Source organism: Pyxidicoccus caerfyrddinensis (genome assembly GCF_010894405.1).
GTDB lineage: Bacteria > Myxococcota > Myxococcia > Myxococcales > Myxococcaceae > Myxococcus > Myxococcus caerfyrddinensis.
This window is the reverse complement of sequence record NZ_JAAIYA010000033.1, coordinates 1-57,671: the sequence shown is the minus strand read 5'-3', so window position 1 is coordinate 57,671 and position 57,671 is coordinate 1. Positions and strand designations below refer to the sequence as shown.

Genomic DNA, 57,671 nt, shown 5'->3' with positions numbered 1-57,671 from the left:
GCCCGCCAGCACGCTCGCCACCGTGGAGAAGCCGTCATAGGCGAGGAGGTCCACCTTGCCGTCATTGTCCAGGTCCCCCGGCAGCACGTACGCGGGGCTGCGCTGCGTCACGTAGTCACGCCGGCCGCCGAAGGCCCCGTCTCCCGTGCCCGTCAGCACGCTCACCGAGCTGGCCGCGCTGTTGGCCGAGACGAGGTCCGGCACGCCGTCCCCGTTGAAGTCCGCTGATGCCACGGAGAGCGGCTCCGCGCCGGTGGCGTAGTTCTTCCAGACGGAGAAGGTCCCACCCCCGTTGCCCAGCAGCAGCCCGATGCCCTTCGCGTACTGGTAGGCCACGGCGACATCCAGCCGGCCGTCGGAATTGAAGTCCGCCAGCGCCAGGTCCACCGCGCTCAGGCCGTGCTTGAAGTCCCGCCTGGCCGCGAAGGTGCCATCCCCCTTTCCGGGCAGCACGCTGATGCCGGCGTAGACCGTCACCACCAGGTCCTGGTGGCCATCACCGTCCAGGTCCCGGGCCGTCACGGCCCTGGGCCAGATGAGCGTCCCCAGACTGCTCGCGGCTCCGAACGTGCCGTCCCCGTTGCCGAGCAGCACGCTCACGGTGTCGTTGCCGAAGTTGCTCGTGGCGAAGTCCTGCCGGCCGTCCTCGTTGAAGTCACCGGCCGTCAGCGCCCACGCGGAGGCTCCGGTGGCGAAGTCCTTCCGCGCGGCGAAGGTGCCGTCCCCGTTGCCCAGGTGCACGCTCACGGTCTGGTCGGTGGCGTTGGCCGTGGCGAAGTCCTGCCGGCCGTCCCGGTTGAAGTCACCGGTGAGGACTGCCCGTGCGCCCACCCCCGTGGGGATGGTGAGGAGCCTGGCCGTCAGCAGGTCTCCCGCTTTCAGCAGCAGGGAGGAGGTGTTGCTCCCCTGGTTGGCGGTCATGACATCCAGCCAGCCATCCGCGTCGAAGTCCGCCACGGCGACGCCGAGCGGCTGGTCGCCGATGTGCACGCCCACCGACACGGGGAACGTGCCATCCCCCTCGCCGCTCAGCAGGCGCAGCTCGTCGTTGAAGTCGTCCACGGTGACGAGGTCCTGATGGCCGTCCTTGTCGAGGTCCACGGTCACCACCGCGGCAGGCCGGGTCGTCGTGGCGGAGTCCTTCTCGTCCTCGAAGGCGCCGCCCCCCTTGCCCAGCAGGACGCGGACGCCGCCATGGCCCACCCAGGCGAGGTCCGGCTTGCCGTCCGCGTTGAAGTCCGCGGTGAGCATGGCCGCGGGCGTTTCCTGCGTGGGCAACAGCGGGAGCGTCGGGAAGCCCAGCCGTCCGCAGGACGCCGGGGGCCGGGCCGTGACGGGCGCGGAGGGCCGTCCGGTGCCCACCGCGTTCTTCGCCCGGACGGTGAAGCTGTAGGACGTGGAGGCCACCAGCCCCTGCACCACCGCCGTCGTCCGGTTCCCCGAGATGTCGGCGGTGATGTTCCCGGGGCTCACGGCCACCGTGTAGCCGGTGACGGGGTTCTCGCCACCCGACACCGGCGCCCGCCAGGACACCGTGGCCCGCGAGCCGCCCGCCATCACGGACACGGAGGTGGGCGCGGCCGGCACGTCGGGCGTCGTCACCGGCGCGGAGGGCTGGGAGGCCGTTCCCAATCCCACCTCATTGGAGGCGCGCACGGTGAACGTGTACGCGGTGCCGGGCCCCAGGCCCGTGAACGTGGCGGTGGTTTCGGTGGGCGCGGTGCTGACGGTGGCCCCGCCCGGGCTGGCTGTCACCGCGTAGCCGGTGAGGGGCTTGCCTCCGTTGGCGTAGGGCGCCTGCCAGGAGACCGTCACCCGGCCCGCGCCGGACACCGTCGCACGCACGTCCCCGGGCGCAGCCGGTGTGGCGACGGGAGTCGTGACGGCCGGGAACGTTGCCGCGGGCCCCTCGCCCAGGGCGTTCCGCGCGGACACCGTGAAGGTGTACGTCGTCGCGTCGTCGAGCCCGGTCACCACGGCCTGGGTGCCGCTCACGACCGTGGCACTTCGAGGCGCGTCCGGCTGCACACGGACGGTGTACTCCTGGACGGGGTCGCCATGGGGGTCGGGCGCCGCCCAGGTGAGCGTGGCCGAGCGGACGTCCGCCACCGCGTGAGGCTCGCCAGGCGCGCCGGGAGCATCCGGGGTCGTAATGGGCGCCGAGGGCGCGGAGTCCTCTCCGGAACCCCATGCATTGGTGGCGCGCACGGTGAAGGTGTACGCGGTGCCATTGGCAAGGCCCGTCACCGCGAGGGAGGTGCCGGAGGAGACGGTCGTCGTCCCGCCCGGGCTCGCCGTCACCGTGTAGCTCGTGATGGCGGAGCTGCCCGTGTTCGCGGGCGGCGTCCACTGCACGAGCGCGCCATGCGCCCGTGCCTGGGCGAGGACCGCCGTGGGCGCCCCGGGAACCCGGGGCATGTCCCCCCCAGGTTTCCTCTCCCCACCACAGGCAACACAGGCCGACAGCAACAGCGCCACTGCTCCACTCACCATGCGGGACTGGACGTGCATTCACTCTCCAAGGGCGGTGAGTCTACCCAGACGTCCTTCCTACTGCCGAGACATCCCCGTGCTCAGCAGCCGTAGAGGTTCCTCAGTGCGGTGATATCCGAGCTGGTGAACTCGCCGGTCTCGTTCGCCAGGGGGCAGGCATTCATGAGCGACGCCCCCGCGGTGGACGTGGTGGGCGTCCCGGGGATGTGGATGGCACCCACGCCCGCGCTTCCTTCATTGCCACCGGTGCCGCAGCTGATGGTCTGGTTGTAGAAGTCCGAGTGGCGGAACCCGAACGCGTGGCCCAGCGTGTGGGTGATGACGTACTCAATCTTGTCCAGGCTGTAGGTGGTGCTGTTCAGCCCGGTGCCGATGCTGATGTTTGCGGCGGGACGGCCTCCCGAGGGGAACCCGGTCGTGCCGTCGATGCCGGCCATGGTCTGCGCGGTGATGACCGCGCTGCAGCCGGTGGTCGAGCCCCGCACCAGGGTGAAGCAGAGCCCCACGGCATTGAAGTTCTCGATGGCCAGGTCGAGCCCCTGGACGAGCCGGTTGTAGGTATTGAACGTCGAGCTGGGAGTGATGCAGATCTTCGTCAGGCTGGTGCTGACGACATTGGTCGTCCTGTATTGCTCGTGGCTCCCCTCGGCGGGCTGGAGCATCTCCCGGGACGCCTCGAGGCTCACGTGAGCGTCGCGCCCCACGTACACGGCGTTGTCGGCGGTCGTGATGGTGTCCGCCGGAAACCCGGCCTCCATCAGGTTGGAGATGATCTCCTCGTTCTCGACTCGCGGGCCGGTATCGCAGCCGGCCAGCAACGCGCCACAGCTCACCACCAGGACTGCCGCTCTCTTGAACATGGTCGTTTCCCTCGATGCCTGAAGCCGACAGCAGACCCTTCTAGGACATCCCAGCTGCGATTCCCAGCAAACGAGGATTAACCATCAATCATGGAACTGCCCGTCCCTCCAGGGATGGGCCCGTCCGCGCCCAGGTCCACCCGTATCACCACGCGGCCTGCGCAGCGGGGCCCGGCGCTTTAAATCTGGGCTCACCGTCGTCTACAATGGACACGAAGCAAACGTTTTCGGCCGAATCCGCTCCCATTTCTCAGTACAGAGTGACCTGACCGGCGCTCTTGGTATCCGGTGGTATCCGCTTCACGACCGTCAATGGCACGTTTCCGCCTTTGGCTTGAAGCATCCTGAAGGGCACTGGCCTCTCGACCGTACCAAATGGGAGCAGATCAAGAGGCTCTTCATAAGCAAGACATGTATGGTAGCCGTTGAACAGATGTGGCGCACCATCTACGGCCGGCCGGTTCTCTGCAAAGAATAGGGCTGTGGGCAAATGCTGCCCGGTGTTCCGCACTTCGACCCTGCTGCGCCATCGTGTGCTTCTCACCATCTGAGCCTGGGCATCACACAAAGTGCGGGAGAGCCGCGAAAACGGGGCGGCTTTGCATCTTGAATGCGGAGCGGAACTCGGATACCCATCCAAGGGCTATACTGTATCCGCGATGCCGAGGCCTGCCTTACCTTCTCCCATGACTATCACTCTCTTGAAGCCGAATTTGCTGCCCGAGAAATTTGTCATCTTCTTCTCCTGGCAGAGCGACCTGCCTAAATCGACGAATCGAAGTTTCATTGAAAAAGCAATACATGCGGCCATCGCCAAACTGAAGCAGGAACTCCCCGATGAGGTCCACACCACGTTCTTTGTCGACCACGCGACACGAGACCAGCCAGGAACGGCCGACATCACAAACTCCATCACCAGCAAAATCGCAGGCGCCCATGCGGTTGTCGCCGACATCACCACTGTCATTCCGAGCGTAAACGGCACCCGGGCATTTCCCAACCCCAATGTAACTTTCGAGGCCGGACTTGCAGTGGGAATGCTCGGCTGGGGCCGGGTCATCTGCATTGCCAACACGGATTTTGGCAAGGTGCCAGAAGATGTACCATCCGATCTTCACGGCAAGTTCATCTTCAAATACGGGCTGAAAGAAGGGGGAGACAAGGAGAAGGCGAAAGGCGAACTTGAATCAGCCCTTTATGACGCACTGAAGGGCGTCATCGAAGCCCACTGTCGGGGTGAACTGCCTGAGCGACTACAGCCGCACGATCAACTGAAGCGACGGAAGGACATAGCCCACCTCGAAAGCCTCATGTCGTTGGTGCATCGCCCCACCTTCCACAGCTTCCTTGATCATGGCGACACGGGCTACCTTTACTACCCAAGCGTTTCCCAACTTGAGCGTTTCATAGACAAAACAAGCTCACCGCATTTTCATCTTTACAACCAAGCGATTTCCAGCTCGATTCATGACTTGCGGCTTGCGCTGGGAGCCGCCCTCAACGTCACCGGCGAGCACTTTCAGGCCACGTCCAACCCCACGCTCTGGAAAATCGGATACAGACACAAGCATCCCGGTGATTCGGCACAAGCGTCAATGCGATTTCGAAAGGCCGTCACGAAGGCAGACGGCGCGTATCGTGAAATGCTCCGCCAGATTCACACGGACTATCCCGAGCTTGATCTCGACGACACGGACCACAAGGCACTCACGCTCAACAAGAAGGAGAAGGCCTATGTGGAGGCCGACAGTTCCTTTGACGGGTCCGACGAGGACGGGGATCAGGAATAGACCCAACCGGCGGTTCCCATACCGTACTCTCCCCTGAAGTCGTTGACCTCTTGGATGTTGTGCAGGGTCTGCACAAAGTCCAGCTTGAGGTTTCTGAGAATGCCGTTGCGCATGTCGAAGACCAACGAATGCACGATGGGGCGGCCTCGCGTCAGGTTCCCCAAGTGGGAGCGGAGCTGAAGTCGCGCGCGTGGTGTCGAACCTCAAGCGGTCGAGTTGCTCCAGTTGTTCACGCTCCTACTGCCCCCTTCCTGAAGGGGCAGCCTGGGCCGGAGAGTAGCCTCGCTAGATCGCTCTTATTGACGGTACTGCTGATAACCGAGGCCTTTTCTCGAATCACTGGAGTCATCTCATATCGCCCGATCAGGCGTTCCACGACGCATCCCGCCAGAGCCTCCTGCTCTCTACGAAAAGTGTCGGCGGAGACAGGCTGGGACCCCCGAACTTCCTCTGCCGATGCCATCAAGAACACGCATCCGGGAAGACGCACGATTGCTAAGAGTCGGTTTCGGTAGGAAGCCTCGCCGAGTACGCGCCCCGCCCAAGGAGCAATCTGCCAAGGATGACGCCTACCGAAATGGGCTCTTGATTCTGAATACGCTCTAAGCGCTGTCTCCGTAGACGCGCTGCATTCCATCAAGGGCGCGCTTTACCTCGGCTTCAGTAACCTCAAGTTTCGAGTCGCTGTCTGAGGCATTGATGTCTTCTGCGCACAGATCCGCGAATCTGTCGATCACGAGCCGGGCGAGTTTATCGAGTACTTTGCGATTTGATTCGAGAATCTTTTGCGCCTGTGCCGAATGTTCGCGTATCACCTCGTCTGCAGCGGCTGCCATGCTTTTATCGTCGGAGGCCGCTCCCCCGGTCCTCCCATGAGCGATAGCCCGCGCCAATTCCTCTGCCTTGCACCAGTCGTCGTTAGCGTTGCCATTCGTTAAAAGTGCATTCATGACGCACCGGCTGTCGCCGGGGTGGAGCTTGATGCACTGAGCGAGGGCGCCCGCGAGAAGGACGCGAAGCCGGCTTGAGACATATTGCTCAGAAGTCCTCCCCGGCAACCGCGGGGAACTCTCGGCATGGCCACTCATGTTGTCGCGAACCACGATGCCGAGCGACTCAAACCCTTCATGCGCGGCTACGAGCAGGTGACCTGCTTCGTGGTATGCGACGCGCTGCTTTTCGTAATTGCTCACGTCTCACCGCCCAAGTTGGCTTGCTTGATCCCAGCGACATGCGCCGTCAGAAGGACGGCATCAAGCTCGTTCTAATTGGACTCGGCGAGGCTTCCTACCGAAACCGACTCTTAGACCTAACGGTGACGGTTTGGCAAACATGAGGAGCGCCTTAGTTGCCCGCCCACCTCTCCACCAGTGCCTGCTGGCCTCATGTCTATCCCCATCTGGAAAATCTCCTCTCCCTGGCGGGAAAAGGCTCAAAGAGAAGGCTTCGTCCCGGTACCTATGAGCGGGCGAGGCGTGTTCAGTCGGGCGGGAAGGGGGTGAACGCCATGCTGAGCGCCGTGAGCAATTGGTGGAGTCGCGCAGGTCTCCCTCGGAGGGAATGAGCCGAAGCGTGCGAAAATGATGCAAAGAATCCGCGGGCTGCGAGGCAGAGACGATTCATTGGCCGCCTCTCAGCTCGAAAAACATGAGGAGAATCAGGCGCCTCCCTCGAGCCGGGCGGAGGTGAGAGTCCCCCGCTTCCGTGGCTCTCCCGCCCTTCGTGTGGTGGGAACTCGCATGTCTCGCTGACAGGTACCGGTGCCGGGAGTACGCTCGCGGCGAGCGGATTGACCGCCCCCCCTCGTCACGAGACACGCATGGCGGCTGGCTATCTGAATCCGGCACGGCTTCCCCTGGGAACACGCGTGGGGCCGTGGCGTGTGCTGGAACGGCGTGGATGCGGAGCCTACGGCGCTGTCTATCGTGCCATCGAGGCGGAGGGAGCCACGGGTCCCGTGGCCCTCAAGCTGGCCCTGCATCCTCGGGATGAACGCTTCGTGCGGGAGGCGGAGCTGCTCTCCCGCATCCGTCATCCAAACGTCCCTCGCCTCGTGGGGCACGGGGAATGGCAGGACGCGGCTGGCACTGCCCATCCCTACCTCGCCATGGAGTGGGTCGCAGGCCTGACTCTCTATGACTGGGCGAGGGCGCACCGGCCCACCTCCCGACAGGTGCTCTCGTGCCTCGCCAGTCTCGCCCGGGCGCTGGGGGCCACGCATGCCGCAGCGGGCGTGCACAGGGACGTGAAGGGCGACAACATTCTTGTGAGGAATGTGGATGGCCAGGTCTTCCTGACCGACTTCGGCTCCTGCCACTACGTGGGCGCCGCCACGTTGACCTGGCCGCCCTTCCCTCCCGGAACGCCGGAATACCGCTCGCCGGAGGCGTGGCGCACCGTGCTGCGCCCCGCCCCTGCCCCAGTCGTGGCCTACTCCCCCGGACCTGCGGATGACGTCTTCGCACTGGGCGTCACCGCCTGGCGGCTGGTGACCGGCGAGTACCCTCCCTCACTGGGGCTGACGGTCGACGGAGCCCGCGTCTGGAGCCTGAATGGTCCGGGTCCCCGCGCTTCGCGAGTCCTCAACAGCCGCTGCTGCGTGGAGCTGAGTGACCTCGTCTCTCGAATGTTGTCCGTGCATCCGGAGGTGCGTGGCAACGCGCGCGAGCTTGCCGTGGCGCTGGACGAGGCAGCGTGCGAGGCGGGGCCGGAGGCGGATGTGCCCCTCTTCGGCCTGGAGGAAGCCCGCCCCGTGGGCGCGAGCACAGCCTCGCTGCGCGTTTCGCTCCGTGCCCGGGGTGGGGGTCGGAAACACCGGCGCATCGCGACCGGAGTGGGTGTGCCACTGATGCTGGGACTCGCATGGCTGCTGAGTGCGCGGCTCGGAGACACGCCCGTCTCGGCACAGGTGGATGAGAAGGACGGCGGCACCGTGGCCGTCGGGGACTCCGCGCTGAAGGCCCCCTTGTCCTCCACCGCGGCACCGTCCGCGTGGTCGACCATCGCCCTGGACGTGCCCCCCAAGCCCTTCCCAGGACAGCTACGGCCGGATGCCAACGGTCGCTGCCCACACAAGGGGTACGTTCCCATCCATGGTGGATGCTGGCTGAAGCTGACCCTGGCCCCCAAGGACTGTGAGGGAATTGCCTACGTGCACAAGGACGAGTGCTATGTGCCCGTCTTCCCACCCGCTCGCCCTTCCACGTCGAGCCCCGCGGACTGAGTCAGGACGGAGCCGAGCCTGTGGCACAGTCCCGGCACCCCCCCCACGAGGCCTTCCCCGGAGGTTGCCCGCAATGAGCCCCAAGCCCCTTCTTGGCCTGCGCACGGCCATCTACCCCGTCACGGACCTCCAGAAGGCCAGGGACTGGTACAGCGCGGTCCTGGAGACCCGTCCGTACTTCGACGAGCCGTACTACGTCGGCTTCAACGTCGGCGGCTTCGAGCTGGGGCTGGACCCCGACACCTCGGAAGTCCCCGCGGGTGCGGCGGGCGTGACGACCTACTGGGGCGTGGAGGACGTGGCGCGGACCTGGGACCGCCTGTTGGAGCTGGGCGCGGTTCCCTTCAGCCCCGTCCGGGACGTGGGCAGTGGCATCCGCGTGGCCCTCGTGAAGGACCCCTTCGGCAACCTGCTCGGCATCATCCAGAACCCGCACTTCCCGAACACGGCCTGAACCGCCCGCCTCCTACGCCATTCCGGTGAGCGGGAGCCGCACCGTGAAGGTCGTCCCCGCCTCCACGGTCGACACGACCTCGATGACCCCCGAGTGCGCGCGAACGAGCTGCTTCACGATGTAGAGGCCGAGCCCGATGCTCCGGCTCGAGCGGTCATGCGCGGCGGTGGCGCGCTGGAGCGGCTCGAAAAGCCTCGGCAGGAAGCCCTCTGGAATCGGCGTGCCGTGGTTGTGGATGTCCAGCACCGCCAGGCCGTCCGCCTCGCGCAGCGCCGCGGTGACGTCCGTCCCCGCCGGGCTGTACTGGAGCGCATTGGAGAGCAGATTGGTCAGCACCTGCGCGATGCGGTCCGCATCCACGTACGCGTCGAGGCGCGCGGGCAGCGAGGGGACGATTCTCCGCTCCGGCCAGGCGAGCGCCACCTCCTCGATGACGTGCCCGCAGACGCTGGCGAGGTCGGCCGGCGCCCGCGTGATGGGGATGCTGCCTCCGAGCCGGGCCTGGGTGAAGTCGAGGAGGTCGCGAATCATCCTCGCCGCGCGCTGCCCGGCGGAGCGGATGCGGCTCATCGCCTTCACCGTGCGCTCGTCGAGCCCCTCCTTGCGAAGCAGCAGGTCCGCGCTGACGAGGATGGCGTTCAGCGGATTGCGCAGGTCATGGCTGACGATGCCGACGAGCTGCTGCTCGAAGCTCTCGCGCTGCTTGAGCGCCGTCATATCCCGCGAGACGCAGAGGATTCGCTCCGGCCGGCCGTCCACACCCCGAATCGGCGTGAGCAGCACGTCCCACCAGAGCGACTTCCCCTTCATCGACGGACAGTGCCCCACGAAGCGGCCCGGCTCCCCGGCCCGGGCCCGCTCGAGGGCGGCCTCGGCGGCGACGCGGTCCGCGTCCTTCCAGAAGTCGAGCCAGTCGCTGCCGACCACCGTGGACAGGTCGTCTATCTCCAGCATGCACTGACCTGCCTGGCTCAGCGACAGCAGGCGGCCCGAGAGGTCGAGGAGCTTGATGCAGTCGCCGCTCGCCGCGAGGACGCTGTGGTTGAGCGCCTCGCTCGCCCGCAGCGCCTCCTGCGCGGTGCGGGCCTCTTCCTCCAGCCGATGGATGCGCAGCGCCGACCGCAGCGCATGGCCCAGCCGGTCCGCCGAGAGCGAGGACTTCGCGAGGTAGTCCGAAGCGCCCGCCTTCATCAGCTCGACGGCGACCTCGGCGTTGTCCTGCCCGGTGAGGACCACCACGGGCACCCGGACGCCTCGGGCCCGCAGCGCGCGCACCACGTACAGCCCGTCGTAGGTGGGCAGGTTGAGGTTGAAGTCCAGCAGGACGAGGTCGAAGGACTCCGCCTCGAGCAGCCGCAGCGCGGAGGCCGCGCTCTCACACTCCTCTGCGCGTACGGCGAAGCCGGCGGAGAGCATCATCCGCTTCACCGTCATCCGGTCGAACTCGTCGTCGTCGACGATGAGCGCGCGCAGCGGTTCGAGGGACCGCCGTTCCCCGGGGACCGCCGCGGGCACGGCTACCACGAACGCTTTCTGCCTCAAGGCATCTCCACAAGGGTCCAGTACTTGTTGAGCGCCGACGTGAGCTCGACGAAGTTGGTGAAGGTGACGGGCTTGAGCAGGTAGCCCGCGACGTTCAGCTTGTACGCATCCACCTTGTCGCGCTCCTCGTTGGACGTGGTGAGCACCACCACCGAGAGCCCGACGAGGTCGGGGTCCTGACGAACCGCGCGCAGGAACTCGATGCCGTTCATCTTCGGCATGTTGAGGTCGAGCAGGACGAGCCGGCGGCCGCGCGGGACGGTTCCGTCGCGCAGCATCCGCAGCCCTTCGAGGCCGTTCTCCGCGACGTAGACGGGATTGGCAATCTTGTTCCGGTCGAAGGCGCGGCGGACGTTCATCACATCCACTTCGTCGTCCTCCACGAGGAGGATGTTCATCGTCCTGTCTTCACTCACGCCGCCCTCTCTTTCATGGGCCAGGTGAAGTGGAACCTCGCGCCGGCTCCGGCGGCGGACTCCACCCACGCCTTCCCTCCCCGCGACTCCACCACCTTCTTCACCACCGCCAGCCCGATGCCGGTGCCCTCGACCTTGTCGCGCGCCTCCAGCGTCTGGAAGATGCCCCAGATGCGCTCATGGAACTCGGGCGCGATGCCGGGGCCGTTGTCCGTGACGGTGAAGCGGCAGAAGTCGCCGTCCTCCACCGCACTCACCACCACGCGGGCGTCCTCGCGGCGCGCATGCTTGAGCGCGTTGGTGATGAGGTTCATCAACACCTGCTGGAGCGGCACGCGCTCCGTGAACAGCACCGGGAGCTCGCCCTGGAGCTCCACCATCGCTGGCGGCCTCGGGGCGACGAGCTCGACGAGTTCCTGCAGCAATCTGCCCACTTCGAGCGTTTCCGGCATCCCCCGAACGCGGCCCGCGCGCGAATATTGGAGGATGCCGTCGATGAGCGCATCCATCCGGTGGACGCGCCGCCGCATGAGGTCGAGGTGCTTCCGCGAGTCCGCGCTCAGCGCGGCGCCGAGGTCCTCTTCGATCCACTGCGACAGGTTCGCGATGCCGCGCAGCGGCGCCTTCAGGTCATGCGAGGTGACGTAGGCGAACTGGTCCAGGTCCTGGTTGCTCCGCTCGAGCGCCCGGATGAGCCGCTGCGCCTCACGGAACAGGCTCGCGTTGTCCATCGCGATGGAGGCCTGCGCCGCGACTCCCACGGCGAGCCGCTCGGCGCGCTCGGTGAAGACGCCCTCCTTGCCATGTCCGAAGAAGAGGCCGCCAATCACGCGACCGTCGCGGGAGACGACCGGCACCGCGAGGTAGCTGACCACCGGCAGGTGCCCGCTCGGCATCCCGTGGTACGGCGGATTCTGGCCGTAGCGCGGGTCCTTCCGGATGTTGGCGACCCGGACGACGCCCTCGCCCGCGAAGGTGGGGGCGAAGACCTTCGTGTTGCGCGGCATCGGGAACTTCGAGAAGGCCTCTCGCGGCACGCCAGAGATGGTGTACAGCGTGTACGCCTCACCCCGGTCGTCGACGACGTTGTAGAAGAACGCGCCGAACTGCGCGCCCGTCAGCCGCGTCGCGGAGTCGGTGATGGCCTGCACGAGCTTGTCGGTGTCGAGCTCCGCCGCGATGAACTGCCCGACCTTGTTCAGGATGTCGAGCGTCTCGCTCTCCTCGTGGGCCCGCGCCTCCGCCCGCTTGCGCTGGATGCCGACCGCGATGGAGTCCGCGATGGAGTTGAGCGCCGAGAGCGTGCCCTCCTTCAACGGCACCCGGGAGAACATCGCCATCACGCCAATCACCTTGCTGTCGACGATGAGCGGATAGCCGGCGAAGGAGACCATCCCCTCGCGCTTCGCCCACTCGCGGTCCCCCACGCGCGAGTCCTGCTGCACGTCATTGGTGAGGTGGGGCTTCGCCTCCCGCGCGATGAGGCCAATCTTGAACTGGCCGACGGGGACGCGGGCGTGTGGGCCATCGAGGTGGGTGTACTGCCCCGCGCTCGCCTGGAGCTCGAGGACGTTGCTGCCTTCCTCGAGCGTCCAGATGCGGGCGAAGGCGGCGTCGAGGTGCCGCACCATCGCCTCCGCGCACTGGTGCAGCATGTCCCGGATGGAGAGCGCGCCCGCGAAGGCGACGCCCATCTCGGCGCTCAGTGCGAGCTCCTTCTGCCGCTGCTGCAGGAACGCCGCCGCCCGGGTCTCCTGCTGCCGTGCGCGGACCTGCTCCGTCACGTCGTAGGCGAACGTCATGATGCCTTCGACGTCTCCGCCCGTGCCGCGCATCGGCTGGTAGACGAAGTTGAAGAAGCGCTCCTCCCCACTGGCGCGAAGGAGCACCGGCAGCTCCTTGCCTTCGAAGGGAGTACCGGACGCGTAGACACCGTCGAGGATGTCGAAGATGCCCTGGGACTCGAGCTCCGGAAACGTCTCGCGAAGGGGCCTGCCGACCCGCACGTCGCAGCCCACGAGCCGCAGATACGGCGCGTTGACGAGCTCGACGTGGTGCTCGGGCCCGCGCATCACGATGATGGGCGCGGGCGCCTGCATGAAGAGGCTGTGCAGGTGCGCGCGAGCGCGCTCCACGTCTTCCGGGTGCTGAGGCCGCAACTGGTTCTCAGCGGGCGGAGGCACCGCCGCCCCGGAGGGCTCCGAGGCGTTCGATGACACGTCGGGCCGCTCGCCTCTGTCTGCCGTGGAATTCATCCGTGGGTCTCCGGCGGACTCTCGCCGTGGACGTCCCGGATTTCACGGAGGCTTCAGACCCAGGGGCCGGTGCGCGTCACGAAAAGGACAGAGCTCGCGTCGAGTGACGACCAGGGAACAGTGGGCGTGTGTTGTGCGGTGATGACGACGCGGGGCACGACGCGAGCCTCGCTCGCATCGGCCCCGCGCTGAGAGGCGTTCAGGCAGGCACGGCCCGGGTGTTACTCGTCGGCGTCCTCGGTGAGGACGTCGATGTTGTCGATGCCCACGGGGCAGTACTCGTAGTACTTCACCTGGTACCGGATGTTCAGGTTGCCGTCCTTCACGCAGCGCTGCAGCAGCGCCTTGAGCTGGTTGTTCCGGTGCAGGTCCTCGAGGACGCTCTTCCGGTCGGCAATCTGCTTCTCGCCCGCGGAGCGCCCGCTGGGGCTGTTCGGCTTGATTTCGATGACCTCGCAGGAGCCGTCCGAGACATTCACGCAGTCGATGCGGCCTCCCGGAATCTCGTACTCCATCGCCGTGCAGCCGGTCTGGAGCGCGAGGTGCTTCTTGTTCCCGTTCTCCAGGTACATGTTGATCTTCGGGTTGTTCCTGCCGCGAAGGATGCCGAGGTTCCCCGCATCTTCGAGCCGCTTGTAGGCCGCGTTCATGTTCCGCTTCTGCCGGTTCGCCTCGGCCTTGAGGGCCGGGTTCTTCGTCGACTCGACCTTCTCCACCTCGGCGACCATCCGCTTGATGCGGTCGAGGTACTGGCGCTGCAGGTTCCCCATCACGCTCGCCACCTCGTCGGCGACCCGCTGCACGCGGTCGGCAATCTGGAACTCGTCCTGGTCGCAGAAGGCCTGGAGGAGCTTGTCCGCGCTCTCCTGGCGGAACCGGCCTCCGGGCTTCAGCCCGCGGCGCTCCTTCTTCCAGTCCTCGTAGTCCTTCGCGACACGCTCCAGGGTCGTCTTCACGAGCAGGTCGCGGTCCCTGAGCGTCTTGAGCGCGCTCGCGACGTCCGGGTGGTTGACGCCCTGGGTGAGCTTGCCGCACGCGGCCTTCGACTCGTCGAGCTTCGTCTTCATGTGCCGCTGCATGGCGGTGGCCGTCTCGTGGAGGCGGTCGCGGACCGTCCGCCAGCGGCCGTCGTCGAACGAGAAGCGCTTCGAGTCCTCCAGGAGCCGGTCCTGCTCGCCGAGCCGCTTCTCCGCCGCGTCGAGCTGCTGGCGCGTCTCGTTGGCGGCCTTCTCGGCCTGCTCGGTGAGGACCTTGATGCCGGTGTCGGCCTCGTCGAGGTTGCCGAGGTAGTTCTTCGCCGTGCCCATGAGCTGGTCTTCGCTCGCCTTGCACGTCGTGGAGAGCGCGTCGAACGAGAACTGCTGCGGCTTCACCTGCTTCAGCAGCTCGAGCGAGCGGCGGAATTCCTTGTTCTTGTCCGGCCAGACGTCCGTCATCCGCTTCGCGACGTCGTCCTCGCCGCGCGCGTTCCGGAGCTGCTCCAGCTGCGATGCAATCTCGTTGTTGTAGCCGAGCGCATAGTCAATCTCCGAGGTGCCCGTGCGTGCGCCAGCACCGGAGAGATAGGAGGCCGTCTGGTCCAGGAGCTGGTTGAGCTTCTCGGTCAGCTCCTTGCGCACCCGGTTGTTGTCGCCCAGCTTCGCGAGCGCGTCCTTCACGGCGTCCGCGTCGCGGCCCTTCGCGAGCTCCTGACACTTCGACTTCGTCTCCTCCATCCGCCGCGTCCAGCGGTCCCAGATGTCGCTCACGCCGTCGTGGAGCTCGCCCTTCACGTCCGACCAGCGGCCGTGGGACTCCGAGAAGTACCGCGCGTAACCGCGCGCGCGGTCCATGTCGCTGTGGACCTCCTGCAGGCGCTTGTACTCGTCCGAGTACTGGCGTCCGACCTTCTCGGCCTCGTCCGAAATCTTCGAGACGCCGTTGGGGTCCTTCTTCTCGATGAAGTTCTGCATGAAGGACTTCAGGTTCTTGTCGGCCTCCAGGCAGCGCTCATGCAGGCGCGACTCATCCGCCTTCACCTGGGCGTCCTTCATCCGCTTCAGGTACTGCGCCGACTCCCGGAACTTCGAGATGTAGTCCGGGTAGTAGTAGACCATCGACTTGCCCGGGTCGCTCTGCGGGTCCAGCGACTTGAGCCGGTCCACCTCGCTCTTGACGGTGTTCAGGTAGTCGAGGGCCGAGTCGATGTCGCTGGAGCTCGAGTCCGAGACGATGCCGTCGAGCTTGTCCTTGATGCGTGAGAGGTTGTCGTCAATCGCGCGCACCCGGTCATCAATCTCGTCCGCGCTCGCGGGCGCTGCGACGAGGAGCGCGAGCATCCCCAGGGTCAGTCTGTTCTTCATCTTCATTCCCCCTTCTCCAGCTTCCGCGGACGCGCGCCCTTCACCTGGGCGTTCTTCGGGAACAGCTTCGCGGCCGCCTTCCAATCGAGCGCCCGACCCATGCCCGGCTTCGCCGGCTCGCCACCTGCCTTCGGGGCAATCTGGCTCCACTCCTCGGCGGTGAAGCGGCTCGTCTCCTGCGAGGTGCGCGCGAACCAGCTCGCGTAGACCGCGGGGTCGATGTCGAACCCGCCGTCCACCACGACGTTCCCCTCGGCCTTCTTGAAGGGCAGGTCGGCCAGCAGATGCATCGACTTCTCATCCACCGTCGGCGGCGGCGTGCCCAGCGTGGAGCGGAACGCCGCCCAGTTGCGGAAGAAGGCGTTGTTCGTGAGCACCACCTCGCTCAGGTTCGAGGTCGACCGCACCGCGAAGTTGTCCACGTACTGGAACACGTTCCCATCCAGCACCGCCGCGGTGTTCCCGTTCAGGGAGACGCCGCTGCCCGTGGAGGAGGAGCCGTCATGCGGGCGGTTCCGGTTCCAGACGAAGAGGATGGTGTTGTTGCGCACCTGGGCCGGCCGGGTGCCGAAGCCGCCGGAGACGCGGATGGCCTCGCCGAACATGTTGGCCACGATGTTGTTCTCGAAGGTGACCAGGTTGCTCATCCGGACCGCCGCGCCCGCGCCGTTGAGGAAGGTGCAGTTGCGGACCACCGTCTCCGCCGACGACACCCAGAGGTGCTCGTTGTCGGGCGAGGTGTTCAGGTCGATGAAGCCGTCCGCGTCGTAGCGGTTCAGCGAGCGGCGGTCGAAGACGAAGCCGTCGATGATGAGCCCGGTGTGGTCGCCGTTCCCCTCGAAGAGGTAGCCCTGCGGCGACGTCTTGGAGTCCGACGGCCACGCGAGGAGGCTCGGCGTGTTCCAGGGGTCGCGCTTGGTGAAGTCGCGGTCCCAGCCACCGAGCAGCGCGAGGTACTGCTTCCCGTCGACGACCCACTTGCCGCTCTTCAGCTTGCCGCCGTACTCGCCCTCGGTCACGAGGATGCGGTCACCCTTCCCGGCCCGCTCGATGGCCTGGAACGGGTCCTTGAACGGCTTCTCGCGCGAGCCGTCGCCCCCGCTCTCCCCCGCGCGCACGAACCAGTCGCGCCCCTTCGGGCGCTCGGAGGCGACCTCCGCCTGTTCGAAGGGCTCGATGGCGTCGATGGTGATGGCGTGCTTGGGGTAGCCACCCTCGCGGGCGCGCGCGGTGCCGCGCACGACGAAGAGGTCTCTCGGCGGGCCCGAGCCATAGTTGGGGATGTTGTCGATGGTGCGCTCCACCGACGTCCCCTTCTTGAAGAAGCCGACGGAGCTCGTTTCATTCTTTGCGTCGACCAGGCGGACGGCCTTGTGCGTGTCGCGCGAGGTGCCCGGGGGACCGTTGTCCGGGTTGCTCACGCCCTGGACTCCGAGGACGACCTCGATGTCCTTGCCGTCGTAGCCCTTCGGGTTCGCGGCGAAGGCGCCGAGGGTCACCTTCGTGTACGCCTTCGACGGCGCCGCCGCCGTGGCAGCCGAGAAGCTCACCGGCAGCTCCCTCGCGCGAGCGCCCTGCTTCAGCGAGGCGTTCTTCGGCGCGATGAGCGCGGCGACCGCCTGCGGCGGATAGGCCGGCGCGAAGAGCGCGACGCCCTCGCCCGTCGCGGGGAGGCCCGCGCCCGTCCGCGTCTCCTCCCAGGCCTTCGCGTCGAACTTCTTTCCGAGCGTGGAGCGGCGGGTGAACTTCTCGTACCACGCCGAGTCGAACGGGAGCTTCGGGTCCACCGCGACGTTGCCGCCCGCCTTCGCGAAGCCGGCGTCCTCGGCCTCCCCGATGTCCGAGTCGTCGAGCGAGGACTTCTTGCCCTCGAAGTAGAAGGTGACGTTCGAGTAGAGGTTGCGCCAGAACGCGTTGCCCTGGAGCGACACCTTCGCGGGCGACGGCGCCTGGACGCCGTGGTTGTCGGAGTGGACGATGAGGTTGTTCTCGATGAGGGCCTTGTTCGTCACGTCGATGCCGGAGCCCTCCGTACCGCCCTCGGTGATGGCCTTCGTCGCCCAGATGAAGGCCAGCGTGTTGTTGCGGATGGTGACGGGCAGGTCATGGTCGCCGCCGCCCTTGGAAATCACGGCCGCGTAGATGGAGTTCACGATGACGTTGTTCTCCACCACCGCGCCCGGCGACGTGCGCACCGCGCTGATGGAGTTGACGATGAGACAGTTGCGAAGGACTCCGCCCTTCGCGAGGTCGACCGCGCCGTTGCGCATCAGCGCCTTCGGGTCGAAGTCCCCGCCCTCGCTCGCGTAGTCGTAATACTCCTGCATGTCGATGAAGAAGCCGTCGATGGTGGCACCGGCGGTGTCGCGCTGGGTGCTGGTGCTGACGCGCGCGAGCGAGATGTCCGGCCGGTTCGCGGAGCCCTTGCGCCAGGTGAGCTCGGTCAGGTTCTTCCAGGGGTTGCGCTCCCGGAAGCCCGCGTCATAGCCACCGAGCAGTTCGACGCCGGGGAACTGGAGCTCCCAGTTCCCCTTCTCGAGCTTGCCGAAGTACTTGCCGGCGGCGACGTGCACCTTGTCATTCGCCTCGACGCGCTCGAGCGCCATCCAGGGGTCGGCGAAGGGCTTCTCGCGCGAGCCGTCACCGCCGGTGGCGCCCGCGCGGACGAACCAGTCTTTCGCGTGCGCAGGGAGGGCAAGACAGAGCGAGGCCAGGACGAGCAGCAGGCTCAGGACACGATGCATGACGAACTCCTCTGGACGGGGGAAGCGTGCGAGCGCCGAGGGCAGGGTCTCGAGGTCAGGCGCGCGCAGGAGGGGAGCAACGGGCCCGGCGTGGACGCCAACCCATGGTCTTCACCCATCGTTCATGCCCCCCCTCCTCAGCGAGCATAGGGGAGGCGCCCCGCCTCGGCCAGGATTCAGCGCCGCGCCGGCGGTTGCTCAGGAGGCGTGGGGCCGCAGGTAGCTCGCGGCGTTGCGAAGCCCCATGCCGTCGTACGAGCCCATCGCGTTGCCGAGCTCCTGCAGGTAGTGCACCCACTGCTGCTCGCGGGTGAGCCCCGGCGGAATCTTGATGCCCGGGTAGTTGGGGAACCGGTCCACCGCGCTGGCGAACTGCCGCAACTGCCACGAGCTGCCCGTGTCGTTGGCCCGGCCCGTCCGGCCAATGGCGTTGAGCATCGCGTAGCGCTGGTCCGGCGTGAGCCCGAAGTCGTTCGCCACCTTGTTGAGCTGCTGCAGGCTCTGGGCGTTCTGGAAGAACTCGGGGAAGGTCGTCCCCAGTTGGAGCACCTGGTCGCGGGACCAGCCCGTCGTCTTCACGAGCGCGTCAATCTGCTCCGGTGAGCTGTACCGCTGCAGGTTCATCAGCTGGTCCACGTTGGCGCCAATCTTCCCCAGCACCGTGCGCTGGTCCTGGCGGAGCTGCTCCTTCCGCTCCCACTCCTGGCTCGACAGGATGCCCGCGCTCACCAGCTCGCCGAGGATGTACACGGCCGCGCCGATGGCCGCGAGCGGGGCCCCCACGCCCGTAGAGCCCAATGCGATCAGCACGCCGCCGGCCAGTCCCATGACGTCTCCGGCGATGGACAGCGCGGTGCCCTCGTTGCCCTGGCCAGCGGAAATCTCCTTGGCCTGGACGAAGAGGTCGAGCGCGGCGGCGACGGCGCCGAAGCCGCCCGCCACCCGCCCGGCCACCGTCGCCACGCCGCCGGCGCGGTTGGCCGCCGTCAGCGTCGAGCTGAGCGCGCTGGTGAACTGCTGGCCGGTGAAGGCCGCCGCCCAGGCGGCGCCCAGCGCATCACCACTCTCCACCGAGTGCCCGAGCTGCATCAGCCCGATGCCGATGCCCGCCGCGGCGAACGCGCCTCCCCACCGGGCCGACGAGCCCGACTCCAGCGCGGCCAGCCTGTTCAGCCCCGCCTGCGTGTCTCCGGCCACGAGCTGACGCAGCCCCTTGAACCCTTCCCGCAAGTTGCTCGGCAGGTTGCGGGCGGTCAGGTCCACCACGCCTCCGCCAGCCTGCTGGCCCAGGTAGGCGTTGGTGAGCACGGTCTGCATGTGGTCCACGGCCTGCGACGCCGTGGCCCTGGGGTTCTTCTCGAAGTAGCTGGCCAGCGAGCCCGCCATCGCATGCGAGCGGACGGTCTCCATGTCCATGGCGCTCGTGAAGGGAGCGAAAGCCGAGCCTGGCTTCTCCGCCTTCGCCGCCCAGGCCAGCGCCGTGTCCGCATGCGGAGACTGCGCCACGGCCGCGTAGGCGGCGTACGCCACCTGCGCGGTCGCGGTGCCCTCGGGGCCGCGGAGCCCCTGCTCCAGCAGCGGCTCGTTGCGCTTCAGCACGTCATCGAGGGCCTTCGCCTTGGCGTCGAAGCCGGCGTACTCGCTCGCGTGGAGCTTCCGGTACTCCGCGATGTAGCCCTTCTGCTGCGCCTCGGTGAGATAGGGCCCGAACGAGGCCATGTCCGACGCGAGCTGCGTCTCCAGCGTCTCGCGCTGCTTCAGCGCGTCCGAGTACACCTGCTCGGCCTGGTGCACCTCCGCCACCGCGGTGTCGATGCGGGCGTTGGTGGCCGCGCCAGTGGGCCCCAGGTAGGAGACGAGCACGTCCCGGTCCGCGGCGAGCAGGTGGCCCCTGGACACCGCGGTGTCGAGCGCGGGCTTCAGCAGCCCGGAGGTGGCCTGTCCCGCCACCACCTCCAGCGCGCTGCCGGAGACGCGCGTGGTTCCCACCGAGGAGACGGAGGCCGGGCGCGGCGGCGGGTTGGGCACGGCCCCGCGCACCTCGTACTCGAAGTTCTTCGCCAGCGCGTTTTCAAGCGTGCTGGCCGGCGTGGCCTGGAGCAGGTCGATGAGTTGCGCCTGCGCCCGGGGGTCGCCCGCGGCCTTCTCGAGCGCGGCGTTGGCGGCCCCGGTGAGGGAGCGCGAGTCACGGTAGCCCTGCATGAGCAGGTTCCACGCCTGGCTCACGTCCACCGTCGGCGCGCTGTCGGCCACCTTCATCGCCGCCAGCGCGGGGTCCACGCCCGCGCGGGCGAGCGCGGCCTGACGCTCGGCGGAGCCCGGGGGCGTGGAGAGGATGCGGTGCATGGCCGTGCCCGACACCGTCCCGGCGACGCTGTAGCGGCCGTCCGCATTGAAGGCCTCGAGGCTCGGGTAGCCGCGCCCGGAGCTCGGGTCGAAGATGCCGCTGCCCTGGCGGATGACGGCGTGTCCCGTCTGTCCCTCCGCTCCCGGGCGGTTGTCGCTCAGCAGCAACACCTCCGAGCGCGCGCGAAGCTCCGGCGAGGCCAGGGCCAGCCAGTCCCCCGCCTTGTCGAGGCAGTTGGCCTCTGCGTCCCGGATGTCCTCGGTGAGGAGGCTCGAGGCCGCGGGCTCCTCGGCCGGCCGTGGCGGAGCCCCCGTCAGCTCCAGCCGGCGCGGCGTGGCGCGCGGCACGAAGGCATCCGGGGGTGGAGCGGGAGGAGGCGGAGGAGGAGGAGGCGGCGGCGTGAACTCGACCTCTCGCGTGCCTTCGGACTCCTGCGTGCTGCCAGACTCAGAGGACCTGTTGACGGATGATGATGAAACACTGGCGATGCCGCTCATGACGCTCCCCCCGGTTGAATGCCGGCCAGGAGCGGACTGCGTGCATCCCCCTCACCCCTGACCTGCCGCTGATTGAGTTATCGGCGGCTCGGCCACGGGGGTTGCGTGGCGGACCTTCCTTGCAGCTCAACGAACCACGCGCCCTGGCGCAGCGCGGGGAAGCCATGCGCCAGGGCTTCGTGCGGGTTCCTACCTGAAGCCCCGGCTACGGCACGGGGCTCACGTCCACGTCGACCACGCGGGGCTCCTCGGTGCTGTCCGCCCCGGTGAGCGAGGGCATCGAGGCGCCCACCTGGAGCGTCAGCACCCACTCTCCGGTGCTGACCTGGGTGGGCTCGTACTTCCAGAAGAGGAGCACGGGCCCGCCGCTCTCACCTTCGAGCAACAGCGCCTCGCGGGCGCGCTGCTCGATTTCCGCCGTGGTCAGCCGCGTGTGCAGCAGGTGGCCCGCGCGGGCCAGCGGCGGCCACGAGACGAGCGCGCGCTGGAAGCCGCCGTCCACGCCGTGGGTCACCACCGCACGGTGGCCCTCCACGCGAATGCCGTTGATGGCCCGCAGCACGAACGTCTTGTGGCGGTGGAGCGTGGGGGCGCCGACGACGCCATTGTCCTCGCTCTTGATGAAGGACTGCACCTGCCGGATGGGCCCCAGCTCCGAGGCGGGGATGCCCCAGCCCTGCAGGCGGGCCAGGGCGTTGCGCTGCAACACCGCGGGCTCCTGCGTCGTCTCCGGGCCGCTGGCGGTCTTGCTCAGCACCAGCACGCGGCCGGCGGAGGGGTTGCTCTCGAGCTTCCAGGTCTGGGACTCCTGGTCGCGGCGGGTCCCCAGCGTCCCCGTCACGGTGAAGGGCTCCGTCGTGCCCACCAGGCCACGCTGCAGCATCGCGTCGTCGAAGGCGGTGCGGGGGAGCAGGTCGGTGGGCAGGCTTCCGGTGGGAGGCGTGGCAATCCCGGTGGAATCGAAGGTGAAGCCGGTGGCCAGCGCCTGCGCGGCACGCTCGAGCTGCGCGGCGTTGTCCACGGGGGCGGCGGGGAGCGCTCCGGAGTCACAGCCGAGCGCGGCGGTGAGCGGGAGGGCGGTCAGCAGTCGGAGGAAATGGGTCTTCATGGCGTTTCGTTCTCTCTGGGCGAAGTCGTGGGGAGTGGCCGGGACTCAGAGGCTGCGGCCGTTCTCGGGGTCGCAGCCGGACACGTAGAAGTAGCTGGAGGCCGTCTTGCTGCCGGTGTTCTTGCGGTCTCTCCAGCCGCCGGCCTCGAACATCGCCACGCGCTGTGCCTTGGTCGCGCCGAAGACGATGGACACCGGGCAGTCGTCCTTGCGGATGCCCCAGTCGTAGGCCTCGTCAATCCAGTTCTCGCCCACGCCGTCGCTCCTCGAGCTCTCCACGTAGTCGTCGAGGTAGCGCTTCACCTTGTTGCCGCACGACGAGTCACCATGGAAGGCGTTCCACATGGAGAAGCCGCTGGTGCTCGTCACGAGCTGCTGCCGGTACCCCCCGTTCTCCCAGACCTCGATGTTGCCGGACTGGCAGGCCTTCACGACGGCGATGTTCAGCTTCCCGTTGCCCAGCCGCATGTGGGTGTCCGTGACGGCCGAACACGAGTCCACGTTGCTGCCCATCACAAGCCAGCTTCGAGCGGGCGACTCGTTGTGGCCGCCGTGCGTGTGCACGAAGAAGACGTCCGCGTCGTCCACGCCGGCATTGGCCAGGGTGTCCTTGGCCTGGGTGGCGGACTTCGCGGCGTCGGTCCAGAGGTCCGCGCGCGCGCTCGAGTTGTTGAGCGTCTGCACGTCCGACCAGAGCCCGTTGTTCTTGAGGTTGTTGAAGTAGTTCGCCACCACCGCCGCCGTCTTCGTATGGACGGAGTGCGAGTCGGCGTTGCACTGCCCCGCCCCGCCGAAGCTGGCGATGCCATAGACGTGCGTCTCGTTCGCCAGCGCCGCCGCGGGCAGGAGCAAGGCCCCCGCGAGCGCCGCGCTCAGCCACTGCTGTGTCTGCTTCCGGAGTGTCATGGTCCTGGTCTCCCCCCGTGGGGCGTGCGTGATTGGCTGCCACGGCCGGAGGAGCCCCGCGGTGTGCGGGGCGTGCTCTCCAGCCTCGGAGCCTCAAACGAAACCTGGGGCCATTTCCCCTCACCCGCTGCCTCACGGAGTGCCGCGCCAGCAGCCACCCGCGCCTGGTGGAATTCGTGGGAGCGCTGAGCGGAGGAAACTTCTGGGGCGGATCTGCGATAATCCGAAAGGACGCCAACACCCACGCCCAGGAGGACCCCATGAGCATCAACAACGCGGCGGATAGAGCCGTCCTGGCCGGGCTCGGTGCCAGCCAGCGCCTGAGTACACTGGAAGAGAAGGCCCTCAGTGGCCTGTCCGGCCCGGACCGTGACCGCGCCGAGGCCCAGCTGATGCTCCAGAAGCAGCAGGAGACGGTGGCCTACATCACCAAGATCCTGAAGGACTCCGGCGCCATGGACGTCATCGGCAACATCAAGTAGCGCTTTCGGGCCCGCTCACCCGGGCCCTCAGGGCTGGCGCGGCGCGACGACGTAGCGACCGATGACAGACACGGAGGCACTGACGGTGTTGGCGGCCACGTCCACCTGGGCCCCCGGAACAGCCTGGGACGGCCCCCTCCAGGGGAGGTGATAGAGGCCGAGCGACTCCTCCGTCCCCCCCGCCGGGATGAGCGCCGGGTCGTACCGGATGGTGAGCCGGGCGGGCTGGTTGAAGGGCAGGTCGCGAGGCAGGAAGGCGTAGTTGTGCGCCCAGCCGAAGTCCTGCCACGCCTCCGGCAGGGCCATGCCACTGCGCCAGGTGTCGGACTCCACCTGAAGTGATGAGCTCACCGCGCCCGCGGGAAGGCTCCACTGCACCGCGCCCAGGTAGAGCTGGACCGTGCTCGCCGCCGGGGTGAAGAGCGCGGAGTCTCCCCACTGGTTCGCGTGCAGCTCTCCCGCCGCGACGACGGCCGCCAGGGTGTCGGAGCCCAGCAGCCGGTCCAGGATGCGGTGGTACTGGAGGCCCGACGTGGCCCTGGGCACTCCGAGGTAGAGGTCCTCCGTGCCCTTCTCCGACGCGTACAGCGCGTCCAGCTCGACCAGGCTGGCGGTCAGCCGGGGGAAGTCCAGTCCATTGCGCTGGCAGAGCTCCCAGGCGGTAGGGGCAAACTGCTGGTTGAACGCGTCGCAGAGGGTGGGAGCCAGCCCCTCCACCTTGTACGACAGGGCGCGCACGAGCCACTCGTGGGAGAACTCGTGGCGCAGGAACAGCACGACGTGTGAGTACTCATGGACCAGGAGGCCCTGGTTGTCACGGGCGAGCGCGTTCTCGACGGTGAGCGCGCGCGCGACATAGGGCGGCGGCTCGCGCGACTTCTCCAGGTCCCAGAGGCAGACGTTCGACCCCGGGCCCGGTCCGCTCTCGCTGAAGTTCATGAAGGAGGCCCCGGACAACGTGCCCGACGTCCCGCAGAGACTGTCGCCAGCGAGGTGGATGTCCACCGGCACCATCTGGGGCAGCACGTCGACGCCCGTGAGTGCCAGCAGCTCGTGCTTCACCGCGAGGAAGCCCGCGTAGCGGGCGTAGATGTACTGCTCGTCGATGGGGCAGGGCTCCTGGCAGACGATGCGGAAGGTGTCACCCGGGCGCTGGTACGCGAGGTAGCTCTGCCCTCCGAGCATCACCTGCTCCCGGGGGATGGCGGGCACCTCGACAGGTGTGCCGGCGTCGGTACCCGCATCCGTGCCGGCGTCGGTGCCTGCATCCGTGCCCGCGTCGGTGCCTGCATCCGTGCTCGCGTCGGGCCCCGGTGTCCCGGCGTCGGTCAGGTGCTCTGCGTCGCCGCAGGCGGACAGCAGCACGAGGGCGAGGGTCAGCAGGACGAGGGTCTTCTGGGCGGAGTGTCCGGAGGTCACGGCGTGCCGGAGTACTACAGCCCCCTGCTCTCGCGGTAATCGAACTCACCACCGGCCGAAGCGCGCTACGACTCTGACTCCTGAGTCCTCCCCATCCAGAAGCGAGGCCCGGGCCCGAGCTTTCCGGCCCGGTCATGTGGGTTGGCGAACCGGCAGCGCTCGATGGAGAGGCAGCCGCACCCGATGCACCCGGTCAGTCCGTCCTTGAGGCGCTCCAATTCGGCGATGCGCTCGTCGATTCTCGCCTTCCACGTTCGCGACAGCCGGGCCCAGTCCTCCTGGTTGGGAACCCGGTTCTCGGGCAGCCGGGCGAGCTCCGTGCGGATTTCCTGAAGGCTCATCCCGACCCGCTGGGCGAAGACGATGAAGGCCACCCGCCGGATGACGGGGCGGGCGAAGCGGCGGTGCCCGGCCGGCGTCCGCACCGACTGAATCAGCCCCTGCTCCTCGTAGAAGCGCAGCGCGGAGGTGGCTACGCCCGTGCGCCGCGCCAGCTCGCCAATCGTCAGTGGCTCGAACATTCCCCGATGGCAGCAGCACTTCGGCTTGACTTCAAGTGCACTTGAAATCCTATCCATTCACCCGCTTTGAATCCCAACGCCCCTTCGGGGCACGGAGGCTGGAATGCGGGTGGCCGAGGTGACGCGTTTTGGAGGTCCGGAGGTCCTGGTGCCGCGCGAGGTGCCGGACCCGGTGGCGGGACCCGGACAGGTGGTGCTGGACGTGGACGCCGTCTCCATCCTGTTCGTGGAGACGCAGGTCCGAAGCGGCTGGGGTCAGGACTACTTCCCGGTGAAGCCGCCCTACGTGCCGGGCGACGGAGTGTCCGGGCAGGTCCGCGCCGTGGGCCGGGACGTGGACCCGAGTTGGGTGGGCCGTCGCGTCGTCACGCGCACCGGGGGTGGCGGTGGGTATGCCGAGCAGGTCCTGGCCTCGGTGAAGGAGTTGATTCCACTGCCGGAAGGCGTGGGCCCGCGCGAGGCGGCGGCGCTCATCCATGACGGCACCACGGCGATGGGGCTCGCCGAGGCGGCGCACTTCCGTCCGGGAGAGTGGGTGCTCATCACCGCCGTGGGAGGTGCCCTCGGCATGTTGCTGGTGCAGCTGGCCCGCGCGGCCGGTGCGCGCGTCATCGGCGCCGCGCGTGGCGGGCGGAAGCTGGACATGGCTCGCGAGCTGGGCGCGGAGCGCGTGTTCGACTACTCCCAGCCGGGCTGGGCCGAGCGGGTGCGCGAGGCCACCGGAGGCAGCGGGCCCGACCTGGTCCTCGACGGCGCGGGCGGGGCCATTGGCCGGGCCGCGTTCGAAATCACGGCGCGAGGCGGCCGCTTCTCCGCGCACGGCGCCCCCAGCGGCGGCTTCACGCCGATTGCGCCCCAGGAAGCCGAGCAACGCGGGGTGACGGTGCGCGGAATCCAGCACGTGCAGTTCAGTCCCGAAGAAGCAAAACGGCTGGCCACGCGGGCCCTCGACGCGGTGGCCGCGGGCCTGCTCCGGCCCATCATCGGGCAGACCTTCCCGCTGGAGCGGGCCGCGGATGCCCACGCGGCGCTGGAAGCCCGAGGCGTGGTCGGCAAGGCGCTGCTGGTGCGCTGAGCGGCGCCCGCCGGGTGCGCCCAGGCACGCTGCTCGGAAGCCCCGATGCAGGCGCGCACTCGCGCGAGGCGACGGCCGGGCGCGGCGCCGATATCGATGGGCGCCCGCCCGTCCACCAACGTCCGGGCGTCCCGCTTGTCCGTCTTCACCCGACGGCTTCGCGTAGCGTACATGGGCGCAAAGTTGGGGTCCGCCACCACCACCTCGTGGCCCAACTCCTCCAGGCCTCGGGCCACCCATTCGCTCTCGTTTCTTGGAATCTGCGCCATCCATACCCAGACAACCCCGGATACATGTCACACGGATGAAATGTGTCGGTGTCACGCCCTGCTACTCGACCTGTAGCAAGAAGCGATACATCTCCCGCCGGGCTGTAACAGCATGCGCTACAGCGGTGGCGGCTCGGGGGGCTCAATTCCTTGGTGATACAGAGGAGGTGAAACATGCCAGCGGGCGCTGGCGTGCGGAGTGCAAGGGGATGGCGGGCCGCCAGATGGAGAGCATTCGGGCTGGGCCGGCACCGGATGCAGCGTTCTCCCGGCGGAGCAGAGTCTTCCCCTATTCAAGAGGTAGGTAAATCCATGCAGCTGAAGATGATGGGCCGTCTTTTCGCGGCGGCGCTTCTGAGCGTGATGTCGGGTTGTCAGGGCGAGGAGCCCACGGCGGCGAACGGCGACGCGGCCACGCAGGAGTCCGGTGTGGAGTCGCAGTGCGTAGGCCGGTTCAACGGCATCAACAGCTGCGCGCTGGGTAACGCGCAGCTGGCGTCGACGGAGCAGGGGCTGACCGTGGGCGGGCTGCGCAGCGTGAAGACGGACGGTGTCGCGAGCAGCTTCGCGCGGGCCTCCAGCTGGACGCAGGCGACGGAGATCAAGTTCGGCAGCACCTCGGGCGCGCTGCAGCTGGACGCGCGCTCGGGCGCCCAGGTGGTCAGCTCGCTGCGCGTGACGCCGGGCCGTGAGACGGACACCGCGAACATCACCCCGACGTTCAGCGGCGCGCCGGGCGGCTCCCCCTACCGGATGAACGTCTACCGCGAGGGCGTGCTCCAGGGCTCGTCCACGAACCCCGCCAACCGGATGATCGTGTTCAACAACTGGCGGGACTTCATCCGCTGGCTGGTGGCGGTCGCCGACTTCTACGAGATTGACATCATCTGGGGGAAGAACGGCGAGAAGCCCGTCGCCCCGGCCAACGTGGGCGCGTGCGGCTGGCGCCTGCGCACCAAGGGCACCACCTTCTCGGTGACGCTGGATGACGGCAAGGTGCTCACGGGCGACACCGTGGAGTTCGTGGAGGAGATCGAGGACGGCCACTACCCGTACAACGGCTTCACGGGCATCGACGTGAAGGCGACCGCGCAGGGGCTGAACATCCTGAGCGAGTCCTTCGTGCCGGCGGCGAAGTAGTCGCCCCGCCCGTGCCTCGAGCACGGGCCTGACGCCGGGCGGGTGCCACGTTGGGCCCGCCCGGTGTCGTCTCCCGCGTCCCTGGAGCCACCCGATGAGCCGGCGGCCGTACCTGTTGGGCATTCCCCTCGGAGCGCTGGTGCTCACCGCCGTGTGGGCGCACGCGGGGCGTCGTCCCCTGCCCCCGCCCCTGGTGCTGGGAGCGCTCGACGTCGCGGTGGAGCCAGGCGAGGAGCTGCCGGGGGGCGCCGCCACGGTGACGGACGCGGGGCGCAACGCCTTCGGTCGCTCGCCGCCGAACATGGACCGCTCGCGCTGGCCGGAGTTCCACCTGGGCAAGCGCGTCTTCGACCGCGACTGGAGCGACCCCGGCCATCTGCCCGGACTGGGCCCCCTCTTCAGCGCGAACTCCTGCATGACGTGCCACGTGAAGGACGGGCGCGGGCGCCCTCCCCTTTCACCCTCCGAGCCCCAGGTGTCGCTGGCCATCCAGCTCGGCTCCGCCACGGGCCCCGGGCCGCATCCCGTGTATGGCGAGCAGTTGGATGTCCACCAGCTGGGCCAGCCCCGGGGCGAGGGCACCGTCGAGGTGGGCCACGAGGAGCTCACCGGCACGTTCGCCACGGGCGAGCCGTACTCCCTCTTGCGCCCCGTCTACCGGTTCAAGGACCTGGCTCACGGGCCGCTGGAAGCGGGCACGCCCTTCTCTCCCCGCGTGTCTCCCGCCAACTTCGGCCTGGGGCTCCTGGAGGCCGTCCCCGAGGAGACCTGGCTGGCGCTGGCGGACCCGGAGGACCGGGATGGCGACGGCATCTCCGGACGCGCGAACCAGGTGGAGGACGTGAAGGAGCGCCGCCCCCGGCTGGGCCGCTTCGGGTGGAAGGCCAACCAGCCCACGCTGGCGCAGCAGGTGACCCACGCGCTGGTGGCGGACATGGGGCTGACGAACGAGCTCTATCCCCGGGCCCAGGAGCCCGAGGGCACGCCCGTCACCGCCGGGCCGCCCGACGTGAAGGACTATGACCTGGAGCGGCTCGTCTTCTACACGCGCCTGCTGGCCGTGCCGAAGCGGCGGGACTGGGACTCGCCCGGGGTGCTGCGTGGCAAGGCGGTGTTCCGCGCCATCGGCTGCGCCTCCTGTCACGTGGACCGGCCCCTGGAGACGGCGGAGGTCCCCGGCTTCCCGGAGCTGTCGCGCCAGCGCATCTTCCCGTACTCGGACCTGCTGCTGCACGACATGGGCGAGCGCCTGGCGGATGGACGTCCGGACGGGCTCGCCACCGGGCAGGAGTGGCGCACGCCGCCCCTGTGGGGCATCGGCCTGACGGCGACGGTGAGCGGCCACACCCGCTTCCTGCACGACGGGCGGGCCCGGAACCTCGAGGAGGCCGTGCTGTGGCATGGAGGAGAAGCCGCGCCCGCGCAGGAGCGCTACACGCGGCTCGTCCTCCAGGACCGGCAGGCGCTGCTGGCCTTCCTCGGCTCGCTCTGATTCGAAGCGGGCTCAGGGCAGAGGGAGCGGCCAGGCCGGGTATCCGCGCGCCTCGCCGGCACCTCGCGCGAAGAGGTCGGAGACCCCCGTCCTCACAGCGCACCTCGAGCCGCTCGACGTCTCGCCGTAGTCCGGCGCACCCTCCGCGAGCAAGGGCGCGTGAGCCCTCCCTCTCCCCTTCCGCTGAGGCTCAGCTCAGGACCGTGCGGCAGTTGGGACAGATGTCGGTCGAGAGGGTGAGGGAAATGGTGATTCCCTCCTCGCCCTTCCCGAACTGCTGCAGCTCCGGATCCGGCTCGATGACATCCAGCCCACAGGCCGGGCACAGAAGAATCTTGCGGCTGATGACGTGGTGGCCCAGCAAGCCCGCGACGACGAGCCCCCCTCCGGCGAGTGCCCAGTAGAGCAGTGGCTGCCCCAGGAGCGTTTCGCTGCCCGTGCTCATGACCGCACAGAGGCAGAGGAGCACGAAGCCCGCCACGGTCGGATAGGTCCCGAACCAGTTGTGGATTCTCATGCGGCGGGCGAACTCGTCGCGGATGAGCGCGAGCGCGGGGTCCTCGCTCCCCTGCCCGAGGACCTCGTCACGCGAGGGTGCGGTCTCGGCCGGGCGCGGGCTCGGCACCGCGGGGAGCTCGCGCCGGGCCTGGTCGCGCGCTGTCGCCGCCAGCAGCTGGTGCCGGGCCGTGGTCTCCTCGAGCGCGGAGGTGAGCAGGGCGGTGCTCCGCAGCGCGCGGCGGCACGTCTCCTCCCGGACAGGGCTCGCGAGCGGGGCCATCACCTCGTTCTCGGTGATGAGGACCCATGGGCTGTCGGCCTGGAGCGCCAGCAGCGCCTCTCGCACTCCGGGCTCGCGCAGCAGGCGGATGACCGCCGCCGGGTTCTTCCCCTGGATGAGGAAGCCCTCGTCCAGGGCGGGGTCTCCCACCTGGATGTCCCGCACCGCCCGTCCCGGGCGGCGCATGGCCCCGGGCACCTGTCGGGAGAGGTGGAGTCCGGCGGGCAGTGGCGTCTTCAACGGGACGCGCACTTGCGAGGTGCCATGCGGGGTGAGTCTCACCTCCACGGGATGGCCCCGGTAACGTCCGGACAACAGCCGCTCGTTCGAGCCTCCCGCGAGGGGGAGCTCCAGCTTCGGCGACAGTTCGAGCCAGGCACTCTTCGTCCGGCGCCGCCGCACCCAGCGCAGCGCCCACGGCAACGAGGTCACTGCTCCCACCGCGACCAGTCCCGCCAGCAACAGGGCATTCATCAGGCGCACGAGCCTGCCACGTTGCGGGAGCGGGGCGGAGTGCGAAGTGGACGGGATTGCTCACCCCAGCGAGTGACGCAGCGCCGCTTCGAGCGCGCGATCCACGATGCCGCGGTCGCCGTCGGTGTCGTTACCCGGGGTGGAAGGGATTGTCGCCGCGCGACGTCATACCTCCTGTCAGGTCCTCAGGGTACTCCGCGCCAGGGCTGCCGGAACAGGCACCAGCGGTCCTCGTCATTGAACACGCCGAAGACGTCCCCCGAGGCCGGGCAGAAGACGAGCGTGACGATGCTGTGCAGCCTCGTCCACAGCGGCAGGAGCGAGTCGAGTCCGCACTCCAGCTCCACCTTGAGCCACGGGGTTCCCCCGACCTGCCGGGCGAGGGCATCCGCCCAGAGCGAACAGCCCAGGCTGAAGTCGATGCCCTTCGTGTGCTCCCGCAGCCACCGGAGGAAGGGCTCGGGCTCCTCCCGGGGGTCCACGTACTCGAGGTCCGAATACGGCACGTCGAGGAGCCCCCGGATTCGGGAGTAGGCCGCCTTCGGGTAGATGCCGGGATGGATCTCCTCGGCGAGGCGGATGAAGCGCCCCCCGGGAAGGCTCGCGAGGAACGCTTGGAACTCCGGCCGCTCCATGAGCCGGGGGTCCTCGCTGTCGTTCCGGGCGGAGACCTGGTCGCAGGTGGCGGAGAAGCTGGCCCGCGCATCCACCAGACGGAATCGGCCCGCGTCGGCGCCCTCGGAGAGGGCTTCGACCGCGAGCGCCGCATCTTTCCAGGAGGTCGGGCCCGACAGGTGCGTGCAGCCCTGGCAGAGGATGCGCAGGCAGCCGAGGACTCCTTCGCGGCTCAGTTCCAGGCTCAGCCCCTCGAGATGCCCTTCGTAGGACTTGAGCAGCACGGAGGTGCCCCGCCAGTCCGCGAGGATGCGAGACAGCTCCGCCCGGTACTCCTCCGTCATCCGCTTCCGTAGAAACTGCCGCGTCGCTGGATTCATGACGTCCCGCACCCCTGCCCTCTCCCAGAGGGAGAGGGAGCATACACAGTGCGACTCAGGCCCGGGTACAGACAGTCCCGCGGCCCGGTGACAGCGTGTGCCTTTGCGTCCACAGTGGATGACCGACTCCATGCGCTTCTCGGGGCCGCATCAGGTGGAGGCGTACCTGAGCCTGGTTCCCAGCGAGGCTCGGGGCCGGGCTCAAGCCGTACGCGTGTAGCGCATCACCCAGTTCGTCTCCCAGGTCCTGCCGCCGTCAGGCGAAAACGCCTGTTCCCATTGCGCGGACGTGGGAGTGATTGTCGAGAAGATACCGCGCACCTTGATGGGCCTGCCTTCGAACGTATCGTCGGACAGGAAGGTCCCCACGCCGTTCGCGAAGGTGCCGATGATGGGCACGTCGAGCTTGTGCGGATGGCGCGCGTCCAGGTTCCAGTCGGCCCAGGTCTTCGTCTTCGCATCGAAGGCGCGCAGCCCCAGCCCGCGAGAGACGCCGTCCGGCCGGTTCACCACACGCTCGTTGATATTGGCGACGCCGCCGAGCAACGGCCAGACGCGGCAGGTGCCGTCGAACTCCTGCCACTCGTTGTTTTTGGCCAGTCGCTGCTTCAGGCGTCGATGCCTGACCGTCCAGGTGCCCAGGAAGAAATCGAAGTCACTGGCGCCGCTCGTGCCCGCGGCCTTGCCGTCGCCGACGTTCGGGCCGGCGGCGCTTGCGGTGTCGAACGGCATCAGGCTGGAAGCGGCGGCGAGCAGCGACAGCTGCAGGATCCGGCGGCGATGGGGGTCTTGTGGCATTGGCTTGCTCCGCGCTGCGAGGGGCGGCGTTGCTCGGGCCGTCCTCGGGAAATGGAGAGGAGCCAGATTGCGCGCGGCGCGGTCAGGCGGGAAGGGCCACTTACGGGCGGAGCATGAGGCCACTTCGGTGCACTCGTGCGGCGGCTTGCTGTCAGCCCACAGGCAGCTCGCGCGCGAACTGCGTGCGGTACCGCCCCTTCAACTCCTTGAGCGCATCATGCATCCCCGCGGCGCGGTACTGCTCCGCGAGCATGCGCCATGCATCCGCGTGGAGCGGCTCCAGCGCGATGACGCGCTCCAGGTGCGTGCGCGCCTCCTGGCGCGAGCCCGCGTTCACCGCCAGCCACCCGAGGATGAAGTGCGCGTTGACGGCCTCGTCATCCGCCGCCAGGGCCTTGCGGCACGCCGCACGCGCCGGCCCCATGCGGCCCGCGCGCAGGTGCACCTCGCACCGGAGCACGTCCACCACCACCGCGCGGGGGAACTCGCGCGTCAGCCACTGGAGCTTCGCCTCGGCCTTCGTCGCCGTCCCCTTGTCGAGCTGCGCCTCCACCTCCTTCGCGGCGCGGATGAGGTCTCCCTCGCGCTCCACGGGCACACCGCTCTTCTCCGGGTCCGGCAGCAGCGCCACCCAGCGCCGCATCTGCGTGGCCCAGGTGAGCACCTTGTCCATCTCCTTCACGCCGGCAGCCTTCGCCGCGACCTGCTCGGCCCAGGTGACGCTCCCGGTCTCCTTGAAGAGGACCGCCAGCTCCGCCCACTGGTCGGGGTTCGTCTCCTGGCGGGCCTCCGCGCGCTGACGGACCTGGACCAGGTAGGACTGGGCCTCGGCCCGCTTCCCCTCCCGGAGTCGGAGCGAGGCCAGGGAAATCAGCGGGCCGGGATGGCGGGGGAAGCGCGCGGCGGCGGCCTCGCAGCGCTCGCGCGTGGCGGGCAGGCCGGGCGCGGCGCGGGTGGCCACGTAACACGCCAGTGCCTGCACGTCCTCGTGGTCCGGGTGGCGGCGGGCAACGGGCTCCAGTTGCTGCGCGGCGACCTCGAAGCGGCCCTGCTTGTCGAGCGAGAGGACCTCTTCGATGCGCTGGCGGTCCACGGGCGGGAGCGGCTCGGGCCCGCGCTCCAGTGTCGTGCGTCCGGACGCGATGCCGTCGAGCCACGCGACGGCCTGGTCCTTCTCGGGCCCGTCCCAGTCGGACCACTGGATGGTGGCGAGCTTCTCCTTCAGCTCGCGCGCCCAGGCCCGTTGGGCCTCGGCCTCACGCCGTGCCTGGGGCAGGTGGCGCAGGCTCACCGCGAGCAGCTCCATCATCTGTGGGGCGAAGGCAGCCTGGTTCTTCCCGTACTCCGGATACATCATCCAGTGGGAGTTCTGGACGTGGAACGCGCCAAGGGTGTGCGCCCACTCGTGGAGCAGCACGGACGTCTCCTTGTGCAGCTTGAGCTCGCGGGAGAGCGAATCGCGCTCGTCCGCCGGCAGATGGGTGAGCGTGCGCATGATGTAGGCGACCTCTTCCGCGTTCCCCATCTCTCGCAGCACGCAGTGGCGGCCGAACATCCGCGCCATTCCCAGGTGGTGCTGCGACGCGGTGAAGCCCTTGAGGTGGGACACGAGCCCGATGACGAGGTCCACGTCCTCGCCGGGGTCCAGTGCCTCCAGCTCGGACAGCGTCGTGTCGAGCGTGCTCTCCGAGCTGCGCCGCTCCCACGGGTGCGTCGACTCGAGCTCGAACGTCACTCCGAGCGGCCCACGGACCACCGCGCTCGCGCGCTGGAGCTGGCTCACGATGCTGCTCCTCCAGTGAAGCACCTGGTCCCGGTAGTCGGAGTCGACGTACACCCGGACGCGCAGCTTGCGCACAGGGCTGGAGGAGGACGCGGAGGAGACCTCCAGCTTCTTCGGGGCGAGCTGCTTCGCGTATTCGCGCTCGTAGTCCACCGGCCGCTTCACACAGGCCAGGCCCGTGAGCACCAGCAGGACGGACAGCACGAAGCCACGACAACCGGTCCGTGAGACAGAGCAGCGCGCCATGTGAGTCCCCCAAAGGCATGGACGCCGGGGGGGCACGAGACCCCGCGCTGTGCGCCCATTCATCAGAACGTGCTGCCCTCATTCTATTCCAAGGACGGCCCACCTGCGACGGAGGTGGGACACGAAGTCTGACAGCGGGGCATCAAGCCGCTGAGGTGCCGCTTGCTGCTGGAGGGTGTATGACGGCGGAGCACCTGGTGGAGCGAGTGCCGCCGCACGTGGCCTATCGACAGTGACGATGTCCTGTCTCGCACGGGGTGCGCTGGGTGCTGCGGCTCGTCAGCCACCCTCCACTGCCGCTCCGTGCCGTTCGGCCGCACGCAAGGGGCCCCTCTGGAAGGATGCCCAGTATGGAGTGGAGCCGAAGTCACAGAGCGCATCAAACACTTCAATGACTGACCGGCGGACCCACACGAAACTGCGGAGCTCGATCCGTGGGGACACGTGGCACGTTCCTTGGCTCGTGAACAGAGTCAGGCTGAAGAAGCTGGAGACCATAGACCACCACCAGACGGGTTACGGTCTAAGGTTCACAACATACCGCCCCTCAACTTGAGCTCGAGCATGAGCAAATGATGCTGTGCCCGCCGGACCCTGTTGGGGTCTGGGATGCGGCTGTAGAACCCAAGCGCCTGCCGGTATAAGACTAACGCCTCGTCGAAATTCTCGCGTGCCTCGGCGATTTCCCCGACCGCCAGGTGGCAGGTGCCCTGACCCAGAAGATTGTCAATCTGCTGGAAGCGACCCACGGCCTCGCCGAAATAGGGAAGCGCCTGTTCGAACCGCGAGTTCCTCTGCTCGATCATGCCCAGAAACATCAAGCATCCTGCGTGTCCGTTGACGGAACTGACCTGCTCATAGACAGGCAGGGCCTGCTCGAAGAAGGCTCGCGCCTGCTCGTACTCCCCCATATTGAACGAGAGTTCGCCCAGATTCTTGATGCAGTTGGCCTCTCCCCAGATATCTCCGACCTGCTGGAACAAGCGCATTGCCTCCTCCAACAGAGGACGAGCCTCGGTGTTGCGCATGTTCCGGAGATGGACCTCTCCCATACTGCGAATGCTGGTGGCCTCGCCGTGTAGCGCGCCAGCCTGGCGGAAGAGGTGACGTGCCCGTTCGAAGTAGGAGTACGCATCACCTGACAATGAACGCCGGAGGGCACTCTCTCCGAGTTGATAGGTGCAGATGCCCTCACCATTTACATCCCCAATGTGATGATAGAGGAGTCGCGCCGCCTCGATGTGGGTCCGCGCCTCCTCGTGCCGGGCTTGTCTCAAGGCAATCTCGGCAAGCCCCTGATGACATCGGGCCTGGCCATGCGAAGCGCCGACTTCTTCAAAGCTCGCGAGGGCCTGTTCGAAGTAGTAGCTGGACTCCTCATACAAGGAGCGGGCGCTCAGGACTTTTCCCAGGCTCGCCATGCACTCCGTGGTGCGTCGCCAGTCCTCCCTGTGCTGGGCCGCCTCGCCAGCCTGTATCATCAGGCGTGGTGAGCCAGCCCCCGATGTCTCCATGAAATGGGTCAGCGCCAGGAGCGTGTCGATGGCCTGTTCGACACGCGAGCCCTCCAACCCCATCCGGATCACCTCGTCGACGTTGCCCATCTCGTCGACAAGCCAGGCCACTGCGGAAGCCCCCTCCTGACGCCCCACCTTCTCCCCCTTTTCCTTGGCCAGGCGAAGGTAGTAGTCGACCGTGCGTTCCCTCTCCTCCGAAGCCGGGGGGTAGAACCTTCTGACGTGCTCCCGGATGGGAGAGAGTTGACGCAGCCGCCCCGCTTCCATGAATGCGAGTCCTACCTTGCATAGCGTGCTCGCCCCCGCGAGGCCGCTTCGCGGAACGAGCGACTCGACGTCATCGAGCGCCATGCCCTCGGGCAGGCACGCAAGCACCGAGTTGAGCCGGTGAGCCTCTTCCGTCATTCGTGGGCTCTGGATTGACAGGCTGAAGGACACCGCGAGGCTCGACAGGCGGTCCGCGGCATCAGCCCTCTCCATGAGCTCGCTTCGCCGTGCCTCCCAGAGCTTCGCCAATACGGAAAGCTCGACTCCCTCCGCGGCATGGGCGAGCAGGGAAATGGCCAGCGGAAGGCCATCGTGCACCTCAAGCAGCGCGGACAGAGACGGCTCCTCGGGCGAGACATGCCAGGCGATGGAGCAGAAAAGCTGGCATGCCGCCTTTTCTCCCAGCGGAGGGACGACAATGGGCGAAGCCTGGTTCGGCAACAGGGGGCGGGCCTCTCCGCGCACCGATACAATGAGGGCCACACTCGGGATGGCGGCGAGCTGCCCCAGGAGTGCCTCCACCTCTCGACGATCTGCCTCCCAGGCCGTCTCGGCATTGTCGAGAACGAGCAACGCAGGGGCCTCCTCCAGCGTGCCACGAACCTGTGGCCACTGACCCGAAGTCGGAGGGATGCCGAGCGTCGCAGCGAGGGTGCTCAACATGCTGTCCGCGGTGGTCGCGCCATCCAGTCGGACGAAGAAGCGGCGGTTGCCAAAGCGTCCGATGGCCTCTGGAGCGTGCAGGGCTTCGATGGTGACAGTGCTCTTTCCAATCCCTGGAGGCCCCAGGACTGTTATGGGGCGTGGACCCGATTCGAGCACGGTCGCGACGAGCGCACGCACGATGGCCTCCCGACCGAAGCAGTGTCCGCGCACGGGAAGCACCGGACGCCCCCCGGAGGTGGCCGTCCCATCTCCTTCCACGTTGAGTTCGGCGCCACCCTTTGCCGCGAGGCGGGACGAGGCCAGCGAATCAACAATGCCCCGGAGCGCCTGGACCACGTGCGTCCACCCCGCCGCCGGGCCTGGCCATGCCTCGACGGCACGCCCATCCGATGGGAGTGCTTGGAGCCTGGCGAAGGTATGGCGCTGCCAATCCGACTCACGCAGCAGGATGGGAATGACACGCGTCTCCCCCTGTTCGTGTCGCTCCATGGCGAGGGGCAACTCGATGTTCATGCAGTAGTTCGAGGCAAGGAAGTTCGCGCTGACAAGAAGCAGTATGATGTCTGCTCCGAGAAGCTGGGCCCTGAGTTCTGGGGTCCAGGCTCGCCCCGCCTCGATCAGTTCGTCATACCAGGTGACGAGGAGCCCTTCGTACTCGAGCGGCCTCACGTACCTGCGCAACGTTTGGAGATCGGCTTTGTCAGCCCGCGCATAGCTATAGAAGAGCTTGAGCGGAGCAAGGCCTGGAGGCGTTCGGCGCATGTTCATTGCCTTCACGAAGGCGCTGCGACAGGTTGGCGCCGGGGATTATAGGACAATGGGCCCAGTCTCCACGAGGGGACGTTCTACCTCCTGCTCCGTAGGTGGCGGTAGCGTAGGCCTGGTGTCGGGAGTCATCCATGAACGAGAAGCCCATCACGAAGCAGCGGACCAGCGGCCTTCAGGGGGAACTGCTGAGACTCCTCGCGGAAGCGACACCTTATGACAACGCCGAGCGTTACGCGCGCGTTGAGGCCAACATCCCACGACTTGAAGCAGAGAGTGGGCCGCGAGCGGCGGAGTATGTACGCATCCAGCTCGAGCTCGCGCGAACGAGCACCTCCACCGATGCTGCCATCGAGCGGTACCTGCGCCTTCGAGACGCGGACGTCACTCTGGACTACGTCACCCTCCAGGCAGCCAATGAGATTGCCCGGCTGACGTTCAACAATCCTCGATTTACGCATGAGCAGAATGACTCGCACAGGCGGATGGCGATCGAGCTCGCGCGACGACTGGGCGATCGACGCGGCGAGGTCGTCCTCATGTCCAACTGGATGTCCGCCCTCTTGGAGAGAAGGGACCTGGAAGGAGCGAGAGCGCTCGAACGGCCCATCGAATTGGCGCTCAGCAACCTTTCACCTCAGGAGCGCGAATCGAATCTGATCATCGAGCTCCGCTCCAGGTACGCCGCGCATCGTGCCCGGCTCCATCTCGCGAATGCCAGGAACGCACCTCCCGAGCAACGACAGCCCCACATCGAACAGGCTCGGAGTCTCTACACGGAGGCAGTAGCGCTCGTCCGCAGCGTGGACCATCGGCGGGTCAATACCCAGATTGAGTGGGCGCGGGAATGGACGTCCCTCTTCAAGGACGGGCTCCTTCCCGATGCCACAGAGGCGCGGGCCATCGTCGAAAAGGCCCATCGTGCACTGGATGCTCACGACTGTGAGCCATGCAAGGCATTCTATCAGTACGTCCAGTCCGCCCTGCTCGATGCCCGGGGCGACCGCCTTTTCAACGAAGACCGTCGGCAAGCCGTCGAGCTGTGGAAGGAGGCCTGCCTGGCCCTGAAGGAGAGCACCGCCAGTTACACGAGGAGCGGGCACCATTTCGTCCAGACCAACGATGAGTACCTGGCAAGTCTCGAGGCAAAGCTGACCATGAATACCCATCCTCCACGGATCTTCCTGAGCCACAAGAGCGTCAACAAACCCCGCGTGAGGGAACTCAAGGCAGTCCTCAACGAGCTGGGCTTTGAGGCATGGTTGGACGATGATTCGATGACCGCAGGAGTCGAGCTCACCGCTTCGATCATCGAGGGCATCGAGTCATCCTGCGCGGCGGTGTTCTTCGTGACTCCCGAGTTCACCGATGAGGGTTTCATCGGCAAGGAAATAGCCCATGCAGTCGACTGCAAGCGAAGGAAGGGCAACGACTTCGCCATCATCGCCCTCATCTGGGGAGAGGCCACGTCGGTTCCCGCGTCGCTGCAGGACTATGTGTGCAAGCGGGTCACGAGCGAATTCGAGGCCTTGCGCGAAATCCTCCGGGCACTCCCCGTGCGAGTAGGCTCTGCCGTCTGGAAGAATGCCCCCATCCGGACGTGAACAGGAGCACCTGGACGCTCTCGCGCAGTCTCAACCCTTACATGTGCGGAGCGCGGTCGGTTCTCAGCGGAGCGGAAGAAGGAAGCCGGGCTCCGGAAGACGTCTCCCGCGCAGACGAGCGTCTACTTCCGCAAGAAGCCTACCCTTGGATGGCCCGTGACGGCCGCCAACCTGCGCCTCCGCTTCGATGACGGCATCGATGGGCTGGCGGTTGCCTGGTGCCACGAGGCGCGGGCCACCGAGCCCTTCCCGTGGCGCGACGGTACCGCCGACAACATCATACGGCGAGCGCACCCGCCCCGGGCGGTCCATCCCTTCACCTTCGTCACGGCCATGAGCGAGCTCCAGGACGTCCACTCGGCTGTTCCAGGGCCCCCTCGCCGACGTGCCCCTGCGGAAACTGATGCCAGCGGAGCGCGCGTGCGGGCGAGGCCCACAGCCACGCGCCCGCTCACGATCTTCTACTCGTACTCACACAAGGACGAGCGATTCCGCGACACGCTGGCCACCCACCTCTCGCTGCTACGGCGTGAGGGGCTGCTGGAGGAGTGGCACGACCGCAACATCGACGGGGGAGAGGACTGGCGGCAGGCGATCGACCAACACCTCGAATCGGCGGACATCATCATCTTGCTCGTCAGCGCCGACTTCATTGCCTCCGACTATTGCTGGGGTGTCGAGACGGCGCGCGCGCTGGAGCGGCACCGTGATGGCACGGCACGCATCATCCCTATCGTGGTGCGCCCGACGAATTGGAGCAGCGCGCCCTTCGCGGGACTGCAAGCACTGCCGAGGAACGCCAGGCCCGTGTCGACGTGGCCGAACCGGGACATGGCGTGGATGGACGTCGCAAACGGCATCCGCGAGGTGGTCGAGCAACTCGCCTGCGCTCCCCACGGGGCGGCGGTCGCGAGGGGCTCCCGTGCGAGCAAGCGAAAGAGCACCCTGGAGACGGGACAGGAGGCGCACCCGGAGGCTCCAGCCAAGCCGGTCGCGCAGCATGGCGCAGCGTGGCGCTCCCAGGCCCGTGGCGAGCGAGCGCGGGAGGTCTCATCCCGGGCAGCCACACCGTTGGGGCGCGCCCGCTTCGAGCGGGCGATGCAACGTCCGGCCGAGCGGACGGGGGCACACCCGCAGCGAATCATATTCAGCGCGGGCAAACACCAGGAGCTACCCGGCTCGGTCGTGCGGCGCGAGGGCGACCCGCCGACGGGCGACGCCTCGGTGGACGAGACGTACGACGCCCTCGGGGCGGTGTACATGTTCTTCTGGGACGTCTTCGAGCGCGACTCCTTCGATGGCCAGGGCGCCGAAATCAGAGCCACGGTCCACTACGGCGACCACTACGACAACGCCTTCTGGAACGGAAAGCAGCTCGTCATCGGGGACGGCGATGGCGAGCTGTTCAGCCGCTTCACGGGCGTGGACGTCATCTCGACGGAGTTCATGCGCGGGGTGCTCGAGACCGAGACGTCGCTCCCCTACTGGGGCGAGCCGGGGGCGATCCACAACTCGCTCGGAGAGGTCTTCGGTTTGCTGGTGAAGCAGTACGTGCTTGGCCAGAGGGCGGTGGAGGCCGATTGGCTGATAGGCAGCGAAGTCCTCGGGCCCAAGTTGCAGGGGAAAGGGCTCCGCTCGCTGTCCGAGCCGGGCACGGCATACGACGATCCAGTGTTGGGAAAGGACCCACAACCCGGGCACCTCCGCGGCTATGTACACACCGAGGGGGATAACGGAGGCGTACACATCAACTCCGGAATCCCGAGCCGCGCGTTCTATCTCGCGGCGGTGGCCATGGGGGACCACGCGTGGAGAAGGGCCGGGCGCATCTGGTACGAGACCATTCGGGGCGGGCGACTGGGCAAGCAGACAGACCTCCGGGACTTCGCGCAGCGCACCCTCACGACCGCACACCGCCTGTACGGCGCGGCGAGCGACGAAGCGGCCGCCGTGCAGTTCGGGTGGACGTTGGTGGGGATCGATGCCGGACGCCGGGTTGGCGCCAGAAAACGCCCGGGCCGCCGCGCCCACACAGCCAGGGAGCGCCGGGCCTCGCCTCCTTGACCATGACGGCGCGGGCATATCCCTGCGTGGAGAAGAGCGCCTGCATTCCCCTCCAAGTCCAAGTCTCCCCTCCCGCCAGCAGTTCGATGGCCCGGTCCAGCCCGGCGACCATCCTTTCCGCACCGGGTGCCGTGGGTACTGCTTCAGTCCTTTGACCGGGTGGAGATTCATGCGCCGGCTGCCGCGGGCTGGACGGTGGTGGGGGCGGCCGAAGCGGTAGGCATCACCGAGACCACGGTGCGCACCGTTCGTCGGCGCTACCTCGAGGAGGGGCTCAGTGCGGCTCTCCCAGGAGGTTGCCAGGGAGAGGGAGAGCACCATCGCTCACCAGCGAAGACAGCTCGAAGAGGAGCGTCACTGAGGCGTCTTGCCGGGGGCACGACGCACGGAAAACGAACCGCTGCCGCGGACTCGCCAACATCCCCGGCTTGTGGCAAGAGACGGCGTTCCTGTAGTCGGTGTCCGGCACGACTGGGGCGCAACGATGACGACGCAGGATGCTGGGAGTCCCGCCGAAGAGCTGGCCTGGAGGCGCTACCGGGCCTGGGCCATGACGGCGCGCAAGCTCAAAGCCAAATACCAGCAGGCGTATACGTGGGTCGGAGTGCTCGCCCTCTTGGGGGCCATCGCGGGCATCATCGCACAGCAGTTGGTGTTACCCGATGATTCAATCCTGGGCTGGAACCTGGGATGGGCCAATCGGGCAGTTGCCGTGGTGAGCGTCCTCTGCGTGACGGCGTCCACTTATATGGGGAAGCAACTCCTGGGCACCGAGCGTGAAACGCAATGGGTCCAGGCGCGAGGCATCGCGGAGGCGATCAAGTCGCAGCTCTATCTGTTCTGGATGAGGGCGGACCCCTATCAGGTGTCCGCAACCGATGAGGCGAGCCCCGAGAAGCGGCTGCTCGACAAGGTCGCCGAGCTGGAACAGGTCGGAGTGCAGCTGCCCCGAAGAGAGCCCACTTCGGCCGAAAAGAGCACTCCACCTGCCAGGTCATCGATGACCATCGAGAACTACCTCAAGTTCCGCATCCAGAATCAAATCGACTTCTACCGGGCGCAAGTGAGGAACCACCAGACCCGGCTCGCGGCCTTTCAGAGGGTGGGGTTCGTCCTGGGTCTTATCGGAACGCTCATGGGCGTCTTCGGCGCCTCGGAATCCGGCACCAAGGTGGTGGCCTGGGTCGCGGTGGTGTCGACAGCGGCAATGGGGCTCACGAGCTTCGCTACCGCCGGGCGTCACCAGTACATCATCACCACCTACCGCGCCGCAGCCGATCGGCTGGAATACCTGACGGGGGTGTGGTCGAGCACCGGGAAGACGCCGGAGGACCAGCGCAGGTTCGTCATCGATGCCGAGGCCACGCTTCGTGCCGAGAACGCCGCATGGCTCGTGGAGCAGTCGACTCCCGTTTCGCCCCCAGCGGTGAAATAGCTCGGGCCCCGGCCGTAGAAGATGCGCTCGACGGGCTCGGCCGCACCCCGCTCGGCGCCGCGCTGCGCAAGCGCGTGGGCCACTCGGGGAAGCCCCACGGCCGCACCCCGGAATACGACGCCCTCATCGCCCTGCTGGAGCGCGCGGGAGGCCAGCCGCGCGTCCCCTACGCCCGGAGCGAGGACCCGTTCGCGCCCTTTCCCATCGACACCGCCGCCCTGCGCAACGCGGCGCCGAAGGGCTGGCTCTCCTTCAAAGTCGACGTCGACTCCGCCCAGGAGCTCGCCGCCGGGCTCCACAGCTCCGGCGAACCCGACGAGGCGCTGGCCTTCCTGGCGGCGCTGCGGGACGTGCTCGACGTGCCACCAAGGCACGTGCGCCTCCAGGGACCGCTGACCCTGAAGCACCCCTTCTTCCACCACGGTGACCTTGAGGTGGAGGGCCACCTCTCCATCCAGAAGCCCTTCGCGGTGACGGGCAGCCTCATCGTGCACGGCGTCCTTGCGGATTACGCGAACGACTCCCTCGTCAACGTCCTGGGGGACGTGCGCTGTCACGCGCTCAATACGGACGGCGAGTTCAACGTCCGGGGAGACATCCACGCGCGCGACGTCGTCCTCGGCTACTACAACGACCACCTGTTGTCGGCCGCCGCCATCCACGCGCGCGTCGTCATCGAGGACGAGCACGCCGTCAGCGCCGAGGTCCACGCCGAGCACCACTTCGACATCAACACGTACCGGCAGGGCCACGGGGACGGCGTGCCCGAGCGCCTGCGCGCGCTGTTCGTCGACGAGGTGCTGGATGAGGACGACCCGCTCGACAACAGCGAGCTGGTCGCCCGGCTGCGCAAGGGCCTGCCCGTCTTCCGCGGACAGTCCTGAGCCGCCTCACTCGGGCGCGGCGAGCTCCTCCTCGAAGCTCGTCGCCCCCTCCAGGCTGGACGACGTCAATTCGGAAGGTCGGTGACGACGATGTCGTCCAGATACAGGCTGTCGCCCGCGCCACCTGAATTGCTGTAGATATCCAGATAGGCGTTGGTCGCACCCGCGGGCGCAGTCACGGTTGCAGCAGCCCGCTGCCAGCTGAGAGTCAGGCCATTGAGTGGCACCAGGTCGGTCTGGACGAGGGCCTGGTTGCCGTCAAACCACTTCACACGCAGCGTGACATTCGAGATGGCGCCAGAGCCCTGCTTCGCCATGTAACTGATGCGCTTGTTGCCTGCCGTGGTGGCGAAGCCGGGCCAGTTCGCCGACTGCACGCCCCAGCCCCAGGGGTCGGTAACACTCACCAGCAGGCTGCCCGTCCCGCGATATGCATCCTGGGTGGAGGCTGAAATGCTGGCCGAATACCAGCCCTGCCATTGGCCGACAGAACCCTCACCACCGGCACTGGCGGCGTCGAGGGCGTTTGGCGCAGCACCCACGACCAGGTCATCGAGATAGAAGTACTCCCCGGGACTGCCTGAGCCCGTCAGATAGACCAGGACCGTGCTTGCACCTGCCGGTGCGTCAACCACCGCGGACACCTTCTGCCATGTCGTGGTCAACGCGGGCAGCGTCACCTCGTGAGTCTGGAGGACCGCATGAGTGGCATCCATCCACTTCACGGTCATCTTGGGCGTCAGGCCCGCTCCGGCGCCCAGCTTGCCCCAGAGGCCCAGTGTCTTGACGCCAGGAGTCGTAGCAAAGCCGGGCCAGTTCGCGAGCTGTACGCCCCAACCCCAGGAAGCCGTCACGTCCACCCGGAGGCTGTGCGTACCGGTGTGCGCCTCCTCCGAGGTCCGGGTCAGCGTCTCGGAGTACCAGTCCTGCCACTGGCCGACCGAGCCCTCGAGGGTGGTCGTGTCGGCATCCAGGTCATTGGTGACAGGAACCGGATTGGGAGGCGGCTCGCCTGTGTCGCCTTCAATGGTGCTTCCGGCTTCCTGGTTGTAGGGCGCGGACCGCCAGGCACCGAAGCTGACCGTCTCGCCGAAACCCTTGGCGAAACGCCAGGAACCAAAATACGCGTTGTCATGAAAAACGTTGTTGTTGTTGAACATGACATCGTTCTGCACGCCTGAAACCGTATACGGCGACCAGGGCATGTTGTCAGCGCCGGTGGCATAGAGGGCCTGCACGCCGCAGTAGGTTCCGGCACACGGCACGACGGCGCGGTCGAAGTGGAACTCGTTGTTGTTCACCTCGATGTTCTTGGAGTGCCAGCGGCAGTCCGTCTTGTAGGGTTCGCCAGCCACCTGCGTGTAGCAGGCGTGTGTGTCGCTGATAGGATTCGGGTAGTCGTAGCTGCGCGGCTCCTCCGGAATCAGGGTCGGGGTGATGAACGGCGTGCAATACCCCTTGCTGGTGTTGCCGTTGGAGTTACAGAAACGGTTGGCGTTCTCGTAGATTGAAATGCCCGAGAAGTTGTCCTCGAAGGAGTTGGCGTACACCCGAAGCTTCGGGGCTCCGCTGACAGCAGAGGCCAGCCGCGCGTCTCCGCCCGACTCCGACAGGTAGATGGCCGGACCGGGCGAGCCCAGGTTCCTGTTGCCGCTCACCCAGGCGTTGCGACGAAGGGTGTTGTTGCGGATGGTGGCGTTGTAGCTGATCTCGTACCAGATGCCTTCGCCATCGTTGTTCTCGATGTAGTTGCCTTCGAAGAGGAAGTCGATGTTGTTGGTGTCCGCCCACAGGCCGGTGCCCCTGTTGTCGTGGACCCAGTTGTTGGTCACCCGCGCGCCACTGACATCCCAGAACTTGCCGCCGCCGGTACAGCCACAGCCCTCGATGCGGCTCTCCCAGTCGTCGGTGTTGTTGCCGGTGATTTCGTTGTGGTCCAGGACGATGTTCTTGATGGCGGAGTCCCCCTCCACCGGCGGCTTGAACATGCTGAAGCCGTACTGCCCGTTGTCCTTCAAGCAGTTGTAGCGGACGACATTGCCGGTGCCCAGGAAGACACCCGCGCCATCACTCCCTGAGATGGTGTTGTACTCGATGGTCCAGCCCATTCCGGAGTCGTGGTTGACCACGCCTTCATTGTTGTTATCCAGGCCGCGGCCGAAGTTCCTGATGGTCAGGTACCTGATGGTGACGTTCGGGACATCACCCGTGAAGGCGTACAGGTTGAGGTTCCGCCCGTCGATGATTGCCCCGGGCGCACCGAGGTATGTCGTATTGGCGCGGGCGACAATCTGGCCATAGACGTCGTTGGCCAGGGTGTGCACACCCGATTCAAACCAGAATGTCGCACCCGGTTGGTTGAAGTTGAAGCCGCTGTTGTCACCGGCCGGAACCGTCACCGCACCTGCTGGCGCGCTACTCGGGCCGCTCAAGAGCGCGGTGTTGCCGCAGATTTGAGCCGGCGGCGTCGTTGGCCAGGGCGGCGTCTCCGCCAGCCCCGTCCCGCCACTCTGCACTGGGAATGCCAGGCCGGCCACGAAGAACCCACGCAGCATCAGGCTCGCAACGTGACTCCTCGCGCTGCTGAAGAATGCGGAGACAACACGATTGTGCTCGCCCCCATCGACGCCCTCTTCTGAATATGGAATTGCCATTCATACGAGGCTGACACATTTAAAACATGCCCGTCAATAACTGTCATCAATGCAGCCCCAGCGGAGGCCTGCTCACTGATTGGAATTCCTCATGGGCTCGCGAATTCCACCAGGGATTGAAGCCCACCCGCGTCAACGCACCACATGGTGCGTTGAATCCACCTGGGGCACTCGCTAAAGGCTATTCATATTGAAATCTTCTCGAATCATCGCGGCTGGACTCCGCAAATGGGCTGTTGAATGTGTCGCCAACCTGGGTCGCGTTCCCCCGGTGGGGGCCACCGTGTTCGTCGGTGCCGTGAAGGTCGGTGGGGCGACCGTCATGGACGGTAGGGACCGCCGGGAACACCCCACCCCCACACGGGCATGGGCGCATGAGAGTCCACGGTCGCGCCGCCCTGGGAGTTGATGACGGCGAGCCGGGAGCCCCACTCGATATAGGCGACGAACGCCGAGCGGAACTCGGGGTCCGCCGGCAGCTCCGTCTCATCGGCGGTATCGAGGAGCAACTGAGACCACCGCCGACGCTGCTCCTCCGTCAGATGTCGGTCGAGGTGATGACGAATCATCTCCGGGTGGCCGCCCTTCTCGGCGCTGTAGTGCGCGGGCCCGCCCAACACCTCCCCCAGGAAGAGGGCGACGTGAGCCGGGTGCGCCGCGGACATCCGTGCGAAGACGGGGCCCAGGAGCGCGTCAGCGCGCACGCGCTCGTAGAACCGTTCGGTCAGCCGGGCGAGCGCCTCGGCACCTCCGGCCCACGCGTACAGCGATGGCACCGAGGCACCTCCAGTGGCCCCGTTCCCCTCGCTGGAGACTTCAGGTCGGATGGACTCCACAGTCACGTCGGGCTCCGTGTTCGAGGCGGGATTGGACCAGGTCGCTGAGCTCGAGATTCGAGCGCGTGTCCCCGACCGTGGCAACAGTTCTTGCACAGCGCGCCACCCTCCGCGCCTCAGGCATTGAGCCGTAACTCCCTGCAGGTCCGTCCCCCGCGTTGCCCCGTCGTCTCCGACTGGGCTAAGACTGGCCGTGCCAGCTTGCTGAACGCCGGGTCCGGGGCCCTGGCGAGTGGGGAGCGCAATGAATCAGCCCGAGGCGGCTTTCGAGGCGGTCCCTCCCACCGCGGCAAGCCACTTCCGGCTGCACTGGTTCGCCGCCGTCTCGCGGGTGCTCGCACGCACCAGCGACTTCGACGGGTTCCCCTTCCTCGCCGGCTACCACGACGAGCTGGCCACACTGGGCGCGGCCGGGCGAGACGACGCGTGGTGGCAGGCCGCCCTCTCCACCTGGGAGCGGCGCGTCCCCGGCCACCTGCCCACGCGCGCCCTGCGCGAGGCCGCGGGACTGGACCACCGGGCCCTCACCCTCCTCTTCTGCGTCGGCCTCACGGAAGAGGACGCCCGCTTCGGCCTTCTCTTCGAGCACCTCCAAGCCGCTCCCGGCGTGCACCGCCCGACGCTGGGACTCCTCCACGCGTGGTGGAACGCCGACGGCGGCGAGGCCCGCGCCGCCCTGGAGCCCCTCCGCGAGGCCGGCCTCCTGCGCGTCACGAATCCCGACGCGCCCCGCATCGAGTGGGCCTTCGAGGTGCCGGGCACCCTCTGGGACGCGCTGCGCGGCGACGTGCGCCCACGCCCCCTCCCGTGGCTGCGCCATCGCCCGGCGTCGGAGCTGCTGGAGCCCTCACAGCTCATCCTCCCGGACGCGCTGCGCGACACCGTCGAGCGGCTGCCTCCCCTGCTGACCCGGCGCGAGGTGCGCACCCTGCTGGTGCGCGGGCCGCGCCACGGCGGACGGCGCACGCTGGTGGGCGCCCTCGCCCGCTCGCTGGGACGCGGCCTGCTGGAGGTGGAGCTGCCCTCGCCTCGCAACGACGAGCACGCGCGCCTGGCCGGCACGCTGGCCACGCTGCTCCACGCCGTGCCCGCCGTCGTCGTCGACCCCGCTCCCGGTGAGGTCAGCGAGCTGCCCCGGCTCGGCGCCTGTGATGCGCCCGTGGCCGTGGTGCTGGGCCGCTTCGGCGGCGTGGGTGGCACCGTGGAGCGCGCCATTACCCTGACGCTGGAGACGCCCGACCCGACGGCCCGCCGCGCGCACTGGCTCCGCGCGGGCGCCGTGGAGGAGGCCGAGCTCGACACCCTCTCCACGCGCTTCCGGCTGAGCAGCGGCCACATCCACGCCGCCGCGGAGCTGGCCCGCTCGCAGGCGGCGCTCGCCGGACGGAGCGCCATCACCGCCGGGGACGTGCGCCGCGCCGTGGGCGGGCTCGACCGGCAGGCGCTCGACGCACTCGCCACGCGCCTGGAGACGGGCGGCGACTGGAGCGAGCTCGCCGTCGCCGCCGACGTGCAGCGCGAGCTCATCCACCTGGAGAGGCGGTGCAGCCAGCGCGAGCGACTCCAGGGCGCCGTCGGTCCTTCCCTCGGACGGCAGCTCCATTCCGGCGTGCGGGCGCTGTTCCGAGGGCCCAGCGGCACCGGCAAGACACTGGCCGCGCGCCTGCTCGCGGCGAAGCTGGGCATGGAGCTCTACAAGGTCGACCTCTCCAGCGTCGTGAACAAATACATCGGCGAGACGGAGAAGAACCTCAACCGCATCTTCTCGCTCGCCGAGGAGCTGGACGTGGTCCTCCTGTTCGACGAGGGCGACGCGCTGCTCGCCAGGCGCACCGCCGTGCAGACCGCGAACGACCGCTACGCGAACCTGGAGACCAACTACCTCCTGCAGCGCATCGAGTCCTTCGAGGGCATCATGCTCCTCACCACCAACACGGGCGACCAGATAGACACCGCCTTCGCCCGGCGCATGGACGTCACCGTGGACTTCCGCGCTCCCGACGCCGCCGAGCGCTGGGGCATCTGGCAGCTCCACCTGCCCGTCGGCCACGCCGTGGACCCGCAGTTCCTCCACGAGGTGGCCGCGCGCTGCGGGTTCTCCGGCGGACAGATACGCAACGTGGTCCTGCACGCGGCCAGCCTCGCGCTCGACGATGGGGGTACCATGGATACCGAGCACCTCGACGCGGCCATCCAGCGGGAGTACCGGAAGTCCGGCGGCATCTGCCCGCTGAAGCGCAACGTGGGCACCATCCGGAGCGTGCGCGGATGAGCAACGGAACCCGGACGACCCGACAGGCCGCGCCCGCGCCCGCCGCCTCGCGCCCCTCGCCGTCGCGAGCGGCCGCACCGGCCGGCGCCGCCTCACGGCTGGGCAGCGCCCCGTTGGTGCGACTGACGCCACAGCCGGTGGGCGGCACCCTGTCCATTGGCGAGGTGGACCTCTCCTCGGGACAGCTGGTGATTCCGGAGGCCACCGCCGCCGAGGCGAAGCCCGGACGCGACCTGGAGGTGCCCGTGCGCCTGCCCGGGCTCGCCGAGGGCGCCATCAAGGTCCGCAAGCGCGGAGAGACGTTCAGCACCACCGGCGCCGGCACCGCCATCCGCCTGAGCCATCCCGCGCTCGCGCCCCTCGCGGACCAGGTGCCCACCGTGCTGGTGGTCGTCGTGAAGGAGAACGTCGTCACCGGCTGGGTGGGCGTCGGGCAGCCGGGCCCGGTGCGCGGCACGCGGCGCTCGCTCGTGGATGGAATGGTTCGGGCCACCGAGGCGCTCGGCCTGCTGGGGATGACGCGCATCACCGTCCCCCGGGTGGTCAACGAGTTCACCACCGGGCACATCAACGTCGCCGTGGAGAACCTGGGCTTCCGCCTGGGCGGCTACCTCGAGGGCACCGGCTCCCTGAAGCTGGACAACCAGGCGCTACAAGTCGAGGGCGGCGCGAAGATTGAAATCCCGGGCGGCTCCGGGGGCGAGCTGCGCGTGCGCCGGGGCTCGGACGGCAAGCTGGGTGGGGACTTGCGCATCTCCGTCGCCATCGGCCCGGCGTCGGGCGCGGTGGTGGCACGGCTGGCGGACGGCTTCGTCCACGTCCAGGGCACGGTGGGGTACCGCAGCGAGCGCATGAGCGGCACCATCACCCTCATCTCCACCGACGAGCGCACCGCGAAGGACCTCACCACGCGGACCGACCTGGACCCGTCAGCGCTGCCCGTCGCGCAGCCCGGGCCGGACAATCCGCCCAAGCCGGGCAAGCGCGCCTTCTGCGGCTGGGGCGAGCTGTCCATCACCCTGACGCCGTGGCTGTCGGGCCGGGCGCGAGTGCTCGTCAACAGCCAGGCGCAGGCGACCATCATCGGAGAGGTCCGCCCGCAGAAGGAGCTCATCCTCTTTCCGGAGAAGGAGTGGAACAAGCGCCTGTTCCGCCTGGAGATTCGCGCGAGCTACGGCGTGCCCGTCATCGGCACGGTGGGCGTGTTCGCCAACATCGGGCTGGAGGCCCTGGCGAAGGTGGGGCCCGGCAAGATTCACAACATGAGCGCCACCGGGCAGTTCTCCACGGACCCACGCGTGGAGAACCTGTTCACCCTCCAGGGCTCGCTCAACATCTCCGCCTTCGCCGGGCTGCGCCTGCGCGCCGAGGGCGGCGTCGTCATCACCATCCTCGGACACGACCTCAAGGCCGGCGTGGGGCTGAACGCGCTGGCCGGCGTCCGCGGCTACGTGGACGCGACGCCGCGCATCGGCCGGCGGATGAACGCGGCCGGGCGTCCCGAGTGGTTCATCGGCGGCCACATGGAGATTGCCGCGCAGCCGTTCCTGGGCTTCAGCGGGGATTTGTTCGTCGAGCTGGACTCGCCCTGGTGGTCGCCCGCGCCGGACAAGAAGTGGACGTGGCCGCTGTTCAGCCTGGAGTACCCGCTGCCGGGAGAGTTCGGCATCGGCGCGGACGTGGACTACGTGCTCGGCTCCCGCACCTGGCCCACCATCGAGTTCGGCGAGGTGGACTTCGACTCCAGCAAGTTCATGACGGACCTGCTGGCCGACGACGTGCCGAAGGGGGGCGGCGGCGAGCGGCGCAAGCCCGGCACCTGGCGCGAGGGCACGGGCGGCGGCGCTCCGGGCGGCGCGCGCGGCGGGAAGGGGCGCGGCGGGCGCGGCGAGAGCACCGAGAGCTTCGATGGCCCCATCGGGGAGACGATGACGTTCTCCGACGGGAAGGAGTCCCACCGACTCTTCATCAAGGAGGAGGCCCGCGGCACGACGCCGATGATGGCCAGCAGGGAAGAGGCCATCGACGCGAAGATTGCGGGCTGGCAGGCCAACGTGAAGCTGATGGCCGCCGCGGATGTGCCGACCTTCAACGGGCTGCTGCCGCAAATCCGGGAGGGCGCGCGGGCGCTCGACACGCTCACCGACGAGCAGAAGGCGCTGAAGGAAGCGGAGAAGAACGCCGCGGCCACGCACAAGCGGGAGGGCAGCAAGCCCCGCAAGCGCGCCGGGCAGAACCAGCGCAAGAAGCCTTCGGAGCTGAAGAAGCGCGTGAATGTGGCGCAGGCCACGCTGAAGAACCTGCTGGCGCGGGCGACCCGGCTGGTCGCCGATGACCCGTTCACCCCCATCAAGGTCTCCGCGCCGATGCAGGGCGGCAGCGAGCCGGTGGAGGTGCGTCAGCAGGCCCAGGCCGCGCGGCTCTTCGTCTCCGGCGCCGACGAGTCGACGGCCATCATCCAGGTGGCCACGGCCGCACCGCTGGCCTCGTCCTTCGACAGGTCCGGGCTGAACCTCGTGCGCGCCACCGGTATCGGCGTCCAGCAGCAGGCACGGAACATCCGCCCCGCCGCCATCATCGCCGGGCGCATCAACCGGCGCGTGCGCGCGTCGCTGGACCGGCCGGTGAACGAGGTGGTCCGTCTCGTCGGCAGGATTGGCAGCACCATGCGCATCGCGAACCTCGCGCGCGCGATGCGCATCCAGGCGGTGACGCCGCGCAGGGTGACCTTCAAGGCAGAGCCCAAGCGCTATCCCCCCGATTCGAAGTACCCAGGCAAGGCCTACCGCAAGCTGTTCCGCGAAGAGATGGCACGCCAGGTCCAGATGCAGCAGGCGGGCATCAACCGCTTCACCGTCGACCGGTGGCTGAAGAACCTCACGGTCTTCAGCATGGATGAGCGCATCTACACGAAGCTGGACAAGGGCGGGCGCAGCGCCGTGCTGAAGGAGCTCAACGAGCGCGCGGCCGCGGCGCTGCGCCGCGCCAACGAGAACCTGGCCCGGCTGGAGAAGCGGCGCCAGCGGCTGGAGGCGGAGCGCGCCCTCATCCAGAACGTCGACTTCGAGCTGGAGGGGCTCCGCGTCCTGCTGACCCAGTACGTCGATGCCGACCTGCTCGAGGTGGAGCGGCGCATCAACCTCACCAACATCAAAATCGAGCTGGCCGAGAAGAACACGGACCAGCTCCTCAAGGCGCAGGGTACGAGCGACTTCATGGTCGTAGAGCTCAACGACCAGGGCGAGACGGTCCGCCGTCCCCCGAGGAAGGACGAGCTGCGCCCCATCCGCGACGTCCGCAAGACTCCGAGTGGCAGGGACCGCGTCCGCTACTACGATTTGCGCATCATCGGGCGCCAGGGCGCGGAGCATAAGTTCCGCGACCGGATTCGAAAGGGCTTCGACCCGCTGGCCAAGAGCCTCCCCCTGTGGAGGAAGTTCAGCCAGCTGCCCAAGGGGTTCCGCGACCTCGCGATTCTGCACAACCCCGACCAGGTCGCGGGTGGCGAGGACACCTTCCCGAAGCTCGATATCCCGGAGGGCAAGGACTACAAGGACGAGAGCTGGCAGAAGTTCTTCGACCAGATGCAGCAGTACGTCGGACTCTCCATCGTGAACAGCCACATCGGCCTTCAGTGGAAGAAGGACATGAGCGACCAGGGGCTCCGGATGATGGAGCTGCTGAAGGCGGAGTCGCGTCCCATCTGGAAGAACAACTTCGTGTTCCTCATGAAGCCGCCAGCGGGAGCGCCCTGAGATGACACCGCTGGCGGAGCAGTTCATCCGGGGCCTGGGGCGCCCGGCTCCCGCGACGCAGAACGCCATCCACTTCCAGGAGGAGTTCGTCAACATGCTCTGGGAGAGCGTGGCGCCCGACGTGGGCGCCGGCTGGTTCCTGGACCGCTTCGTCTACCTGTTCGGCCCCGGGCTGGAGCGGCTGCACCGCTGCCTGGACGCGTGGCCGGCGCTCGTCCCGCCGAATCATCCGGACCGGATGGTGCTCGGGTACAACGTCCACGGCGCCATCCTGGTGCTGGAGAACGGCAACAGCGCGGTGCCCCAGGTGTACCTGCTGGAGCCCTACGTCGGGGCGTACTGGACGCACGAGGACATCGCCTTCGAGAACCTGCTCGGCATGTGGCTCCCGGAGCGGCGGCTGCCGTACTTCCTCGACACGGACGTCTACGAAGCGTGGCGCGGGCTGACGGGCAGGTACCTCCCCGAGGACACGATTCTTGCGCCGAAGGTCCCGAGAGACCTGGGCGGCGAGCGGACACTGGAGAACTTCCAGGTGGAGGACCTCTTCGAGTTCCACGAGAGCGCCGGCGCCATCCACGCGAAGGCGGCCGCGCGGGTGAAGCAGGCCGCGAAGAAGCCCCCCGGGCCCGGGGGGCGCAAGCGATGACGACCCCACCGCGACTTCCGAGCTACCTGCACGGCCTCCCCTTCCACCTGGCGCCGCGCACCACACCCCTCAGCGAGCGCGAGAGGCGGGTGGCGGCGGCGCGCGCGGGGGACGCGCAGGCGGCGATGGAGGCCGCGTCCATGCTGTTCGCCGGAGAGGAGGGGCCGGTGGACGTGCCGCTCGCCACCGAGCTGCTGCGGGGCGCGGCGGAGCGGGGCTCGGTGGAGGCGCTGCTGATGCTGGGCGGAATGCTGTGGGGCCTCGACGGGCACGAGCGCGAGGGCGTGAGGTGGCTGCAGGAGGCGGCTGCTCACGGCGCGGCGGAAGCCATCTATGTCCTGGGAATGGCGTGCGCGCGCGGCCGGGGCCTGCCGCGTGACTTGGAGCTGGCGCGCCGCTTCCTGGAGCATGCGGAGCGCTCGGGCATCCTGGAGGCGCGGGACGAGCTGGCGCGGATTCCTCCTCCGAGCTGAGGCGGGGCTGCGCTGCGGGGAGAGTATCGCCCTGGAGCAGACGGACGTGGACTTCTCCCGTGGCGTCATCCACGTTCAGCGGCTGGCTGGGCACCAGAACCTCACCACCACTCAGCGGTACATGCACCTGAGCCCGGCGGCCAGGTCAGCGGCGATCTGGATCTGAAGGGCCAGAGCAGGAGGCCCAAAATGAAACGGGCTGGAGACCTTGCGATCTCCAGCCCGCTTCAATGACGTGGTCGGGGAGACAGGATTTGAACCCGTGGACACGGGGTGCCCTAAACTCGCGACGGCGCACGCCTTTCGCTGAGTCGTGAATGAGTCCGGGCACTTCGAGCCCACGGGCCTGTCCCCGCCAGTCCCGCCTGTCGCCCGGAGTCTCCTCCAGTCTTGGAGACATCCTGGAGACAGGACCAGGGGAGCATGATCCTCCAGGAACATTCGTGAGAGCCCAACGGTAGAGTGTGCCGTGGCAAGATGAGGCTGGGGAGGGCAGGTGGAAGAACGTAGGTGGGCGTGCCCGCAGGTACGTTGGGAACTGCTGAAGGATGATGCGGGCTTGCTCTTCGACGTCCTCACCCTCCTTTTGGGCGTGCTGCGCTCGCCCTGCATCGTCGAAAGGCACGGCGGTAGGGCCAGCGTGGTGGGCAAGGTCAGGGCCGTGTTGCTCATCCGGTTCTTCGGCTCGAACCTACAGGTGACGCCGCACTTCCATCCGCTGGTGCCGGACGGCGTCTTCGCGCCGGACGAGGACGGTGTGCGCGTCGAGACGTTGCTGCCGCTCACTCAACGAATTTGAATTCCACCAGATACTGCGGCCCTACTGAGGGAAACCGTCTCAAGAGCCCGACGCCCGTGGTGCGTGAGTGCTCACGCGACGAGGTCACCCCGTACGTTCGAGCACTGTCGCGTGGCGACTTTCTTGCCCCGCCAACTGCCGCACGGTAGGCAACCATCCGACTCGCGTCGTCCCCGTGCCCAGGAGACTTACATGCTGTTCCCGATCGAGTCGGTGAAGATTGAGAACTTCCGTGGGCTGAGAGACGTCACGCTCACCCTCGATCCTCACGTGACCGTGCTCTTTGGTTCGAACGCCTCAGGCAAGACCTCGGTCCTGGATGCGGTGGCCCTCGCCCTCGCGGCGTATCCCCATCGCCTCGGGAGGAGGGAGAGCCGCCGGTTCGGGAAGGGAGACCTGCGCCTACCGTGGCTCGACCGTCCCGACGTGGAGGAGCGGAGGGGGGTTGAAGCGGCCTTTGCGCAGATTGAAGTCCGCACGCGCGCTGCGTGCTGGGGGGTGCACCACCAGCGCACCTGGACCGAGGTGGATCCCGCTGGCTTAATGAGCACGACAAAACTGGATGCACTCGTCGACACATGGGCTTCGACGCAGGCGGCGCAGCCGCGTGGTGCGTCCGGCGAGGCTCTTCCACTAGTGGCGGCCTACGGAACCGAAAGGGCCGTCATCGCGATTCCGGAGCGCGAGCGGAACTTTGCGGAGGAGGTCGACCGGCTTGAGGCGCTCGACGATGCACTCACTGCGAACTTGAGCTTCAAGGCCGTCTTCGAATGGTTCCAGATCGAGCAGTACGAAGAATTCGAGGAGCGTTCCAAACGACGTGACTTCGATTACGTCCGCCCCGCGCTCCAGTGGGTCCGTCGTGCGGTCGAGAGGTCGCAACTTCGCTGTCGCAACCCACGGGTGGAGACGCGCCCTATCAGGATGATGGTCGACTTCGAGCATGACCTTGGCACCATCGCGGAGCATGGAGTCCCGCCGACTGAGCCGCTCGACATTACCTCGCTTTCAGATGGTTACCGGACACACTTTGCGCTTGTCGTCGACATTGCTAGGCGCATGGTTCAGTTGAATCCGAGCGATGATCTGAATGACCCCGTTCGCGGGACCAACACCGAGGCCGTCATCCTCATCGACGAAGTAGACCTACACCTCGACCCAGTCTGGCAGGGGCGGGTGGTTGCCGGGCTGCGCGCTGCGTTTCCGAACGCGCAGTTCGTGCTCACCACGCACTCGGAACAGGTGCTCGGCTCGGTTGAGGCGAAGTGCGTGCGCAAGCTCGTCTGGAGCGGCGGGGAAATGGCTGTGGAGTCCGTGCCATTCGCACAGGGAGCGACCGGTGAGGAGATCCTCGTCGAGCTGATGGGCGTCCCCGTCCGCGTCCCTGGCCCGGTGACAAAAGAACTTGAGGAGTATGCGGCGCTCGTGGGGCAAGACCGCGCCGACTCGCCCGAAGCCAAGGCGCTGCGCAAGAGCCTTGACGAAGCGCTTCCCGGCACCACGGCTCTCGAGACGCTCGATCTCGACATCGAGCGACGCGAGCTTCTGGCGAGGTTTCAGAAGGACGACAAATGAAGCGCGTGCGTCGTCTTGCCGCTACACCTCCGCTGCTCCAGGTCTGGCTCGGCGCCAATCCGGCCGCAGCGACGGCGCCCGGAGAACAGGCGAAGGCGATCTGGAATCAGTTCAAAAGCGACCCGGCGTATCGGGAGCTTCTCGACGAACTCGTCAAGCTGCAACGCGGGCTCTGCTGCTACTGCGAACAGCGTGTCACAAAGGCAGACGGATCGCTCGTCACAAACGACTACCAAGTGGAGCATGTCTTAGCGAAGTCCGGAGGTCCCGGCCGCGTCGTCGACGCGACGAACTTGGTGCTCGCCTGCGGCGGCGGGACATGGGCCCATCACACTGACGATTCACGATTCGCGAAGCCGATCGACGCGAACATGTCCTGCGGGCAGAAAAAGGATGATCTAGATCTCGGCACCGGCTGTGACCCGCGGACGTTCCCGACGTGGGCTCGGCTCACCACAGTCGACACACTCGGAGTCATCTCGGCCGATATCGCCGCGTGCAGTGCGGTGGGCGTCGACCCCATCGTTCTTAACGACACGATGAACCGAGTGTTGAACCTTAACTCCGAACGATTGAAGCGCGTCAGGGCGAAGCTCGTTAAAGACCTCGTATCTTGGCTGAATCCTATGTTGAAGGAGCTCCTGACCGACGACCACGCGACGGCAGGCGACCATGCCGCTGGTCTCGCGATTCTGACACAGAGCCGCCTCCGCCCGAATGGCGCCGGGCACCTGCGTGCTTTCTGGAGCGTTTGGAGACAGTACCTTGAGCCAAGCTCAGAAGATTGGGTGGCGGCAAACGACGCGCTCCTCTGACGAGGCTGCAGGAAATGAGAAACCCACGAGACAGGCATCCCGTAGAGCCGATGCGCTGGAGTGACCGGTGAGCGTCAAGGAAGATGTCGCGTGAGAGGATTCAGCCGATGCGCTTCATCTCCTGGACGGCCGGGGTGAGGTTCGGAGAGGGGCCGAGACGGACAGGGCCCGCTGGCGTCCAGTCGCGCGTGT

39 protein-coding genes and 1 pseudogene (1 of these 40 running past the window's edge) are annotated in these 57,671 nt (G+C 67.6%); 19 read left to right on the top strand and 21 right to left on the bottom strand.

Features of this window, described 5'->3' with window-relative positions:
• A protein-coding gene (locus G4D86_RS46170; protein ID WP_164001761.1) for an FG-GAP-like repeat-containing protein crosses the window boundary here: on the bottom strand, positions 1–2,418 show its 5' portion. 741 nt of this gene lie to the left of the window's left edge; only the first 2,418 of its 3,159 coding nucleotides appear in the window; the start codon lies at positions 2,416–2,418; its stop codon lies off the left edge, out of view.
• A gap of 155 nt (positions 2,419–2,573) precedes the next feature.
• Complete coding sequence (locus G4D86_RS46165) at positions 2,574–3,353, bottom strand: M57 family metalloprotease (protein WP_164001759.1); 780 nt, start codon at positions 3,351–3,353, stop codon at positions 2,574–2,576.
• Positions 3,354–4,054: 701 nt separating this feature from the next.
• Here G4D86_RS46165 and G4D86_RS46160 point away from each other — a divergent pair.
• On the top strand, positions 4,055–5,143 hold the full coding sequence (locus G4D86_RS46160) for a nucleotide-binding protein (RefSeq protein ID WP_164001757.1): 1,089 nt from the start codon (positions 4,055–4,057) through the stop codon (positions 5,141–5,143).
• On the opposite strand, the gene G4D86_RS46155 is transcribed toward G4D86_RS46160, so the two are convergent.
• Positions 5,134–5,277: a hypothetical protein gene (locus G4D86_RS46155; RefSeq protein WP_164001755.1), complete on the bottom strand. Its 144-nt coding sequence runs from the start codon at positions 5,275–5,277 to the stop codon at positions 5,134–5,136. The two genes, G4D86_RS46160 and G4D86_RS46155, sit on opposite strands and share 10 nt — an antisense overlap.
• A gap of 468 nt (positions 5,278–5,745) precedes the next feature.
• The gene (locus G4D86_RS46150) at positions 5,746–6,336 is read right to left on the bottom strand and encodes an FtsH/Yme1/Tma family ATP-dependent metallopeptidase (RefSeq protein ID WP_164001754.1); all 591 of its coding nucleotides are present in this window, start codon (positions 6,334–6,336) and stop codon (positions 5,746–5,748) included.
• A gap of 692 nt (positions 6,337–7,028) precedes the next feature.
• Here G4D86_RS46150 and G4D86_RS46145 point away from each other — a divergent pair.
• Together G4D86_RS46145 and G4D86_RS46140 are read left to right on the top strand one after the other, a co-directional pair.
• Positions 7,029–8,366 carry a serine/threonine-protein kinase gene (locus tag G4D86_RS46145; protein ID WP_164001861.1) on the top strand — a complete coding sequence of 446 codons (1,338 nt, stop codon included), beginning with the start codon at positions 7,029–7,031 and terminating at the stop codon, positions 8,364–8,366.
• Positions 8,367–8,439: 73 nt separating this feature from the next.
• Entirely contained in the window at positions 8,440–8,820 is a 381-nt protein-coding gene (locus G4D86_RS46140; RefSeq protein ID WP_164001752.1) for a VOC family protein, read from the top strand.
• A 12-nt stretch (positions 8,821–8,832) separates the two neighbouring features.
• Here G4D86_RS46140 and G4D86_RS46135 read toward each other — a convergent pair whose 3' ends face one another.
• From G4D86_RS46135 to G4D86_RS46100, 8 genes are all read right to left on the bottom strand, one after another.
• Positions 8,833–10,362, bottom strand: coding sequence for a sensor histidine kinase (locus G4D86_RS46135; RefSeq protein ID WP_164001750.1), 1,530 nt, complete (start codon positions 10,360–10,362; stop codon positions 8,833–8,835).
• Positions 10,359–10,778 (bottom strand): response regulator, encoded by a 420-nt coding sequence (locus G4D86_RS46130; RefSeq protein ID WP_240360860.1) that lies wholly within the window; start codon positions 10,776–10,778, stop codon positions 10,359–10,361. Before G4D86_RS46130 ends, G4D86_RS46135 begins: the two co-directional genes overlap by 4 nt.
• Positions 10,775–13,033 carry a GAF domain-containing protein gene (locus tag G4D86_RS46125; RefSeq protein WP_164001748.1) on the bottom strand — a complete coding sequence of 753 codons (2,259 nt, stop codon included), beginning with the start codon at positions 13,031–13,033 and terminating at the stop codon, positions 10,775–10,777. Before G4D86_RS46125 ends, G4D86_RS46130 begins: the two co-directional genes overlap by 4 nt.
• Positions 13,034–13,254: 221 nt before the next feature.
• Positions 13,255–15,381 carry a hypothetical protein gene (locus tag G4D86_RS46120; protein WP_164001746.1) on the bottom strand — a complete coding sequence of 709 codons (2,127 nt, stop codon included), beginning with the start codon at positions 15,379–15,381 and terminating at the stop codon, positions 13,255–13,257.
• The gene (locus tag G4D86_RS46115) at positions 15,378–18,119 is read right to left on the bottom strand and encodes a right-handed parallel beta-helix repeat-containing protein (RefSeq protein ID WP_164001743.1); all 2,742 of its coding nucleotides are present in this window, start codon (positions 18,117–18,119) and stop codon (positions 15,378–15,380) included. The genes G4D86_RS46120 and G4D86_RS46115 overlap by 4 nt, the downstream gene beginning before the upstream one ends.
• A 198-nt stretch (positions 18,120–18,317) precedes the next feature.
• Entirely contained in the window at positions 18,318–20,963 is a 2,646-nt protein-coding gene (locus tag G4D86_RS46110) for a hypothetical protein (RefSeq protein ID WP_164001741.1), read from the bottom strand.
• Between the two features lie 205 nt (positions 20,964–21,168).
• Positions 21,169–22,071: a hypothetical protein gene (locus G4D86_RS46105; RefSeq protein WP_164001740.1), complete on the bottom strand. Its 903-nt coding sequence runs from the start codon at positions 22,069–22,071 to the stop codon at positions 21,169–21,171.
• A gap of 45 nt (positions 22,072–22,116) precedes the next feature.
• Positions 22,117–22,977, bottom strand: coding sequence for a DUF6345 domain-containing protein (locus G4D86_RS46100; protein WP_164001738.1), 861 nt, complete (start codon positions 22,975–22,977; stop codon positions 22,117–22,119).
• A gap of 260 nt (positions 22,978–23,237) precedes the next feature.
• Between G4D86_RS46100 and G4D86_RS46095 the strand changes: the two genes are divergently transcribed.
• Positions 23,238–23,459, top strand: coding sequence for a hypothetical protein (locus tag G4D86_RS46095; protein ID WP_164001736.1), 222 nt, complete (start codon positions 23,238–23,240; stop codon positions 23,457–23,459).
• A 27-nt stretch (positions 23,460–23,486) separates the two neighbouring features.
• On the opposite strand, the gene G4D86_RS46090 is transcribed toward G4D86_RS46095, so the two are convergent.
• Complete coding sequence (locus G4D86_RS46090) at positions 23,487–24,878, bottom strand: hypothetical protein (RefSeq protein WP_164001692.1); 1,392 nt, start codon at positions 24,876–24,878, stop codon at positions 23,487–23,489.
• Between the two features lie 65 nt (positions 24,879–24,943).
• Positions 24,944–25,399, bottom strand: a complete 456-nt coding sequence (gene soxR / locus G4D86_RS46085; RefSeq protein WP_164001734.1) for a redox-sensitive transcriptional activator SoxR — start codon at positions 25,397–25,399, stop codon at positions 24,944–24,946.
• Between the two features lie 103 nt (positions 25,400–25,502).
• Between soxR and G4D86_RS46080 the strand changes: the two genes are divergently transcribed.
• From G4D86_RS46080 to G4D86_RS46070, 3 genes are all read left to right on the top strand, one after another.
• Positions 25,503–26,474: a zinc-binding dehydrogenase gene (locus tag G4D86_RS46080; RefSeq protein WP_164001732.1), complete on the top strand. Its 972-nt coding sequence runs from the start codon at positions 25,503–25,505 to the stop codon at positions 26,472–26,474.
• 581 nt (positions 26,475–27,055) lie between these two features.
• Positions 27,056–27,883, top strand: a complete 828-nt coding sequence (locus G4D86_RS46075; protein ID WP_164001730.1) for a hypothetical protein — start codon at positions 27,056–27,058, stop codon at positions 27,881–27,883.
• Positions 27,884–27,977: 94 nt separating this feature from the next.
• A complete protein-coding gene (locus G4D86_RS46070; RefSeq protein ID WP_164001728.1) occupies positions 27,978–29,375 on the top strand; it encodes a di-heme oxidoreductase family protein in 1,398 nt (465 codons plus the stop codon).
• Between the two features lie 190 nt (positions 29,376–29,565).
• Here the strand turns inward: G4D86_RS46070 and G4D86_RS46065 are convergent, their stop codons facing one another.
• The 5 genes from G4D86_RS46065 to G4D86_RS46045 all read right to left on the bottom strand — a co-directional run bounded on the left by G4D86_RS46065 (position 29,566) and on the right by G4D86_RS46045 (position 37,661).
• The gene (locus G4D86_RS46065; protein ID WP_164001726.1) at positions 29,566–30,636 is read right to left on the bottom strand and encodes a hypothetical protein; all 1,071 of its coding nucleotides are present in this window, start codon (positions 30,634–30,636) and stop codon (positions 29,566–29,568) included.
• 176 nt (positions 30,637–30,812) lie between these two features.
• Positions 30,813–31,622 carry a hypothetical protein gene (locus G4D86_RS46060; protein ID WP_164001725.1) on the bottom strand — a complete coding sequence of 270 codons (810 nt, stop codon included), beginning with the start codon at positions 31,620–31,622 and terminating at the stop codon, positions 30,813–30,815.
• 201 nt (positions 31,623–31,823) lie between these two features.
• Positions 31,824–32,420, bottom strand: a complete 597-nt coding sequence (locus tag G4D86_RS46055; RefSeq protein ID WP_205520368.1) for a hypothetical protein — start codon at positions 32,418–32,420, stop codon at positions 31,824–31,826.
• A gap of 151 nt (positions 32,421–32,571) precedes the next feature.
• A complete protein-coding gene (locus tag G4D86_RS46050; RefSeq protein ID WP_205520367.1) occupies positions 32,572–34,449 on the bottom strand; it encodes a tetratricopeptide repeat protein in 1,878 nt (625 codons plus the stop codon).
• A 530-nt stretch (positions 34,450–34,979) separates the two neighbouring features.
• The gene (locus G4D86_RS46045; protein WP_164001720.1) at positions 34,980–37,661 is read right to left on the bottom strand and encodes a tetratricopeptide repeat protein; all 2,682 of its coding nucleotides are present in this window, start codon (positions 37,659–37,661) and stop codon (positions 34,980–34,982) included.
• A 137-nt stretch (positions 37,662–37,798) separates the two neighbouring features.
• On the opposite strand from G4D86_RS46045, the gene G4D86_RS46040 reads away from it, so the two are divergent.
• From G4D86_RS46040 to G4D86_RS46020, 5 genes and pseudogenes are all read left to right on the top strand, one after another.
• A complete protein-coding gene (locus G4D86_RS46040) occupies positions 37,799–39,268 on the top strand; it encodes a toll/interleukin-1 receptor domain-containing protein (protein WP_164001718.1) in 1,470 nt (489 codons plus the stop codon).
• A 156-nt stretch (positions 39,269–39,424) separates the two neighbouring features.
• Positions 39,425–41,332, top strand: a complete 1,908-nt coding sequence (locus tag G4D86_RS46035) for a M4 family metallopeptidase (protein WP_164001716.1) — start codon at positions 39,425–39,427, stop codon at positions 41,330–41,332.
• A 126-nt stretch (positions 41,333–41,458) separates the two neighbouring features.
• Positions 41,459–41,602, top strand: a pseudogene (locus G4D86_RS54420) (helix-turn-helix domain-containing protein); the annotation flags it as partial.
• Positions 41,603–41,816: 214 nt separating this feature from the next.
• A complete protein-coding gene (locus tag G4D86_RS46025) occupies positions 41,817–42,767 on the top strand; it encodes a DUF4231 domain-containing protein (protein ID WP_240360859.1) in 951 nt (316 codons plus the stop codon).
• The gene (locus G4D86_RS46020; RefSeq protein ID WP_205520366.1) at positions 42,719–43,651 is read left to right on the top strand and encodes a hypothetical protein; all 933 of its coding nucleotides are present in this window, start codon (positions 42,719–42,721) and stop codon (positions 43,649–43,651) included. Before G4D86_RS46025 ends, G4D86_RS46020 begins: the two co-directional genes overlap by 49 nt.
• Before the next feature lie 65 nt (positions 43,652–43,716).
• Here the strand turns inward: G4D86_RS46020 and G4D86_RS46015 are convergent, their stop codons facing one another.
• Both G4D86_RS46015 and G4D86_RS46010 read right to left on the bottom strand, forming a co-directional pair.
• Positions 43,717–46,305, bottom strand: coding sequence for a right-handed parallel beta-helix repeat-containing protein (locus tag G4D86_RS46015; protein WP_164001710.1), 2,589 nt, complete (start codon positions 46,303–46,305; stop codon positions 43,717–43,719).
• Positions 46,306–46,625: 320 nt separating this feature from the next.
• Positions 46,626–47,081, bottom strand: coding sequence for a group II truncated hemoglobin (locus G4D86_RS46010; protein WP_164001708.1), 456 nt, complete (start codon positions 47,079–47,081; stop codon positions 46,626–46,628).
• A gap of 304 nt (positions 47,082–47,385) precedes the next feature.
• On the opposite strand from G4D86_RS46010, the gene G4D86_RS46005 reads away from it, so the two are divergent.
• From G4D86_RS46005 to G4D86_RS45970, 7 genes are all read left to right on the top strand, one after another.
• Complete coding sequence (locus G4D86_RS46005) at positions 47,386–49,413, top strand: ATP-binding protein (RefSeq protein WP_164001706.1); 2,028 nt, start codon at positions 47,386–47,388, stop codon at positions 49,411–49,413.
• Entirely contained in the window at positions 49,410–53,168 is a 3,759-nt protein-coding gene (locus tag G4D86_RS46000; RefSeq protein ID WP_164001704.1) for a hypothetical protein, read from the top strand. The genes G4D86_RS46005 and G4D86_RS46000 overlap by 4 nt, the downstream gene beginning before the upstream one ends.
• 1 nt (position 53,169) lies before the next feature.
• Positions 53,170–53,817, top strand: coding sequence for a hypothetical protein (locus G4D86_RS45995; RefSeq protein WP_164001702.1), 648 nt, complete (start codon positions 53,170–53,172; stop codon positions 53,815–53,817).
• On the top strand, positions 53,814–54,290 hold the full coding sequence (locus G4D86_RS45990; protein ID WP_164001700.1) for a tetratricopeptide repeat protein: 477 nt from the start codon (positions 53,814–53,816) through the stop codon (positions 54,288–54,290). Before G4D86_RS45995 ends, G4D86_RS45990 begins: the two co-directional genes overlap by 4 nt.
• A 559-nt stretch (positions 54,291–54,849) precedes the next feature.
• Positions 54,850–55,089 (top strand): transposase, encoded by a 240-nt coding sequence (locus G4D86_RS45980; RefSeq protein ID WP_164001699.1) that lies wholly within the window; start codon positions 54,850–54,852, stop codon positions 55,087–55,089.
• 192 nt (positions 55,090–55,281) lie between these two features.
• The gene (locus G4D86_RS45975; protein WP_164001696.1) at positions 55,282–56,664 is read left to right on the top strand and encodes an AAA family ATPase; all 1,383 of its coding nucleotides are present in this window, start codon (positions 55,282–55,284) and stop codon (positions 56,662–56,664) included.
• Positions 56,661–57,479, top strand: a complete 819-nt coding sequence (locus G4D86_RS45970) for an HNH endonuclease family protein (protein WP_164001694.1) — start codon at positions 56,661–56,663, stop codon at positions 57,477–57,479. The genes G4D86_RS45975 and G4D86_RS45970 overlap by 4 nt, the downstream gene beginning before the upstream one ends.
• Positions 57,480–57,671: the final 192 nt, after the last annotated feature.

What these genes read in the sequence shown, in the direction of transcription:
- G4D86_RS46105 (WP_164001740.1), bottom strand. Translation starts at nt 22,071, where the DNA reads ATGAAGACCCATTTCCTCCGACTGCTGACCGCCCTCCCGCTCACCGCC.
- G4D86_RS45990 (WP_164001700.1), top strand. Translation starts at nt 53,814, where the DNA reads ATGACGACCCCACCGCGACTTCCGAGCTACCTGCACGGCCTCCCCTTC.
- G4D86_RS45975 (WP_164001696.1), top strand. Translation starts at nt 55,282, where the DNA reads ATGCTGTTCCCGATCGAGTCGGTGAAGATTGAGAACTTCCGTGGGCTG.
- G4D86_RS46120 (WP_164001746.1), bottom strand. Translation starts at nt 15,381, where the DNA reads ATGAAGATGAAGAACAGACTGACCCTGGGGATGCTCGCGCTCCTCGTC.
- G4D86_RS46080 (WP_164001732.1), top strand. Translation starts at nt 25,503, where the DNA reads ATGCGGGTGGCCGAGGTGACGCGTTTTGGAGGTCCGGAGGTCCTGGTG.
- G4D86_RS46060 (WP_164001725.1), bottom strand. Translation starts at nt 31,622, where the DNA reads ATGAATCCAGCGACGCGGCAGTTTCTACGGAAGCGGATGACGGAGGAG.
- G4D86_RS46005 (WP_164001706.1), top strand. Translation starts at nt 47,386, where the DNA reads ATGAATCAGCCCGAGGCGGCTTTCGAGGCGGTCCCTCCCACCGCGGCA.
- G4D86_RS46025 (WP_240360859.1), top strand. Translation starts at nt 41,817, where the DNA reads ATGACGACGCAGGATGCTGGGAGTCCCGCCGAAGAGCTGGCCTGGAGG.
- G4D86_RS46125 (WP_164001748.1), bottom strand. Translation starts at nt 13,033, where the DNA reads ATGAATTCCACGGCAGACAGAGGCGAGCGGCCCGACGTGTCATCGAAC.
- G4D86_RS46115 (WP_164001743.1), bottom strand. Translation starts at nt 18,119, where the DNA reads ATGCATCGTGTCCTGAGCCTGCTGCTCGTCCTGGCCTCGCTCTGTCTT.
- G4D86_RS45970 (WP_164001694.1), top strand. Translation starts at nt 56,661, where the DNA reads ATGAAGCGCGTGCGTCGTCTTGCCGCTACACCTCCGCTGCTCCAGGTC.
- G4D86_RS46050 (WP_205520367.1), bottom strand. Translation starts at nt 34,449, where the DNA reads ATGGCGCGCTGCTCTGTCTCACGGACCGGTTGTCGTGGCTTCGTGCTG.
- G4D86_RS46020 (WP_205520366.1), top strand. Translation starts at nt 42,719, where the DNA reads ATGGCTCGTGGAGCAGTCGACTCCCGTTTCGCCCCCAGCGGTGAAATA.
- G4D86_RS45995 (WP_164001702.1), top strand. Translation starts at nt 53,170, where the DNA reads ATGACACCGCTGGCGGAGCAGTTCATCCGGGGCCTGGGGCGCCCGGCT.
- G4D86_RS46095 (WP_164001736.1), top strand. Translation starts at nt 23,238, where the DNA reads ATGAGCATCAACAACGCGGCGGATAGAGCCGTCCTGGCCGGGCTCGGT.
- G4D86_RS46015 (WP_164001710.1), bottom strand. Translation starts at nt 46,305, where the DNA reads ATGGCAATTCCATATTCAGAAGAGGGCGTCGATGGGGGCGAGCACAAT.
- G4D86_RS46070 (WP_164001728.1), top strand. Translation starts at nt 27,978, where the DNA reads ATGAGCCGGCGGCCGTACCTGTTGGGCATTCCCCTCGGAGCGCTGGTG.
- G4D86_RS46100 (WP_164001738.1), bottom strand. Translation starts at nt 22,977, where the DNA reads ATGACACTCCGGAAGCAGACACAGCAGTGGCTGAGCGCGGCGCTCGCG.
- G4D86_RS46165 (WP_164001759.1), bottom strand. Translation starts at nt 3,353, where the DNA reads ATGTTCAAGAGAGCGGCAGTCCTGGTGGTGAGCTGTGGCGCGTTGCTG.
- G4D86_RS46000 (WP_164001704.1), top strand. Translation starts at nt 49,410, where the DNA reads ATGAGCAACGGAACCCGGACGACCCGACAGGCCGCGCCCGCGCCCGCC.
- G4D86_RS46040 (WP_164001718.1), top strand. Translation starts at nt 37,799, where the DNA reads ATGAACGAGAAGCCCATCACGAAGCAGCGGACCAGCGGCCTTCAGGGG.
- G4D86_RS46140 (WP_164001752.1), top strand. Translation starts at nt 8,440, where the DNA reads ATGAGCCCCAAGCCCCTTCTTGGCCTGCGCACGGCCATCTACCCCGTC.
- G4D86_RS46045 (WP_164001720.1), bottom strand. Translation starts at nt 37,661, where the DNA reads ATGCGCCGAACGCCTCCAGGCCTTGCTCCGCTCAAGCTCTTCTATAGC.
- soxR (WP_164001734.1), bottom strand. Translation starts at nt 25,399, where the DNA reads ATGTTCGAGCCACTGACGATTGGCGAGCTGGCGCGGCGCACGGGCGTA.
- G4D86_RS46075 (WP_164001730.1), top strand. Translation starts at nt 27,056, where the DNA reads ATGCAGCTGAAGATGATGGGCCGTCTTTTCGCGGCGGCGCTTCTGAGC.
- G4D86_RS46110 (WP_164001741.1), bottom strand. Translation starts at nt 20,963, where the DNA reads ATGAGCGGCATCGCCAGTGTTTCATCATCATCCGTCAACAGGTCCTCT.
- G4D86_RS46055 (WP_205520368.1), bottom strand. Translation starts at nt 32,420, where the DNA reads ATGCCACAAGACCCCCATCGCCGCCGGATCCTGCAGCTGTCGCTGCTC.